56 protein-coding genes (1 of these 56 only partly in view) are annotated in these 55659 nt (G+C 67.7%); 24 read left to right on the forward strand and 32 right to left on the reverse strand.

Annotated features, from left to right (window positions below; genetic code table 11):
- On the reverse strand, nt 1-939 hold the beginning of the coding sequence (gene uvrC, locus O3139_RS05265; RefSeq protein ID WP_269516409.1) for an excinuclease ABC subunit UvrC. It extends 960 nt beyond the left edge of the window; the window shows 939 of its 1899 coding nt (coding positions 1-939); its start codon is at nt 937-939; its stop codon lies off the left edge, out of view.
- 38 nt (nt 940-977) lie between these two features.
- A complete protein-coding gene (gene ppk2, locus O3139_RS05270; RefSeq protein ID WP_269515937.1) occupies nt 978-1724 on the reverse strand; it encodes a polyphosphate kinase 2 in 747 nt (248 codons plus the stop codon).
- Nucleotides 1725-1749: 25 nt separating this feature from the next.
- On the opposite strand from ppk2, the gene O3139_RS05275 reads away from it, so the two are divergent.
- The 3 genes from O3139_RS05275 to O3139_RS05285 all read left to right on the forward strand — a co-directional run bounded on the left by O3139_RS05275 (nt 1750) and on the right by O3139_RS05285 (nt 4117).
- Nucleotides 1750-2895: a serine hydrolase domain-containing protein gene (locus tag O3139_RS05275; RefSeq protein WP_269515938.1), complete on the forward strand. Its 1146-nt coding sequence runs from the start codon at nt 1750-1752 to the stop codon at nt 2893-2895.
- Between the two features lie 48 nt (nt 2896-2943).
- Nucleotides 2944-3717 carry an extensin family protein gene (locus tag O3139_RS05280; RefSeq protein WP_269515939.1) on the forward strand — a complete coding sequence of 258 codons (774 nt, stop codon included), beginning with the start codon at nt 2944-2946 and terminating at the stop codon, nt 3715-3717.
- Nucleotides 3718-3913: 196 nt separating this feature from the next.
- Nucleotides 3914-4117 (forward strand): cold-shock protein, encoded by a 204-nt coding sequence (locus tag O3139_RS05285; protein WP_077356590.1) that lies wholly within the window; start codon nt 3914-3916, stop codon nt 4115-4117.
- A 31-nt stretch (nt 4118-4148) separates the two neighbouring features.
- Here O3139_RS05285 and O3139_RS05290 read toward each other — a convergent pair whose 3' ends face one another.
- Both O3139_RS05290 and gluQRS read right to left on the reverse strand, forming a co-directional pair.
- Entirely contained in the window at nt 4149-5063 is a 915-nt protein-coding gene (locus tag O3139_RS05290; protein WP_269515940.1) for a DMT family transporter, read from the reverse strand.
- Between the two features lie 44 nt (nt 5064-5107).
- Nucleotides 5108-5956, reverse strand: coding sequence for a tRNA glutamyl-Q(34) synthetase GluQRS (gluQRS, locus tag O3139_RS05295; protein ID WP_269515941.1), 849 nt, complete (start codon nt 5954-5956; stop codon nt 5108-5110).
- A gap of 93 nt (nt 5957-6049) precedes the next feature.
- Between gluQRS and O3139_RS05300 the strand changes: the two genes are divergently transcribed.
- The 5 genes from O3139_RS05300 (at nt 6050) to O3139_RS05320 (ending at nt 11036) form a co-directional block, all read left to right on the forward strand.
- Nucleotides 6050-6742 carry a DNA-3-methyladenine glycosylase family protein gene (locus O3139_RS05300; protein WP_269515943.1) on the forward strand — a complete coding sequence of 231 codons (693 nt, stop codon included), beginning with the start codon at nt 6050-6052 and terminating at the stop codon, nt 6740-6742.
- Nucleotides 6739-7407 carry a trimeric intracellular cation channel family protein gene (locus O3139_RS05305; RefSeq protein WP_269515945.1) on the forward strand — a complete coding sequence of 223 codons (669 nt, stop codon included), beginning with the start codon at nt 6739-6741 and terminating at the stop codon, nt 7405-7407. The genes O3139_RS05300 and O3139_RS05305 overlap by 4 nt, the downstream gene beginning before the upstream one ends.
- Before the next feature lie 129 nt (nt 7408-7536).
- A complete protein-coding gene (locus tag O3139_RS05310; RefSeq protein ID WP_269515946.1) occupies nt 7537-8097 on the forward strand; it encodes an HNH endonuclease in 561 nt (186 codons plus the stop codon).
- 69 nt (nt 8098-8166) lie between these two features.
- Complete coding sequence (locus O3139_RS05315) at nt 8167-10125, forward strand: ferritin-like domain-containing protein (RefSeq protein WP_269515947.1); 1959 nt, start codon at nt 8167-8169, stop codon at nt 10123-10125.
- Nucleotides 10126-10235: 110 nt separating this feature from the next.
- The gene (locus O3139_RS05320) at nt 10236-11036 is read left to right on the forward strand and encodes a transglutaminase-like domain-containing protein (protein ID WP_269515948.1); all 801 of its coding nucleotides are present in this window, start codon (nt 10236-10238) and stop codon (nt 11034-11036) included.
- Nucleotides 11037-11039: 3 nt separating this feature from the next.
- On the opposite strand, the gene O3139_RS05325 is transcribed toward O3139_RS05320, so the two are convergent.
- Together O3139_RS05325 and rpmB are read right to left on the reverse strand one after the other, a co-directional pair.
- On the reverse strand, nt 11040-12728 hold the full coding sequence (locus tag O3139_RS05325) for a M1 family metallopeptidase (protein WP_269515949.1): 1689 nt from the start codon (nt 12726-12728) through the stop codon (nt 11040-11042).
- Nucleotides 12729-12828: 100 nt separating this feature from the next.
- Complete coding sequence (rpmB, locus tag O3139_RS05330; protein WP_269515950.1) at nt 12829-13125, reverse strand: 50S ribosomal protein L28; 297 nt, start codon at nt 13123-13125, stop codon at nt 12829-12831.
- 247 nt (nt 13126-13372) lie between these two features.
- On the opposite strand from rpmB, the gene O3139_RS05335 reads away from it, so the two are divergent.
- Nucleotides 13373-13831 (forward strand): DUF3617 domain-containing protein, encoded by a 459-nt coding sequence (locus O3139_RS05335; RefSeq protein WP_269515951.1) that lies wholly within the window; start codon nt 13373-13375, stop codon nt 13829-13831.
- On the opposite strand, the gene O3139_RS05340 is transcribed toward O3139_RS05335, so the two are convergent.
- Entirely contained in the window at nt 13828-14736 is a 909-nt protein-coding gene (locus tag O3139_RS05340) for a LysR substrate-binding domain-containing protein (protein ID WP_269515952.1), read from the reverse strand. The genes O3139_RS05335 and O3139_RS05340 overlap by 4 nt on opposite strands.
- A 331-nt stretch (nt 14737-15067) precedes the next feature.
- Between O3139_RS05340 and O3139_RS05345 the strand changes: the two genes are divergently transcribed.
- Complete coding sequence (locus tag O3139_RS05345) at nt 15068-16897, forward strand: DUF885 domain-containing protein (protein ID WP_269515953.1); 1830 nt, start codon at nt 15068-15070, stop codon at nt 16895-16897.
- On the opposite strand, the gene O3139_RS05350 is transcribed toward O3139_RS05345, so the two are convergent.
- Genes O3139_RS05350 through O3139_RS05365 form a run of 4 tightly spaced genes read right to left on the reverse strand, consistent with a single transcriptional unit; the run spans nt 16885 to nt 19288 of the window.
- Nucleotides 16885-17811 carry an NAD(P)/FAD-dependent oxidoreductase gene (locus O3139_RS05350; protein WP_269515955.1) on the reverse strand — a complete coding sequence of 309 codons (927 nt, stop codon included), beginning with the start codon at nt 17809-17811 and terminating at the stop codon, nt 16885-16887. The two genes, O3139_RS05345 and O3139_RS05350, sit on opposite strands and share 13 nt — an antisense overlap.
- A complete protein-coding gene (locus O3139_RS05355; RefSeq protein WP_269515956.1) occupies nt 17808-18908 on the reverse strand; it encodes a DUF1176 domain-containing protein in 1101 nt (366 codons plus the stop codon). Before O3139_RS05355 ends, O3139_RS05350 begins: the two co-directional genes overlap by 4 nt.
- A gap of 30 nt (nt 18909-18938) precedes the next feature.
- On the reverse strand, nt 18939-19151 hold the full coding sequence (locus O3139_RS05360) for a DUF2945 domain-containing protein (RefSeq protein WP_269515958.1): 213 nt from the start codon (nt 19149-19151) through the stop codon (nt 18939-18941).
- Nucleotides 19148-19288, reverse strand: coding sequence for a hypothetical protein (locus O3139_RS05365; protein WP_269515959.1), 141 nt, complete (start codon nt 19286-19288; stop codon nt 19148-19150). The genes O3139_RS05360 and O3139_RS05365 overlap by 4 nt, the downstream gene beginning before the upstream one ends.
- 250 nt (nt 19289-19538) lie before the next feature.
- Between O3139_RS05365 and O3139_RS05370 the strand changes: the two genes are divergently transcribed.
- Nucleotides 19539-20522 carry an NAD-dependent epimerase/dehydratase family protein gene (locus tag O3139_RS05370; RefSeq protein ID WP_269515960.1) on the forward strand — a complete coding sequence of 328 codons (984 nt, stop codon included), beginning with the start codon at nt 19539-19541 and terminating at the stop codon, nt 20520-20522.
- 36 nt (nt 20523-20558) lie between these two features.
- Here the strand turns inward: O3139_RS05370 and O3139_RS05375 are convergent, their stop codons facing one another.
- From O3139_RS05375 to O3139_RS05385, 3 genes are all read right to left on the reverse strand, one after another.
- On the reverse strand, nt 20559-21152 hold the full coding sequence (locus O3139_RS05375; protein ID WP_269515961.1) for a class I SAM-dependent methyltransferase: 594 nt from the start codon (nt 21150-21152) through the stop codon (nt 20559-20561).
- Nucleotides 21153-21250: 98 nt separating this feature from the next.
- A complete protein-coding gene (locus tag O3139_RS05380; RefSeq protein WP_269515962.1) occupies nt 21251-22414 on the reverse strand; it encodes a glycosyltransferase family 4 protein in 1164 nt (387 codons plus the stop codon).
- A 1-nt stretch (nt 22415) separates the two neighbouring features.
- A complete protein-coding gene (locus O3139_RS05385; protein ID WP_269515964.1) occupies nt 22416-23342 on the reverse strand; it encodes a hypothetical protein in 927 nt (308 codons plus the stop codon).
- A 329-nt stretch (nt 23343-23671) separates the two neighbouring features.
- Here O3139_RS05385 and O3139_RS05390 point away from each other — a divergent pair, with 329 nt between their 5' ends.
- The 6 genes from O3139_RS05390 (at nt 23672) to O3139_RS05415 (ending at nt 30319) form a co-directional block, all read left to right on the forward strand.
- On the forward strand, nt 23672-24196 hold the full coding sequence (locus O3139_RS05390; RefSeq protein ID WP_269515965.1) for an RNA polymerase sigma factor: 525 nt from the start codon (nt 23672-23674) through the stop codon (nt 24194-24196).
- Nucleotides 24197-24292: 96 nt separating this feature from the next.
- Nucleotides 24293-25249: a FecR family protein gene (locus O3139_RS05395; protein WP_269515967.1), complete on the forward strand. Its 957-nt coding sequence runs from the start codon at nt 24293-24295 to the stop codon at nt 25247-25249.
- On the forward strand, nt 25236-27710 hold the full coding sequence (locus tag O3139_RS05400; protein WP_269515968.1) for a TonB-dependent receptor domain-containing protein: 2475 nt from the start codon (nt 25236-25238) through the stop codon (nt 27708-27710). The genes O3139_RS05395 and O3139_RS05400 overlap by 14 nt, the downstream gene beginning before the upstream one ends.
- Before the next feature lie 81 nt (nt 27711-27791).
- Complete coding sequence (locus tag O3139_RS05405; RefSeq protein WP_269515969.1) at nt 27792-29012, forward strand: NADP-dependent isocitrate dehydrogenase; 1221 nt, start codon at nt 27792-27794, stop codon at nt 29010-29012.
- Between the two features lie 174 nt (nt 29013-29186).
- Nucleotides 29187-29777 (forward strand): DUF2939 domain-containing protein, encoded by a 591-nt coding sequence (locus O3139_RS05410; protein ID WP_269515970.1) that lies wholly within the window; start codon nt 29187-29189, stop codon nt 29775-29777.
- Nucleotides 29774-30319 carry a DUF2939 domain-containing protein gene (locus O3139_RS05415; protein WP_269515971.1) on the forward strand — a complete coding sequence of 182 codons (546 nt, stop codon included), beginning with the start codon at nt 29774-29776 and terminating at the stop codon, nt 30317-30319. Before O3139_RS05410 ends, O3139_RS05415 begins: the two co-directional genes overlap by 4 nt.
- A gap of 6 nt (nt 30320-30325) precedes the next feature.
- On the opposite strand, the gene O3139_RS05420 is transcribed toward O3139_RS05415, so the two are convergent.
- From O3139_RS05420 to O3139_RS05430, 3 genes are all read right to left on the reverse strand, one after another.
- Entirely contained in the window at nt 30326-32125 is a 1800-nt protein-coding gene (locus O3139_RS05420; RefSeq protein WP_269515972.1) for a DUF885 domain-containing protein, read from the reverse strand.
- 280 nt (nt 32126-32405) lie between these two features.
- Complete coding sequence (gene alaS, locus O3139_RS05425; RefSeq protein ID WP_269515973.1) at nt 32406-35051, reverse strand: alanine--tRNA ligase; 2646 nt, start codon at nt 35049-35051, stop codon at nt 32406-32408.
- 81 nt (nt 35052-35132) lie between these two features.
- Complete coding sequence (locus tag O3139_RS05430; RefSeq protein ID WP_269515974.1) at nt 35133-35324, reverse strand: hypothetical protein; 192 nt, start codon at nt 35322-35324, stop codon at nt 35133-35135.
- A 132-nt stretch (nt 35325-35456) separates the two neighbouring features.
- Here O3139_RS05430 and O3139_RS05435 point away from each other — a divergent pair, with 132 nt between their 5' ends.
- Nucleotides 35457-35807, forward strand: a complete 351-nt coding sequence (locus tag O3139_RS05435) for a thiol-disulfide oxidoreductase DCC family protein (protein WP_269515975.1) — start codon at nt 35457-35459, stop codon at nt 35805-35807.
- 201 nt (nt 35808-36008) lie between these two features.
- On the opposite strand, the gene recA is transcribed toward O3139_RS05435, so the two are convergent.
- Nucleotides 36009-37091 (reverse strand): recombinase RecA, encoded by a 1083-nt coding sequence (recA, locus tag O3139_RS05440; protein WP_269516410.1) that lies wholly within the window; start codon nt 37089-37091, stop codon nt 36009-36011.
- Nucleotides 37092-37312: 221 nt separating this feature from the next.
- On the opposite strand from recA, the gene O3139_RS05445 reads away from it, so the two are divergent.
- Complete coding sequence (locus O3139_RS05445; protein ID WP_269515976.1) at nt 37313-38431, forward strand: hypothetical protein; 1119 nt, start codon at nt 37313-37315, stop codon at nt 38429-38431.
- Nucleotides 38428-39456 (forward strand): OmpA family protein, encoded by a 1029-nt coding sequence (locus tag O3139_RS05450; RefSeq protein WP_269515977.1) that lies wholly within the window; start codon nt 38428-38430, stop codon nt 39454-39456. The genes O3139_RS05445 and O3139_RS05450 overlap by 4 nt, the downstream gene beginning before the upstream one ends.
- Nucleotides 39457-39541: 85 nt before the next feature.
- On the opposite strand, the gene O3139_RS05455 is transcribed toward O3139_RS05450, so the two are convergent.
- The 7 genes from O3139_RS05455 to chpT all read right to left on the reverse strand — a co-directional run bounded on the left by O3139_RS05455 (nt 39542) and on the right by chpT (nt 45985).
- Nucleotides 39542-40351 carry a DUF4344 domain-containing metallopeptidase gene (locus O3139_RS05455; RefSeq protein WP_269515978.1) on the reverse strand — a complete coding sequence of 270 codons (810 nt, stop codon included), beginning with the start codon at nt 40349-40351 and terminating at the stop codon, nt 39542-39544.
- Nucleotides 40352-40432: 81 nt separating this feature from the next.
- On the reverse strand, nt 40433-41218 hold the full coding sequence (locus tag O3139_RS05460; protein WP_269515979.1) for a DUF1223 domain-containing protein: 786 nt from the start codon (nt 41216-41218) through the stop codon (nt 40433-40435).
- A 69-nt stretch (nt 41219-41287) separates the two neighbouring features.
- Nucleotides 41288-41980 carry a class I SAM-dependent methyltransferase gene (locus O3139_RS05465; RefSeq protein ID WP_269515980.1) on the reverse strand — a complete coding sequence of 231 codons (693 nt, stop codon included), beginning with the start codon at nt 41978-41980 and terminating at the stop codon, nt 41288-41290.
- A 58-nt stretch (nt 41981-42038) separates the two neighbouring features.
- Nucleotides 42039-43925 carry a M20/M25/M40 family metallo-hydrolase gene (locus tag O3139_RS05470; protein WP_269515981.1) on the reverse strand — a complete coding sequence of 629 codons (1887 nt, stop codon included), beginning with the start codon at nt 43923-43925 and terminating at the stop codon, nt 42039-42041.
- Nucleotides 43926-44006: 81 nt separating this feature from the next.
- Nucleotides 44007-44822: a CheR family methyltransferase gene (locus O3139_RS05475; RefSeq protein WP_269515982.1), complete on the reverse strand. Its 816-nt coding sequence runs from the start codon at nt 44820-44822 to the stop codon at nt 44007-44009.
- Nucleotides 44823-44854: 32 nt separating this feature from the next.
- A complete protein-coding gene (locus O3139_RS05480) occupies nt 44855-45226 on the reverse strand; it encodes a response regulator (protein ID WP_269515983.1) in 372 nt (123 codons plus the stop codon).
- A 90-nt stretch (nt 45227-45316) separates the two neighbouring features.
- Entirely contained in the window at nt 45317-45985 is a 669-nt protein-coding gene (gene chpT, locus O3139_RS05485) for a histidine phosphotransferase ChpT (protein WP_269515984.1), read from the reverse strand.
- A 64-nt stretch (nt 45986-46049) separates the two neighbouring features.
- On the opposite strand from chpT, the gene cysQ reads away from it, so the two are divergent.
- Entirely contained in the window at nt 46050-46856 is an 807-nt protein-coding gene (gene cysQ / locus O3139_RS05490; RefSeq protein WP_269515985.1) for a 3'(2'),5'-bisphosphate nucleotidase CysQ, read from the forward strand.
- 46 nt (nt 46857-46902) lie between these two features.
- On the opposite strand, the gene O3139_RS05495 is transcribed toward cysQ, so the two are convergent.
- Both O3139_RS05495 and O3139_RS05500 read right to left on the reverse strand, forming a co-directional pair.
- A complete protein-coding gene (locus O3139_RS05495; RefSeq protein ID WP_269515986.1) occupies nt 46903-47574 on the reverse strand; it encodes a hypothetical protein in 672 nt (223 codons plus the stop codon).
- Between the two features lie 54 nt (nt 47575-47628).
- On the reverse strand, nt 47629-47829 hold the full coding sequence (locus tag O3139_RS05500; protein ID WP_269515987.1) for a hypothetical protein: 201 nt from the start codon (nt 47827-47829) through the stop codon (nt 47629-47631).
- Nucleotides 47830-48022: 193 nt separating this feature from the next.
- On the opposite strand from O3139_RS05500, the gene O3139_RS05505 reads away from it, so the two are divergent.
- Nucleotides 48023-49063 (forward strand): Fic family protein, encoded by a 1041-nt coding sequence (locus O3139_RS05505; protein WP_269515988.1) that lies wholly within the window; start codon nt 48023-48025, stop codon nt 49061-49063.
- On the opposite strand, the gene O3139_RS05510 is transcribed toward O3139_RS05505, so the two are convergent.
- From O3139_RS05510 to O3139_RS05520, 3 genes are all read right to left on the reverse strand, one after another.
- Nucleotides 49064-50710 (reverse strand): peptide chain release factor 3, encoded by a 1647-nt coding sequence (locus tag O3139_RS05510; protein ID WP_269515989.1) that lies wholly within the window; start codon nt 50708-50710, stop codon nt 49064-49066.
- A gap of 104 nt (nt 50711-50814) precedes the next feature.
- On the reverse strand, nt 50815-51183 hold the full coding sequence (locus tag O3139_RS05515) for a hypothetical protein (protein ID WP_269515990.1): 369 nt from the start codon (nt 51181-51183) through the stop codon (nt 50815-50817).
- Between the two features lie 143 nt (nt 51184-51326).
- The gene (locus tag O3139_RS05520; RefSeq protein ID WP_269515991.1) at nt 51327-51656 is read right to left on the reverse strand and encodes a DUF1491 family protein; all 330 of its coding nucleotides are present in this window, start codon (nt 51654-51656) and stop codon (nt 51327-51329) included.
- A 56-nt stretch (nt 51657-51712) separates the two neighbouring features.
- Here O3139_RS05520 and O3139_RS05525 point away from each other — a divergent pair, with 56 nt between their 5' ends.
- Nucleotides 51713-52603 (forward strand): hypothetical protein, encoded by an 891-nt coding sequence (locus tag O3139_RS05525; protein WP_269515992.1) that lies wholly within the window; start codon nt 51713-51715, stop codon nt 52601-52603.
- 44 nt (nt 52604-52647) lie between these two features.
- Here O3139_RS05525 and O3139_RS05530 read toward each other — a convergent pair whose 3' ends face one another.
- Nucleotides 52648-54369 (reverse strand): sensor histidine kinase, encoded by a 1722-nt coding sequence (locus O3139_RS05530; protein ID WP_269515994.1) that lies wholly within the window; start codon nt 54367-54369, stop codon nt 52648-52650.
- 189 nt (nt 54370-54558) lie between these two features.
- Between O3139_RS05530 and O3139_RS05535 the strand changes: the two genes are divergently transcribed.
- Nucleotides 54559-54999, forward strand: coding sequence for a SufE family protein (locus tag O3139_RS05535; RefSeq protein ID WP_269515995.1), 441 nt, complete (start codon nt 54559-54561; stop codon nt 54997-54999).
- A gap of 57 nt (nt 55000-55056) precedes the next feature.
- Here O3139_RS05535 and O3139_RS05540 read toward each other — a convergent pair whose 3' ends face one another.
- A complete protein-coding gene (locus tag O3139_RS05540) occupies nt 55057-55488 on the reverse strand; it encodes a MucR family transcriptional regulator (RefSeq protein ID WP_209323135.1) in 432 nt (143 codons plus the stop codon).
- Nucleotides 55489-55659: the final 171 nt, after the last annotated feature.

A 55659-nucleotide genomic window follows, 5' to 3' on the forward strand; every position in this document is an offset into this window, starting at 1 on the left:
GGCCGACAGAATCTCGGCGTCGGTGTCGGACTTGTCCACGCGCGGGAAATAGGCCCTGCCGCCCCAGTTCTGGCCCCCGCGATAGAAGAAGACCTGCACGCAGGCCTGGCCACCCTCGCTGAACAGGGCGAAGACGTCGGCCTCGGCCACGCTGTCGGCGCTGACCGAATTCTCCATGGTGATGGCGGACAGGGCGCGGATGCGGTCGCGGACCCGGGCGGCCTGTTCGAAGTCCATGGCCTCGGCCGCCGCGGTCATCTCGTCCGACAGCCGGCCGATGACGGCGCGCGACTTGCCGCGCAGGAACAGCGACGCCTCCTCGACCAGGTCGCCATAGTCCTCCAGCGAGATCAGGCCGGTACACGGGGCCGAGCAGCGCTTGATCTGATGCAGCATGCACGGCCGCGTCCGGGTCTCGTAGACGCTGTCCGAGCAGGACCGCAGCAGGAAGGCCTTCTGCAAGGTGTTCAGCGTCCGGTTCACCGCCCAGGTCGAGGCGAAAGGGCCGAAATAGTCACCCGGCGTCGTGTGCGATCCGCGATGCTTGCGGACCTGCGGGGCGCGGTGGTCCTTGCGGATCATCAGTTCGGCGAACGACTTGTCGTCGCGCAGGACCACGTTGAAGCGGGGCTTCAGCTTCTTGATGAAGTTGGATTCCAGCAGCAGCGCCTCGGTCTCCGACGCCGTGACCACCAGCTCCATCGACCGGGTCAGCGAGACCATCAGGCCGATGCGCTGGGTATGGAACCGCCCCTGGGCATACTGCAGGATGCGCTTCTTGATGGAGCGCGCCTTGCCGACATACAGGCAGGTCCCGTCCTCGCCATACATGCGATAGACGCCCGGCTTGTCCGGCGCGCGCCTGGCCTCGTCGCGGATCAATTCGGCGGCGACAAGCGGCATGGCCGGCGAATCGGGGGCAGGGGTCTCCGGGGTCATCGCCGCCAATATAGGCCTTCGCCCGCCGGAGCGAAGCCTCAGGGCTGCAGTCGACCCTTCGCCTTCTGCGCGGGGAACAGGACGTCCTTGTCAGGCCGGTCGACCTTTGCCCCGGGGCGACAGACGCGGTGCAGGATATGGCGGATGATGTTCAGCCGCGCCGCCTTCTTGTCGTCGGTGGCCACCACCGTCCATTCGGAATGGGGCGCGCCGGTCTCTTCCAGCATCCGGTCCCGGGCCCTGGAATAGTCGCTCCAGCGTTTCTGCGCCTCGGCGTCGAGCGCCGAGACCTTGAATCGCTTCAACGGGTCGGAGGTCCGTTCTTCCAGCCGCTTGGCCTGTTCGTCACGACTGATGTCGAGCCAGAACTTGATCAGGACCATGCCCGATCCGGTCAGCATCCGCTCGAAATGCGGCGCATCGTTCAGGAACTGCTCGTATTGCGCCGGGGTGCAGAACCCCATGACCGGCTCGACGCCCGCGCGGTTGTACCAGGACCTGTTGAACAGGACGATCTCACCGGTGCCCGGCAGATGGGGGGCATAACGCTGGAAATACCACTGGCCGGTCTCGCGCTCGGTCGGCTTGGACAGGGCGACGACCCGGGTCTGGCGGGGTGACAGGTATTCGGTGATCCTCTTGATCGCCCCGTCCTTGCCCGCGGCGTCCCGCCCCTCGAACACGATCAGGACCTTCAGCCCCTGTTCGATGGCCCAGGCCTGGGTCGCGACCAGCTCGACCTGGAGCGCCTCCAGCTGTTCGTCGTAGTCCTTGATCTTGCCCATTGGTCGCTCTCAGTGAGCCTTCACGTTGCGGTTATTTAACTGGCACGTCGAGGGGCGGCGTCAGAAGCTGTCGGTCAACATGCTGAACCGAAGACATCTCCTCGCTGCCACCGGCTCCCTGATCGTGCTGCCGGCCGGGGTCGCGCGCGCCGACGCCGCCGGTTGGGATGCCGCGCTCGATCAGGCGTTCGCGGCCGGTGCCGCCCCGGCGCTGGGCGGCATGGTCGTGGGGCCGCAGGGCGCGATCTGGACCGGCGCGAAGGGGCTGCGACGGGCCAGAGGCACCGACCCGGCGACGGCCGGCGACCGGTGGCATCTGGGCTCCAACACCAAGGCCATGACCGCGGCCGTCTATGGACGGCTGGTGGATCAGGGCCAGGCTCGCTGGGACGCGACCCTGTCGTCGCTGCTGCCGGGCGTCGCCATGGATCCGGCCTGGCGCGATGTGCCGATCACGGCCGTGATGGGCCATGTCGCGGGATTGAGCGATCAGACCGCCATGGGCATGACCTGGCTGATGACGGCGCGGGACGATCCGCGTACCCTGCCGGACAAGCGCCGTGCCCTGGTCGAGGCCTTCCTTGCCGTACCCCCGGCAGGCACGCCCGGCACCTTCGCCTATGCCAACGGCAACTATGTGCTCCTCGGCGCGGTGATCGAGCGCATCACCGGCGAGGCCTGGGAACAGGTGATGGGGAGCGAGCTGTTCCAGCCGCTGGGGATCGAAAGCGGTGGCTTCGGCGCACCGACCGGGGCTCAGCCGTGGGGACACCGTGCCCGTCGGCCGGTCGATCCGGCCGGTCCCGGCTCCGACAATCCCCTCGCCATCGGGCCAGCCGGAACCGCCCACATGACCCTGGCCGACTATGGCCGGTTCCTGAGTGTCTTCCTGAACGACGCGGGCGACTGGCTGTCCGCGGAAAGCCGGGCGCGGCTGATGCGTCCGATGGGCAGCGGGCAGCCGCCCTATGCCGGTGGCTGGATGGTCGTCGAGGGCCAGCCCTGGGCCGACGGCCCGGCCCTGACCCACGATGGGTCCAACACTATGTGGTATGTCTCCGCCTGGGTCGCGCCGGGAACGCAGCGCGCCTTCGTCGCGGTCTCCAATGACGGCGAGGCAGGTCGGGCCGCCTGTCAGGCCCTGATCCCCGGATTGATCCGGGCGACCTGACGGATCGCGTCTGGCGGATCGACCCCGGGTGCCTCATGTTGCGGGGGCATGAAGCGAGACTTCGCCGACTTCTGGAACCTGATGTGGGAGGCGATGCTCGGCGTGTGCGCCGTCTTCGCGCTGCTGAACGCCTTCGCCCCGCCCCAGGACCTGTTCTGGAAGCCGCTGGATCTGGACCGGCCGGTGGGTCAGGCAACGGCGGCCAAGGTCGCCGATTTCGTGGTCGCGCCCGGCGCAGCACCGGAGGAAATCGAGGGCGCGACCGCTGCCTGCATCCAGACCCTGCGCGATGCCGGCGTCGGGGTGCGGCGCGCCGGGGACCGCGACGACGGCGGCTTCTGTCAGGTGCGCGGTGCCGTCACCATCACGGGCGGGGCGGTCACCCCGCTGAAGCCCGGTGGCCTGACCATGCAGTGCCCGCTGGCGGTCCGCTATGTGATCTGGGACCGCCAGACGCTGCAGCCCGCAGCGCGGTCGGTCTATGGCTCGCGCGCCGTGGCGGTGAACAACTACGGCACCTATGCCTGCCGCCGGATCTATGGCTCGACCGACGTCGCCGACCGGCCCAGCGAGCATGCGCGGGCCAATGCCCTGGACGTGGCCTCGATCACCCTGGCGGACGGGCGCACGGTGTCGGTGGAGGCGGACTGGAGCGGCGACGGCCCGCAGGGCGCGGCGGGTTCGGTCTTCCTAAAGCGGCTGCGCGACGGGGCCTGCCGGGTGTTCTCGACCGTCCTGACGCCCGACTACAACGCGGCGCACAGAAACCACCTGCACCTGGACGGCGCCCCCCGGTCGCTCTGCGTGACCGGACCGCGTTAGCCACGCTCGCCTTGACGGCGAATCGTTTCGGGTTGACCGCGCCTTCACTCCGCGAGAAAACAGGCGCGCAATCCGGATTTCGCGTGGGGTCCAAACCTGCGTTTCGCTCCTTCGACTGAACGAGCTGTCCAGATGGGTTGTCGGGCCCCCTCGTAAGGGCGTCCGCCTGGAAAAGCGCGTTTATGGAGACGCAACAATGGCGACCGGTACGGTCAAGTGGTTCAACCCCACGAAAGGCTTCGGCTTCATCCAGCCGGAAAGCGGCGGCGCAGATGTGTTCGTTCACATCACCGCCGTCCAGAAGGCTGGCCTGACGGGCCTCGATGAAAATGCCAAGGTGTCCTACGAGCTGGAATCCCAGCGCGGCAAGACCTCGGCCGTCGATCTGAAGCTGCTCTGATCCTTCCGGGATCGGGGTCGCTGGACGACCATCAGGCGGGCGCGGGACCTTCGGGTGCCGCGCCCGTTTTCGTTCTGGCCCCCATGGCGGCTGACCACTGCGCCAGCACGATCGCGCACAGGACCAGCGCGCCGCCCAGGGCCTGAACTGGAGCCAGGGTCTCGCCGAAGATCAGCCAGCTGAGCCCTGCGGCGACCAGCGGCTGGATCAGAATGGTCACCGCCGTGATCGAGGCCGGCAGACGTCCCAGGGCCCAGGCGACACCGCCCTGGCCCGCCACATGCATCAGCCCCATGGCCACGCAGGCGGCCCAGCCCGCCGCCGTCGCCGGGATCATGTCCTCGCCCAGCAGCAGCGCCACCCCGCCCATCAGCGGCAGCCCGGCCAGCGTCGCCCAGAAGGTGACCCGCAGCGCTCCCGCCGTGGTCCGCGCCTGCTTCACCATCAGGAAATAGCCCGCGTACCAGAACGATACCGTCAGCGAGAGGATGTCGCCCAGGATCGGATGGGTGCCCTGTCCGCCCTCGGCGGCGGCCGCCATGGCAAAGGCCCCCGCCATGGCCAGGGCCAGCGCCAGGAGGAACAGCCGGGCGGGCGTCTCCTTGAAGAACAGCCAGCCGATCAGGGTCACGACGACGGGCGTCAGGTTGCACAGCACCGTGGCATTGGCGACCGAGGTCATGACGATCCCATAGTGCCAGAAGCTGAGGTCCAGCGAAAAGAACAGCCCCGCCAGCAGCATCCATTTCGACGGCCGGGCGATGCCCTCGCCGCCCGGCCGGGACAGGATCAGGACCAGCAGCGGCAAGGCGAACATGAACCGCCAGAACCCTGCCGCCGCCGGGCCGGTCTCGGTCAGCCGAACGAGAATGGGGGCCAGCCCCAGGATGCTGGCGGACACCAGGACGACCAGCAGCGGAATCAATCGGGGGGCGGGCGTCGTCATGCAGGGTCACTAGCGTGTCCCCTCTCCCGCCGGGAGAGGGAAAGCTACACGAACCCCAGCTCCGCCCTCAGCTCTTCCGCCGTCACGCCCGCCTCGCGCAGGGCCATGATCGTTACCGATCCGTCCCGTTTGGCATAGCGTTTTCCGTCCGGGCCCAGCAGGAGGGGGTGGTGGCGATAGACCGGGGTAGGCAGGCCCAGCAGGGCCTGGAGCAGGCGCTGGACCGAGGTCGCGGGGATCAGGTCCTCGCCCCGCACCACATGGGTCACGCCCTGCAGCGCGTCGTCGACGACCGAGGCGATGACATAGCCTGCGCCGATGTCCTTTCGCCCCAGGACCATGTCGCCCAGCGCCTCTGGCCGGGCGGTCCGGGTGCCCGGATCGGCCGTTTCCTCGACCCAGGTCAGGGCTTCGAACCCGCCCAGCCGCGCCCGCGCCGCCGCCAGCGACAGCCGCCAGGCGAAGGGTTGGCCGGCTGCCAGTCGTTCGGCCTCCTCGCCCGGATCCAGCGGTCCCCCGGCAGAGGCATGGGCATCGGCGGGATCGTCGTCATGGGGCGCGACGCCGGCCAGGGCCATCAGCTCCTTTCGCGTCCGGAAGCAGCGATACAGCACGCCCTGACCCCGCAGCCGCTCCAGCGCCGCGTCATAGGCCGCGCGATGATCCGACTGCCGCCGGATCGGGCCTTCCCAGTTGAGGCCCAGCCAGGCCAGGTCCTCCAGCAGGGCGGTCTCATATTCCGGCCGACACCGGGTGAAGTCGGTGTCCTCGATCCGCAGCAGGAACCGTCCGCCCGCCTCCCTTGCAGCCGTCCAGGCCGTCAGGGCCGAATAGGCGTGGCCGCGGTGCAGAAGCCCGGTGGGGGAGGGGGCGAAGCGGGTGACGAAGCTCATTGTCGGGCGCAAGGTTCCGGCGGTTTTCGGCTGCTGTCGTCCGAAGGGGCAGACGCGGGGGTGATCGGAGCGGCGAGATCGTCCAGACTGGGCATGGCCGGACGCTACCGTTCCACGGCCGCGCTTGTCGACAAGGACGTCATGCCCATCACGCCCGACGAATTGGCCGCCGCGCGCGAGACCCTGGCCCGGCTCGACCCGGCCCTGGCCCGCGCCCATGCCCTGACACCGCCGTTTGAATGGCGGGTGCGTCAGGCCGGATTCGTCGGCCTGTTCCGCATGATCGTGGAGCAGCAGGTGTCGGTGGCCTCGGCGGCCTCCGTCTGGGCGCGGCTGCAGGCGGGTCTGGGCGATATCACGCCGGCCAACCTGCTGGCTCACGATCTGGACAGTCTTCGCGGCATGGGCCTGTCGCGGCAGAAGGCGACCTATGGCCAGGGTATGGCAAGGGCCCAGATGGATGGCACCATCGATCTGGAGCATCTGGCCACACTGGACGATGCCTCGGCGATCGAGGCGCTGGTCGCGCTGAAGGGCGTGGGACTCTGGACGGCCGAGGCCTATCTGTTGCTGTGCGAGGGACGGACCGATGTCTTCCCCGGCGGCGACGTGGCCCTGCAGGAGGCCATTAAATGGGCCGACGGCACCGAGACCCGGCCCGATACGAAGGGGGCCTATGCCCGGGCCGAGGTCTGGCGGCCGTGGCGCGGGGTGGCCACCCACCTGCTGTGGGCTTGGTACACCGGCGTGAAGAAGGGCGAGATCGCGCCGGGTGATCCCGCATGACGACCCTGGTCGATCCGACGCTGCTGACACCGGCCCTGGCGCATCCCGAAACGGTGCTGGGCGCGCTCGACTTCGCAGGCGTGGCGGTGTTCGCGGCGACGGGGGCGCTGGCCGCCGCGCGAGAGAAGCATGACCTCGTCACCTTCGGATTCTTCGCCGCCATCACGGGCGTCGGCGGTGGGACCCTGCGCGACCTGCTGATCGACGCACCTGTCTTCTGGGTCCAGGACTGGCGCTATATCGCCGTCTGTCTGGCCAGCGCGGCGGTCGTCTGGATCATCGGGGCCGGGGCCTGGCGGTTTCGGGCGTTGCTGTGGCTGGATGCGATCGGGCTGGGTGCCTATGGCGTTCTGGGCGCGGCCAAGGCCGAGGCGTTCGGCGTCCCGCCGCTGATCTGCATCGTCATGGGGGCGCTGACAGCCTGTTTCGGCGGGATCGTGCGCGACATCCTGGCCGGCCAGCCGTCGATCCTGCTGCGGCGAGAGATCACGGTCTCGGCGGCCCTGCTGGCGGCCACCGTCTACGTCGTGGCGCGGCTTCTCGGGCTGGACAACTGGCCCGCCGCGGCCATCGCGGCACCCGCCGGCTTCCTTCTGCGCGGCGGGGCGTTGATCTGGGGCTGGGCCCAGCCGGGCTTTCCCGGAGGTCTGGTGCGAAAGGGCTAGTCACGAAACCGATGCAAGCCCGTCATGGCGGCGCACACGAATCGGGGATAGGCTGGAGGCACCAGAGAGAAGGAGCGACGTCTTCAGTCCTATTTCCTCGATCCAGTCCGGCGTGAGCGGGAGGGCCTGATGCAGGTGCTCCACAAGCCGCCGTCCGGCTTTCCGGCCCTGGTGCTGAACGCCGATTTTCGCCCGCTGTCCTACTACCCGCTGTCGCTCTGGCCGTGGGAAGAGGCCGTGAAGGCCGTCTATCAGGACCGCGTCGATGTCGTGTCCGTCTACGACAAGGTCGTGCGCAGCCCGTCGATGGAGATGGCGATCCCCAGCGTGATCGCGCTGAAGTCCTACGTCGACCAGAACCGCGCCCCGGCCTTCACCCGCTTCAACGTTTTCCTGCGTGACGGCTTCACCTGCCAGTATTGCGGTGACACCGCAGAGCTGACCTTCGATCACGTCATTCCGCGCAGCCGGGGCGGGCGTACGACCTGGGAAAACATCGTCGCCGCCTGCTCGCCCTGCAATCTGAAGAAGGGTGGCCGCACCCCGCAGCAGGCGCAAATGCCCGTGCGGCGCGCGCCGCATCGACCGAACGCCTATCAGTTGCAGGACGCCGGCCGCCGGTTCCCGCCGCACTATCTGCACCAGAGCTGGCTGGACTACCTGTACTGGGACATCGAGCTGGAGCCCTGAGCGGCGCGATGGCCTTGCGGATCGCGGCCCGTCGCCTAGCTTGACTGTTCGTATCGCGGAGGCCTGTCGATGTCGGAAACCCAGGCGCAATCGCCCACCCGCGAACAGCTATGGGGCCTGCTGCAGGAGGCCGCCGAGGTCGAGCACAATCTGATGTGCTGCTACCTCTATGCCCTGTTCAGCCTGAAGCAGGGCGTGGACGAGGACGTCACAGCGGAGGAACTGGCCGCCATCACGCGCTGGCGCGGTGCCATTCTGGACGTCGCCATCGACGAGATGGCGCACCTGGCCATCGTCACCAACATCCTGTCCAGCCTGGGGGCCCCGCCGCATTTCCTGCGGCCCAACTTCCCGATCGCGCCCGGCTATCATCCCGCCGGCGTCGTGGTGCGGCTGACACCATTCAACATGGAAACGCTCGACCACTTCATCTTCCTGGAACGGCCGGAAGGGTCGGACCTGATCGACGGGGCCGGGTTCGATGCGGGCAGCTACGTACGGCCCACAATCACGGGCCGGTTGATGCCGGCCGCGCGGGATTATGCGACGGTGGGCGAGTTTTATGCCGCCATCTCGGCCCTGTTGACCGCGGCGGTCGAGGAGCGGGGCGAGGCGGCCATCTTCATCGGCGATCCGGCGCACCAGATCGGCCCGGCCGTTCTGTCGATGGCCAATCTGACAGAAGTGCGCTGCCTGAAGACGGCGCTGGCGGCCATCGAGGCGATCGTGGTCCAGGGGGAGGGGTCCGACGCGGACCGAGCCGACTCCCATTTCTATCGGTTCAAGGCCGTGCGCGAGGAATACAGCGCCCTGCTGGCCAAACGGCCCGATTTCCGTCCCGGACGGCCCGCCGCCCACAATCCGGTCATGCGCCGCCCGCCCATTCCGGACGGTCGGGTCTGGGTGGATGCCGAACCGGCGGCGAGCACGCTGGACCTCGGCAACGCCCTGTACAACCACAGCCTTCGGTGCCTGTCCCTGGCCTGGTCCGGGGTGGATGTGGATCGCCAGAGGGCACTCGTGGATGTGGCGATCGGCCTGATGGGACTGGTCAGTCCCGTCGCCTCGCGGCTGACTCAGTTGCCGGCCAACGCCGAACAGGCCGACTGTCACGCGGGCATGAGCTTCGCCACACTGAGGTCCGGGGCCGCGCTCTCGACAGGCCCTTCCGCCTTTCAGGCCCTGGTGGAGCGGCTGGAGGAGATCGGGGCCCGGGCGACGACCCTCGCCTCGAGCGATCCGGCCCTGTCCACCGTCGCCCCGACGGTCGAGCGGTTCGCGGCGACGCTGCGGGGCCTGATAGTGGCCGACGGCGCGGCACCGGTCGCCACAGCGGAGGCCCCGCAGCCGAAGCCCGGCGGCGCCGCACCCGTTCCCATCGCCCAGGCCGACGGGTCGGAGGTGATCGAGGGCGCGACGCTGGACCTGCATTTCTCGGCGACGCGCTGCATCCACGCCCGTCACTGCGTCCTGGGCCAGCCCGGCGTGTTTCAGGCCAATGTGGAGGGGCCGTGGATCCATCCGGACGCTGCCTCGACCGAGGGCCTGGTCACCGTCGCCCACATGTGTCCGTCGGGCGCGATCCAGTATCGGCGCAAGGACGGCGGCGAGGACGAGCCCGCGCCGAAGGTCAACCTGGTGCAACTGCGCGAGAACGGCCCGCTCGGGCTTCGAGCGGACATGGTGCTGGACGGGGAACGGGTCGGATATCGCGCCACCCTGTGCCGGTGCGGCGCGTCGAAGAACAAGCCCTTCTGCGACGGCAGCCATAATGCCATCGCCTTTCAGGCGACGGGCGAGCCGGAGACGCGGCCGTCCCAGCCTCTGGCCGAGCGGGGCGGGATGCTGGTCATCGAGCCCGAGCGCGACGGGCCCCTGGTGGTCAGCGGAAATCTGGAAATCTGCGCCGGGACCGGGCGGACGGTAGATCGCGTGACGCGCGCCAGGCTGTGCCGCTGCGGCGGGTCGGCGACCAAGCCGTTCTGCGACGGGACGCACCGCAGGATCGGGTTCAGCAGCGCCACCTGATCCTGTGCCGCTCCCCGCTTCCGGTGGCCCCAAAACCTGCTAGACCGCGCTCCCGGAACGGAGCGCAGCGCCCGGCGTTGCCCTCTTCGCCCTGCTTTCCAAGGACCTCCATGAAGATCCGCGTCCGCGCTGAACTGGTCTATCGCTTCGATCCGCCGACCGATGCGATCTACAAGATTCAGGTCGCGCACTGGCCGGGTCAGACCGTGATCGAGGAGCGGCTGGTCACCAACCCGCCCCAGGATTTCCACGAGGACGAAGACGCGGACTTCGGTGCCCGAACCCTGCGCGCACGCCTGTCGGGCGAGGTGGCCGTCGCCTATGAGGCGGTTGTCGACAACGGCACCCTGATGGGCCTGCCGCCGGGCGCGACCCAGCACGACTGGAACGACCTGCCGGCCGAGGTCCTGACCTATCTGTGGCCGAGCCGGTACTGCCCGTCTGACCAGTTCGGACGCTTTGCGGAGCGCCAGTTCGGCGACACCTCGGGCGGCGAGCGGGTGCTGGCGATCCTGGGCTGGATCACCGAGAACATCGACTACGAGGCCGGAGTCTCGGATTCGGAGACGACCGCGTCGCGCACCTTCATCGACCGTGCCGGGGTGTGCCGCGACTTTACCCACATGGGCATTACCCTGTGTCGGGCCTCGGGCATTCCGGCGCGCGCCGTCAGCGCCTTCGCCCATCAGCTGAGCCCGCCGGACTTCCACGCCATCTTCGAGGTCTGGCTGTCGAACGGCTGGTGGCTGGTCGATCCGACGGGCCTCGCCCCGATCGAGGGGCTGGTGCGGATCGCCTGCGGTCGCGACGCCGCCGACATCGCCTTCCTGTCCACCCAGGGCACCTGCGAGCTGGTACGCCAGTCCATTACCGCCGTGGCCGAGGATGCCGACGGCCTCAAGGCCGCCTGAGGCCTACCGTCCCGGTCGGGCGCGCCAGGTCTCGATGAAGTCCAGCCGCCGCAGGACCTTGTTGGCGGGGTCGATCAGGACATGGGCTCCGGCCGGGACGGGGATCGACCCTCGCCCGTCGGCCATCGGCACGGTCTGGACCATACCGTCGATCTCGATCTCCACCGGCATGGGGAAGACCCCGCCATCGCCGGTGGTCCATGACAGGGTCAGGGTGTCGCCCTCGCGCGTCGCGGCCAGGTCCGGCAGGGCGGCGTTGTACAGGTAGCCCCGGAAGAACCAGCCATAGTCGCCACCCGTCACCTCGTTGACGATCCGCAGGAAGTCGGGCGTCGAGCGATAGACGGTGGTGAAGTTGCCGGGTGCCGGATCGTGCCGGCCATAGACGAGGGTCGTGATCGCCCGATGGAAGGCCGCATCGCCGATCAGCATCCGCAGCGAGTGGGCGACCAGCGCGCCCTTGAAATAGATGTCGTTGCCCGGCCCGGTTTCGCCCTTGTAGACCTCGTCCTCGCTCTTGAACGTGCCCGAGACGACGGGAAACTGGTTGCGCAGGTCCTGCTGAAGCTTCGCCAGTTCGGTCTGCATGTAGCGATCGCCATGCAGCCAGCGGCCGTACAGTGGCTGCATATAGCTGCCCAGCCCCTCGTGCAGCCACATGTCGTCGGCGTTGGCGTTGGTCAGCTGGTTGCCGAACCACTCGTGCGACAGCTCGTGCTGCAAAAGCCAGTCATAACCGCGGCCATCCAGCCTGTAGCCGTTGCCATAGGCATTGATCGTCTGGTGCTCCATGCCCAGGTGCGGGGTCTCGACCACGCCCATCTTCTCGTCGCCGAAGGGGAAGGGGCCGACGGTGGCCTCGTAGAAGTCCAGCTGCTTGGGAAACTCGGCGAACAGGGCGGCCGCCTGCGCCGGATCGTCGGACTTCAGATACCAGTACTGCATCGGGAAGGTGTTGCCGAAACGGCTGCGATAGTCGGCGCGCAGCTCCACATACGGCCCGATGTTCAGGGCGATCGCATAGGTGTTGGGGTGGGCGGCGGACCAGTTCCAGGTCGTCCAGCCGTCGCCGTGATCCTGAGCGCCCAGGAAACGGCCGTTCGACGGAGCCGACAGGCCGGTCGGCACGGTGATGTGCAGATCGACCCGGCCGGGCTCGGCCAGGGGGCTGTCGATGCAGGGCCACAGCAGATCGCAGCCCTCGCCCTGGATGGCGGTGGCGATCCAGGGTTCGCCCGTTGGCGCGGTGGACCAGACGAAGCCTCCGTCCCACGGCGCATTCGGCGCCACGCGGGGCTTGCCGGCATAGGCGATCCGCAGGGTCGTCGTTTCGCCCGCTGCCAGCGTCCGGGGCAGGGCGACGGTCATGCGGCCCTCGGGGTTGGTCCATTCGGCCGGCTGGCCGTCAACCGACACGGCCGAGACGGTGAACAGGGTGTCCAGTTCGACCACCAGCCGGGCGACGGGGGCGGTCGCGCTGAAGGTCAGCTCGGCGACGGCGTCGATCGCCCTGTCGGCCGGAAGGACCTTGATCGACAGGTCGGCCAGGTCGATGCGCAGGGCTTCCTGTTCCACCGTTCGCGGCTGGTCGGTCCGCAGGGTGAAGGCGGTGGATTCGCGGGGCGGCGTGTCCTGGGCGTTGGCCGAGGTGGCCAGCAAACTCGCGGCAAGAACGGACAGGGCGGCTCGCATCGGGACTCCTCGGAACGGGGGTCGAACCTACGCGGTGTGCCGGAATTGAAAAAGGCCGGTGTTTCCACCGGCCTCTCCCGAAATCGCTAGTCGTCGATAATCAGGCGGCGGCCAGCTCGGCCAGCTTGGCCTTGACCTGACGCTTGATGCGCTGGGCCGCGACCGACAGCTTCTCGTCGTCGGCCTTGACGATGAAGGGATCGAGGCCGCCCTTGAAGTCGAGGGTGCGCAGCGCGGCGTTCGAGATGCGCAGCGTGTAGGTCTGGCCCAGGGCTTCCGACGCCAGCTTGACCTTCTTCAGCGACGGCAGGAACCGGCGCTTGGTCTTCACATTCGAGTGGCTGACCAGATTACCGACCATCGGGCCGATACCGGTGAGTTCGCAACGACGTGACATCGTCAGATCCTTAGGGCACGGCGTCCACTCCGAAGCATGGGGGACGCATGAAACAAATGCGCGCGGGGTGGCTCCCCGCGCGAGAGGGGGCCGTATAGAGGAAGCGATCGCGCGCCGTCAAGGCTGGCAGGCATGAAACCGGGGCTGACGGCGTCGTTCATGCGTCGTTCAATCGCCAAATTCCAATGCTTCAGCTATGCGGGTCCATGCGTCAGCCCTTCGCGACAGCCCGAACGAGAGATCGCCGATGACTCTGCCTCGCTTCGTCCTTCGTACCCTCGCCGTCGCTGCGCCCGCCGTGGCCGGTGTCGTTATGCTGGCCGCGCCGTCGTCGGCCCAGGCCCCGACCAGCGAGGTCCTGCCGGGATACTGGGAATACACGACCAATGCCGTGGGCATCCGCAGCACCGAACAGAAATGCGTGCGCCCCAGCGAGATCAACCGCTTCTTCGGCGGCCTGTCCACGCGCCGCTGGCGCTGCGTGTATCCGACGCGCGAGGTCGGCAACGGCAATGCTCGCTTCGAGGGGACCTGCACCGACCCGCGCGGACGCCGGGTGAACGTCCGCCTGCGCGGCCCCTACCAGGCCGAGAGCTTCCGCTTCTCGGGTGGCGCGCAGCTGGCACGCGGCACACCTTATCTGCCAGCCAGCATCACGGCTCACCGGCTTTCGGCCGTCTGCCCGGCCAACGCCGAATACTTCTAGGCGGCGGCAGCGGCGATGGCCGGATCGGCGGCGGCCTCGGCCAGCAGCCAGTCGCGGAAACGCGCGATCTTGGGCGAGCGCCGCCGGTCCTCTGGCCAGGCGATCCAGTAACCCTTGGACAGGGTGACGGTCCGGGTGAATGGCCGGATCAGCAGACCGGCCGCGATCTCGCGCGCGAACAGGATGGGGGAGCCCAGCGCCACCCCCTGGCCACCCAGGGCCGCCGCCACCTCCAGTCCCTGGATGTCGGCCTGCAGCCGGGATGCGGGTGTCGTCGTCGTCTCGACCCCGGCGCAGGCGAACCAGGCGGCCCATTCCTTTTCATCGCCCACGCGCGGGGCACCGAGCAGGTCGGACGGTGAGGTCAGCCGCAGGTTCGCGCACAGGGCCGGGCTGCACAGGGGGGTGAAGACGCTGGGCATCAGCAGGGCCGATTCCACACCCGGCCAGTCGCCGTCCCCGACGCGCAGGGCGATGTCCACATTCTCACGTGCCAGGTCCATCATGCGCGGACTGGTGTCCAGCCGCACGGCCAGGCCCGGATTGGCCAGCTGGAATGCACCGAGCCGGGGAGCCAGCCACTGGGTCGCCAGGGTGGTCAGGGTGGTGATGGTCAGGACGCCTTGATCCTGCTCGGTCACCTCGGCGAAGGCACGGCGCAGCAAGGTCATGGCCTCGGTCGCCGCACGCGACAGCCGCTCGCCCGGCTCGGTCGGGCGTACCTCGCGGGGCAGGCGGCGGAACAGGCTGATCCCCAGTCGGGTCTCCAGCGCCTTGATCTGCCAGCTGACTGCCGCCTGGGTCATGCCCAGTTCCTCCGCCGCGCGGGTGAAGCTGTTCAGGCGCGCTGCGGCCTCGAACACCCGGATCGAGGACAGCGGCAGGCCGGACAGGGGATCAGACATAAGTTCACCCAGGGCATTGATAGCCTACTACTGGTTTGTCAGGTGCCGCTGTCAAGCCGACAGTCCAATGAGCAAATGTGAATCGGCAGGATCGGCACATGGAAGAATCACATCGGACTCATAAGGAACCTGTATTCGGCTGGCTCAAGGCCGTTCTGGACGAGCTGGCCTGGCTCAGCCTGGGGACGCTCAGGGTTCGCAGACGCCGCGCCGGCTGTGCGACGCCGCGGGCCGTGTGCGAGCGGCCGGTCTAACGGTTTTGTAATCCAGCGCATCTTGTGGGCGGTCCAAGGTTGGTGGCCAATGCGCCGGCTTATTGGGAGTAGCCGCCATGATCGACCGTCGCCGCCTGATGTTCACCGCCGCCGCCGGGGCCAGTCTGATGGCGACCGGCCAGGCAATCGCCCGTCCCCAGGCTGCGGCCACGGCCTCTGCCGCGCTGAAGGCGGTGATGGACACCATCGTTCAGGAGACTCTGCTGACGTCGCCCGAACTTCTGACCCAGCTCGGATTCGACAAGGGACCGAACGCGGCGATGAAGGCGAAGCTGGACGACCGGTCCCAAGCCAAGGTCGAGGCGGATCAGGTCCGGTTCCGCGCCCATATCGTCGACCTCAAGGCCGTCGATCGCGCCGCGCTGAACGCCGATGAGAAGGTCTATTTCGACACGCTGGAATTCTTCGGCGACACGGCGATCGAGGGCTTTGGCTTCGGCTATGGCGGTGGCGGGTTCGGACCCTCGCCCTATACGATCAGCCAGCTGACGGGTTCGTATCAGTCGATCCCCGATTTTCTGGACAGCCAGCATTCCATCGAGACGGCCGAGGACGCCGAGGCGTACCTCAGCCGGGTCTCGGCCTTCGCCACGGCGCTGGATCAGGAAACAGCGCGGATGCAGCGCGATTTTGCGGCCGGGGCCGTGCCGCCGGACTTCGTGATCGAGCGCACCCTGACCCAGATGAATGCCACGATGCAGCCGGGTGCGGCGGCCACGACCCTCGTCCAGTCCATCGTTCGCCGCACGGCCGGGAAGGGAATCGCCGGCGACTGGGGCAGCCGGGCCGAGGCCATCGTCAACGATGCGGTCTTCCCCGCCCTGGCCCGTCAGGCCGACGCGTTGAAGGCCCGGCAGGCCGGGGCGACCCACGAGGCCGGCGTCTGGCGGTTGCCCGAGGGCGAGGCCTTCTACGACTACGGCATCAAGAGCTACACCACGACGACCCTCAGCGGCGACGAGATCCACCGGATCGGTCTGGACCAGCTGGCCGAACTGACCGCGCGCGCCGACGTCCTCTTGCGAGAGCAGGGCATGACCCAGGGGACGGTCGGCGAGCGGATCGCGGCCCTCGGCGACGACCCGCAGTACCTTTACCCCAACACCGACGAGGCCAAGGAGACCCTGCTGGCCGACCTCAACGCCCAGGTCATCGAGGTGCGCCGTCGCATGCCCGAGTATTTCGGCCGGCTGCCGACCTCCGGCGTCGAGATCCGGCGGGTGCCCAAGGCCATCGAGGCGGGTGCGCCCGGTGGCTATTACAACGCGCCGTCGCTGGATGGGTCGCGACCGGGGGCCTATTACATCAACCTGCGCGACACGTCGGAATGGCCCAAATGGCAGTTGCCGACCCTGACCTACCACGAGGCAGTGCCCGGCCATCACCATCAGATCAGCCTGGCCCAGGAAAAGGCCAACACGCCCTTGCTGATGAAGGTTCTGGGCTTCTCGGCCTATTCGGAGGGCTGGGCGCTGTATGCTGAACAGCTGGCCGACGAGATGGGGATGTACGAGACCGATCCCATCGGCAAGATCGGCTACATCCAGTCCGCCATGTTCCGCGCGACCCGTCTGGTCGTGGACAGCGGCATGCACGCCAAGCGCTGGAGCCGCGAGCGCGCGATCGAGTTCATGACCACGGCGCTGGGCGATTCACCCACGGCCGTGACGACGGAAATCGAGCGCTACTGCGTCTGGCCGGGTCAGGCCTGCTCCTACAAGCTGGGTCACAACAAATGGGTCGAACTGCGTAACCGCGCCCAGACCACGCTGGGCGACCGGTTCGACATCAAGAGCTTCCACGATGCGGGCATGAATACCGGGGGCGTGCCCCTGACCGTTCTGGACCGTGTCATGACGGAGTGGATGGCGGCTCAGACCGCCTGAACGGTCCGGCCTTCCGCACGCCGCAGGGCGTTATGAATGTCGGTGGCGGCGACCGCGGCCTCGGCTGTCGCCACCGCGATCTGGTTCAGACCGCGCACGACGTCCCCGGCGGCATACAGGCCGGGGATGCTCGTCCGCTGGTGCAGGTCGGTCTCGACCCGGCCGTCCTCCGCGCAAAGACGCGCGCCGACGGCGGAAAGCAGTTCGGCATTGGCCACCGTGCCAAGCGCCGAATAGACGGTATCGAAGGCGCTGTACTGGCCGTTCCAGCACAGGGCGGTGACGCGGTCGCCCTCCAGCCGGACGTTCTCGATCGCCGTCTCCACCAGGGCGATGCCCAGCCGCTCCAGCGCGGCCCTCTCGGTCAGGGCGTCCGGCGCGCCGGTGTGGATCAGGGTCACCCGGTCGGAGTATCCGCGCAGGAAGGCCGCCTCGCGCACGCCCATGTCGCTGTCGCCAATGACGGCGATCCGCTGATCGGACGCCTCGAAGCCGTCGCAGATCGGACAGATGCGCACAAGGGCCCGCTCGATCGCCTGCTCCACCCCCGGCAGGTCGGGGTGGTTGTCCACCACGCCGGTCGCCATCAGGACCGCCCGTGCCGTGACGGTTCGACCGTTGAGGGTCGCATGGAACAGGCCGTCGGCCTGGGTCAGGACCTCGACCCGGCCGGCCTCGACGGCGGCGCCGTATTCCAGCGTCTGCTCGCGCATCCGGGCCAGGATGGCGTCGCCCGTGATCCCGGCCGGAAAGCCCGGCATGTTGTGGCTGACAGGAATCCAGCCGGCGCGCGGCTGGCCTCCGTCCGCCACCAGCACGTTGCGCCGGAACCGACCCAGATAGGTCGCCGCCGTCAGCCCGGCCGGGCCGGCCCCGACGATCAGGACGTCGACGTCGGCCGTCGGTTGACTCACCGGGTGACCCAGAAGGTCGGCCAGTATTCGCTGGGTACGCCATTGCAGTCGGACATGCCGCTGCTTGTCTTCAGAACGAAGCCCCGGTCGGTCCAGGTCCAGCTGGATGCCGTGCCGCAGTCGCCCAGGCCCCGGCCCTTGTCGAAGGCATCGATCACCCGCGTGACCGGATCGTAGGAAGCATTGACCAGCAGATCCAGCGGTTCCCCGGTGCTGGGGAAGGTCAGGCGGCGCGGGTTGCTGCCGTCCGGGCGGGTCGTGAAATAGGCATTCGAGAAATTATAGGCCCCGGCTCCGCAGGGCACGCCCCACAGGACGGTATCGGCATCCAGTCGGGCCGAGACGATGGCGGCCTGGAGGTCCGGATTGAAGTCGGTGTCGGCGCGGCACTGGACCACGTCGGGCAGTTCCTCGATCGTGGTCGGCAACGCCTGACCTTCCTGATCTCCGTAGCGCCCTTGTGCCACCGCGGCGGCAGGATTGACGACCGGGAGGGCAGGGGCCGACGGCACCGTGGACGGCGGTCGGTCGCCCTTGCGGATCAGGGCTGTCGTGGTGCCCAGCCGACCCTGGCGCTCGTCGATCCACAGCAGTGAGGCCGCAGCACCGCTGAGCGATATGGAAACGGTCTCGCCACCGGCTTTCAAGGTCATGGCCTCGCCCTGGGTCATGGTGGCGATCAAGGCCTCGACCTGTGGGGCGCGAACCAGGGCGACCGGATAGTCGTCGTCATCGCCCACCGGGTCGGTCGCCGCCACGACGCCGGTGCCCGCCACCTGTGCCGTGACAGCGCCGGAGAATGCGCCGTTCTCTGGCCAGAAGCCGAGGACGATGTCCGGCTTTCCGTCGGGGCCGGCAGGCATGGCGACCCGCACCCAGGCGGTGCCCTCGGTCGCATGGCCGAAGGCGTAGCAGGCGTTTGCGTTGTTGCAGACAACATACCAGTCGCGGAACGTCCGTTCTCCCGGCTGGGGGGCCGAGGGGGTCGCGCCAGGTCTCTCGGTTGGCCCCTGTTGAGTCCCGGCACTTTGGGCCGCCTGGCCGTCGCCGCAGGCCGCAAGGGTGATCGCCATCAAAAACAGCGCTGTAAGCCGCATCTTGCCCTCCACCAAGGCGATGACGTCGTGTCAGGCCTTGCGCAGTTCCGACGGCCTGTGCGCCGCCCTGGCACCGGTCCTGGTGCTTTCGACAAGATATTCGGGGTTATCCTCTGACGCCGCAACCTTGTGCGACTTGATCGTCGTGGGCGAGGTCAGCTTGCGCACAACCTTTCCCGTGGTCGTCCCCTGGCTATGGTCCCAGGCGACGGTCTCGCCCGCCTTGAACGTCCTGTCGGTCATGGTCTGCTGCCCGCGTTCGAGTGGCTTTTCAGCACGACGCGCATCAGCTCGGGATCGATCAGAACGGGCATTTCGCAGAACGCCATGATCCACTGCTGGATCAAGGCCTCGGTGTCGCGGGCTTTTGAATCGGTCATGGTGATAGAACACGCATCCGAAGGTGGGGTTCAGCCCTGCCGAAGATCCAGCCACAGGATTCTCTCCCGATTCGTCGGCTATTGGACCGGATCGTCCCGATGTCGCCGTCATCGATCGCACAGGCGTGTAGCGAAGCGCGACAGCGGACGCCGTCGCGCGCGATGACGCTGCAGGCTCGCGCCGGCGGCGATTTGGGATTAGGCACCCAACGACCCGGTCGCTCGGGACTGCCAGTACAGGGAAAGATCGATGACGGTTGTCGTCACGGGTGCCGCAGGTTTCATCGGCATGCACGTTGCCCAGCGTTTGCTGGATCTGGGCGAAGATGTGATCGGGGTCGATAACTTCAATGCCTACTACGACCCCCAGCTGAAGCGGCTTCGGGCGGAGCATCTGGCATCGCGCGCCGCGTTCCGCATGGTCGAGGCCGACATCGCCGAACCCCGGGCCATGGCCGATCTGATCGGCGGGCACGGGGTCAGACAGGTGGTTCATCTCGCCGCCCAGGCCGGTGTCCGGTATTCCATCGACAATCCGTTCGCCTATGAACGATCGAACCTGGCGGGCCATCTCTCAATCCTGGAGGCCTGTCGACACGCCGGCGTCGATCATCTGGTCTATGCGTCGTCCAGTTCCGTCTATGGCGACCGGCCATTGGATGGCGCCGGATTTCGGGAGGACGATCCGACCGTATCGCCGGTGTCGCTTTATGCTGCCACCAAACGTTCGTGCGAGCTGCTGAGCCAGAGCTATGCGACGCTCTACGGGTTTCCCCAGTCGGGATTGCGGTTCTTTACCGTGTACGGACCGATGGGCAGACCCGACATGGCCTATTTCGGCTTTACCGAGAAGATCATGCGAGGCGAGCCGATCGAGGTCTATGGCGAGGGCCAGATGGCGCGCGACTTCACCTATATCGACGATATCGTGGACGGCGTGCTGGGCGTTCTGGACAATCCCCCGGCGGCCGGCGGACACGAGATCTACAACATCGGAGACTCGAGGCCTGTCGGGCTGATGGATATGATCTCGACGCTGGAACGGGCGCTCGGCCGCGAGGCTGTCAAGATCATGCGGCCGATGCAGCCCGGCGACGTGACCGCCACCTATGCCGATATCACCAAGCTGAACGCCATGACCGGCTATGCGCCCAGGATCGACCTCGCCGAGGGTCTGCCCCGCTTCGTGGAGTGGTGGCGCGGATGGAACGGCCGGAACGGTACCCGGTCCTGAGCAAGGCCCCGGTCGCCGCGGTCACCGACCGACCCGTCAGGCGGGCGCGTCGGTACGCACCATCAGGTCATAGACGTGATCGACGGAGTCGAACGTGACCCTGGCGTCCTGTCCGGCATAGGGCTCGGGTCGGAAGGCCGGCGTCGCGAGCCCGGCGGCCAGAGGATCGTCGATCCGGCCCGTGTTCCAGCCCAGCAGCAGCCGTCCGCCGGGGCGCAGGATGGCCGCGATACCGTCCAGCGTACGCTTCTGCTGTTCAGGAGTATCGACGCCATGACCCAGCACCCCGTTGCACAGGACTGCGTCGAACGTCAGGTCGCCGAACACCTTGTCCAGGTCGCAGGCGTCGCCGGTCCGGTGCCGCCCGGTCACGCCCCATCGCGCGGCGCGGGGATCGATATCTGTGGTCCACAGCTCGGCCCCCTGCGCCTGCAGGGGCGCATGGTCCTCCAGATTATAGGCGCGGACACCCAATGCCAGGATGCGGCCGCCGTCGGCGGCGAAGGCGGGAATGTAGGCTTCGGCCATCAGCACCCGATCCGGCAGGGCGACGATGGCGTTCGCTCCGCGCGACCGCATCCGCCGGGCGGCCTTGTCGCCGAAAAACAGTCTGGCCAGAAAGGGCGGCATGGCCGATGTCCTTGCTCCCGTCACGGGGCCCGGTTCAAGACCAAACGTCACGGGCCACGCGGGGAGGGTGTCGGTCGTTACAGACCGGGGTTACGGGATCAGCTTGCGACGCGCGGTTCCCGGGGGCCGGCGAACATCCGGGTCATGACCTGGTGCCATGACGGCGGCCGACCCGGGCCGATCGTCATGGTGCGGTCAACAAGGCCGTCGCGCAGGTCGTCCAGCCGCGACGACCACAGACCCGGCGCATACACCTTTTGCACGCGCGCCTGCGCCGCGCGGGTCATTCGCAGACGTAGCTGCGGTTGATCCACCAGGGATCGCATGGCCTCTGCCATTCCGGCCACATCGTCGGGATCGCAATAGAGAGCGTGATCCCCGCTGGCCTCGGCCAGGCCGCCCCTGCCGGAAGAAATCAAGGCCGCCCCCGCCGCGTGCGCTTCCAGGGCCGTCAAACCCAGCGCCTCCGCCACGCGCGACGGGGTCACGGCGATGGCGGCGCGCCGCGTCACTGACCGAACGAGCTCCATTTCGGCCGATGTGTGGATCTCTATGCGGTCGCCGAACCGCGACAGCGCCTCTATATGGGGCGAGGCCCAATCGGCATGACGGTCCCAGTCGGCCAGCAACAGGGCGCCTCGCCAGTCCTGCCGTTCGTCCAGAACCCGGGCCAGACTTCCACAGAATGTATCCAGGCCCTTGTCCGCCATGGCACGGCCGGAAAACATGATCAGCCTGTCGCGCTTGCCGACCGGCTGGTGCCAATCCGCCATGTCCAGGGGATTGAAGATGACCGACGCCCGTTCGGCCAGTGTCGGATAGTCCGCCGCGAACTCGCGCTCGGCCGCGGTACTGACGAAGATGAGCCGGTCGAACGCTGCAAGGCGGTGGCGATAGCGAAGGCGTTCGATCCGGTTCGACGGTGGCTTGATCCGGGTATGACGGTGAAGGACATGGATGCGGTGCGGGCACCGGCGCGCGAGGGCTTCGGCAGGACCCAATTGCTGATGGTATTCGATGATCTCGGGATCGAAGGCCTCGATCGCGCGGGCGACGGCCTCGGTGCGAGCCTTGCGCCCCAGGTCGGCCGGCACGGTCATCAGATCGAGATGGGGAACGGGGTTGCTGCCCTCGTCGCAGATGATCTTCAGCGATCCCTTCCAGCGGCTGCTTTCGGCCAGGGTCCGGGCCACGGTCTCCATCGAGTTGGGCTTGTCGGCCGACATGGAGCAGCCACGGGGCATGACGACGGCGACGCGCATATCAGGATAGTCCCATGGACCGGGCGGGGGCCGCGCGCTGCGGGCGCGGCGTGGCCGCGTCGGTCACGGGACGCCGCCGCGGCCGGGTGAGGCCCAGGAGGCGACGAACCTTGTACTGGGCCTTGATCCAGCCTTCGGCCGGCGATGTCCGGATGGATTTGACGTCGATGCAGGTTACGGTGTCATCGCCCGAGAGCGTGTGCAGGCCGTTACCATAGCCGGCCAGGAGATGCCCGGGCTCGAACCGCCGAATGACCGTCGCCCCGAACACGTCAGGCGTCAGGGTGTCGATCCGCAGCAGGTCGATCGCTGCACCATAGGTGCTGGAGCAGTCCTGGATCGGCAGGTGAAGCCGCCCGTCGATCTCGAACGCGGTGCCGCCGGGGCGACCCTGCGCGAAGCCCCGGGCGACCGGATTGGCGGCGTGCTGGATCCAGGGTCCGGTCAGGACCTCTGCATGGGCGACGTGCAGCTCTCGCATCGCCCGGTCGCCCGGGCCGGGCAGGGCATAGAACATCCACCACCGGTCGCCGTGGCGAACCACCGAGGCATCGATAGCCGGAGCCCTTAGCACAGGCTCGGGCAGGCGTTCCCACCGGTCGGGAAAACGGATGCATCGGTAAAGATGCAGCGCCCCGCTCTTGTGCCCTTCCGGCAGCATGAACAGCTCATCGCCGTCGACGACCAGCCCGGGATAGGACAGGTGAAACGGCTCGGCCAGCGCCAACCCCTGATCGATCAGCCGATCGTCGGCATCATACTGGAAATAGTGAATCTCGCCGCGCCGATCCCGGTAGTCGAAGGCCTCGACGAAGACGGTCAGCCGGTGGTCGCGCACGATCGCGAACGGATCGGCCACATAACGAAAGCCGGTCGGGTCGTCGGGCAGCCAGACGATCTCGTCCGGCCGCGGCGGCGTGTCGATCATGCTGGGGACGGAACGCCGCACGAACCCTGAACGCCACAGATCATACACCGCGCGAAACTCCGTCCACGTAGGGTGTGATCGTCCGATCGAGATGAAGGTCGTGACACAAAGGCGAACCCCCACCGCCTGCCTGGCGGTCATGTGGTTAGACGCCTCCGGTGGAGCTGAACCTCACGGGATCGTCGCCAATCGGGGTGACGCTGTCGTGTAGTGTCGGAAATTCATCGACTTTTCACCACTTGCCTGCCCTGCGCGCAGGGGCCATTAACGTCCCGTCGGCACCTTCGGGTGCATCCGCCGGCCACGGCCGTAGGCAGGGAACCAAGGACTTGGCCGCGGAGCCTGTGCATTTCCTGATCCCGGTCTATCTGGAACAGCGTGACGCCCTGGCTCGTTTCCTGCGCGCGCGCCTCGGCAGTGACAGCGACATCGAGGATCTGCTGCAGGACCTGTATCTGAAGATCGTTTCGCTCGACCCCGACTATGCGGTCGCAGAGCCGCGCGCCTTTCTCTATCGGCTGGCGTCCAATCTGTTGCTGGATCGTGCGCGGTCGGTCCGCCGGTCGCAGGCCAGGGATACGGCCTGGCGACAGGTTGCCCACCACACCGACGGGACGGATGACGTGGCCGACAGCCCAGCCGCCGATACCGCTGTGATGGATCGCCAGGCGCTGCATACCCTTCTGCAGACATTGGAGACCCTTCCCGAGCGAACGCGGAACATCTTCCGCATGCACAAGTTCGATGGCCTGAGCTACGCCGAGGTGGCCACGACCGTTGGCATCTCGCGCAGCGCGGTCGAAAAACACATGATGCAGGCCTTGCGGGCGCTTTCGCGCGTGCGCGGATCGTGAACCGGAACGCATTTTTCGGGTTTGGTGGAGGTCACCACCGATCGGCGACGTCCTATCCATGAGCGCCATTCGGCCGTCTCAACAGCCCCGGCATCCATGACCGACGCCTCCGTCCACGATCAGGCTCTCCGCTGGTTCGCCGCCTTGCGCGACGATGGCGCTGAAGAAGGCGCATGGCTGGCGTTCCGGGACTGGCTGGAAGCCGATCCTGAACACGCGCGGCAGTACGACGCCCTCGAGCGGTTGTGGCTGGATCTGGAGGAAGGGGCTGGAGCGCCCGGGATCGTCGCGCCTGGGCCGGCCGCGCGCCGGCGGCTTCCGGTGCGGCGCGTGTCGGCGACGCGGCGATTGGCTCCAACTTTCGCGATTGCGGCATCCCTGGTCCTGGCGGCAGGTCTCTGGATCAATCTGTCCGCCCGGCCGCAGACCTTTGTGACGACCGATGCGGCCCGGGTCGTGGTGCTGAAGGACGGGTCCAGCGTCCATCTCAATCGCCACAGCCGCATGTCGGTGGCGATGACCGCCGGGCAGCGCGCCGTGACACTGGACGAAGGCGAGGCCGCCTTCGACGTCGTTCATCGCCCCGATCGGCCTTTTGTGGTGTCGTCGGGACAGCGCTCCGTTCGTGTCCTCGGCACCGCCTTTGATGTCCTGAGCCACAAGGGCCGCTATCGCGTGGCGGTGCAGAGGGGTTCTGTGGACGTTGATACGGGACCCGACGACGCCGGTTCACGCCTGACCGCAGGCCAGGCCATCGAACGCGTGGGCGAGGCGCGGCCCGTTCATTCCAGCCTGTCGCCGGACGAGGCGCTCGCCTGGACCCAGGGTACGCTCATCTATCGAAACGCCTCCCTTTCGACCGTCGCCGACGACCTGTCGCGTTATCTCGACAAGCCTGTTATTGTTGGTGATCCTGCAAAGCGCGTGATGTTCACCGGCGTTCTGCAGGTCGGAGACGAGGCGACGATGGCGAGGCAGCTGGAGGATCTTCTACCGATCCGTGTCAGTCGGTCCTCGACCGAGGTCCGCCTGACATTGCGTGGCCAGGACTGACCACCGGGGTGCACGCCCGACAGCCCGGGTTTTCGGTTTCGCCACTGTCCTGACGCTGTCGGTCGCAGGCCCGACCCTGGCGCAGGTGCTGCCGCGATCGTCCGTCCCCCTGACCTTCAACATCCCGCGTCAGAGGGTCGAGGAGGCCCTGCTGCAGGTGGCCCTGCAGTCACGCCGGTCCCTCGGCGGCGACATGGCGCAATGTCGGTCCATCAGCCCGACCGTGCGGGGGACGATGACGCTGGATCAGGCGCTGGGCCGGGTCCTGCAGGGTTCGGGTTGCGGCTGGACCCTGTCGTCGAGCGGAGCCATTCTCATCCGACGCGTCGCAACGGCTGGTCCGGTCGCCGTGCCGCCCCCCCCGTCCCGACCCGCGCCGGCCCCATCGGCCACGCCCCCGCCGGTCGAGAGGGCGGTCGAGTTGTCGGACATCATCGTCACGGCAGAACGCCAGATCGGCCGGGCCCAGGTGTCGGCCACCAGCCTCAGTGGGCTGGACGAGGATCGCCTGCGTCTTGCCGGGGTCACCGACATGATCGGCCTCGACGCCCTGGTGCCGGGCATGACGGTCACCAACCTCGGCTCAGGGCGCAACAAGATCCTGCTGCGGGGCATGTCGGACGGGACCTTCACCGGCCTGACCCATTCGACCGTGGGCCTGTATCTGGACCGCGTTCCACTGACCTACAGCGCCCCCGATCCGGACCTGAAGCTGATCGACGTCGATCGGGTCGAGGTTTTGCGGGGACCTCAGGGAACGCTCTATGGAACAGGTCCGATCGGCGGCGTCGTCCGGATCGTGCCGCGCGGGCCGGAACCCTTTCGCGCCGATCTGGGCGTGTCGCTCGGCCGGTCCTGGACGCGGCAGGGCGGCGAGAACCGCGACGAATCCGTTGTGGCCAACCTGCCTCTGTTCGGTGGCGATCTGGCGCTTAGGGGTTTGGTCTACGAAGAGCGGTTCGGGGGCTATATCAACGACATCAGCCTGGCCACGCCCCGCGTCAACGAAGGCGCGCGGCGGGGCGGACGATTTTCGCTGATCCGGCGGCTGACGGACGACTGGTCCGCCAATCTCGGGGTCGTTCGCCAGACGATCAAGACCGAGGACACCCATTATATCTACCGCACCCTGGGCGGTCTGACCCGGGCCAACCTGGTCCGCGAGCCGCATCGGAATACCTTCGACGAGATGCACGCCGGACTCAGCGGGCGCGGCGAATGGGGCCAGATCGACGTCACCGTCGCTTCGGTCCGGCACAGGTTCGCGAGCCGGTACGATGCATCCAGCGCCCTTCGATCGTTCGGCTCGAGTGCGACCCTCGGTGCCTTGGACGATTTTCAGCACACCGACCTGACGACGGTCGATATCAGCTATGCCTCAAGACCTCTGGGACGGTGGCGCTGGACCGGCGGCGCCTTCTATTCCAGCGGGACGACGCGCGTGGACAGCCAGGTGCAGGCGCTGCGCACGGTCGAGACGACGATCTATCGCGAAGTGCGACGCGATCGGACCAGCGAGCTCGCTGCCTTTGGCCAGGTCAGCCTGGACCTGACGTCCGACTGGACCCTGACGACCGGTGCCCGCCTGTCGACCTTCGATCAGCGGGTGACGTCCAGCGTTACGCACCGCGGCGCGATCCGACGGTTCAGCGGTGACGACAGGACGACGACCCTGTCGCCCATGGTCTCGCTGTCCTGGCAGCCCAACGACGTGCTGAACCTCTACGGACTGATCAGCCAGGGCCGACGATCCGGAGGCTTCAACACCGCGGGTCCGTCCGGGCAGTCGTTCAATGGACAACTGGGCAATCCCGCGCGCCAGTATTCGCCCGACACCCTGACCAACTACGAGCTGGGAGCCAAGGTGCAGCTATGGCACGGCCGCGTTCAGGCGCGCGCGACGGCATTCCTGGCCGATTGGCATGATGTTCAGAGCGATCAATTCCTGGCCAGCGGCCTGTCCTATGCCGTCAACGTCGGCGACGGACGGAACGCCGGTCTGGAAGTCGAGGTCAACTGGCAGGCGACGCCAGACCTGCAAATCCGTGCCAACGGGCTTCTGGCGCACCCGGAGATCACGAACCCGAGCCCGGGCTTCAACTCTCGCCTCAACGCCGGCCTGCCCGGCGTGCCGGAAAGCTCGGCCAACATCTCCGCCGAGTATCGCCGACCGATCGGTCGCGGCCTGAACCTGATCGGGCAGGCGACGGTGGCCTATGTCGGCGAGTCGCGGCTGACCTTTGATGCGGCGAAACGCTATCGTATGGGCGAATATGTGACCGGACGTGCGTCGATCGGTGTGGAGGCGCGGCGGTGGTCGGCCACCGCCTTCATCGACAACCCGTTCGATACCGAAGCCAACACCTTCTCGTATGGCGACCCCTTCCGCCTGCCAGAGGCGTTGGCCAGCACGCCGCTGCGGCCGATTACGGGGGGTCTGACCCTTACGTTCAGGCGCTAGACGCTTCGCCTTTGCCTCGCGGCCGCCGCGTCGCTATACCGCCCGCCACCCCCTGAATATCCAGCACGCAAGGACCGCCCCATGGCCAAGATCCAGGTCGCCAACCCCATCGTCGACATCGACGGCGACGAGATGACCCGCATCATCTGGCAGTGGATCAAGGACAAGCTGGTCTTCCCGTTCGTCGACCTGAAACTCGACTACTACGACCTGTCGATGGAGAACCGCGACGCCACCGACGATCAGGTCACGATCGATGCGGCCCACGCGATCCAGAAGCACGGCGTCGGCGTGAAATGCGCCACCATCACCCCGGACGAGGCCCGCGTGGCGGAGTTCGGTCTCAAGAAGATGTGGAAGTCGCCCAACGGCACGATCCGCAACATCCTGGGCGGCGTGGTCTTCCGCGAGCCGATCATCTGCTCGAACGTGCCGCGCCTGGTGCCCGGCTGGACCCAGCCGATCGTCGTCGGCCGCCATGCCTTCGGCGACCAGTACAAGGCCACCGACTTCAAGGTCCCCGGTCCCGGCAAGCTGACCATGAAATGGGTCGGCAGCGACGGCCAGGAGCTGAACTACGAGGTGTTCGACTTCCCCTCGGCCGGCGTGGCCATGGGCATGTACAATCTGGACGACTCGATCACCGATTTCGCCCACGCCAGCTTCGCCTTCGGCCTGCAGCGGAACTATCCGGTCTATCTGTCGACCAAGAACACCATCCTGAAAGCCTATGACGGGCGCTTCAAGGATATCTTCCAGGCCGTGTTCGACGCGCACTATGCTGCCGAGTTCAAGGCCAGGGGCCTGACCTATGAGCACCGTCTGATCGACGACATGGTGGCCGCGGCGATCAAATGGTCGGGCGGCTTCGTCTGGGCGTGCAAGAACTACGACGGCGACGTCCAGTCCGACATCGTGGCCCAGGGCTTCGGCTCGCTGGGCCTGATGACGTCGGTCCTGCTGACGCCGGACGGCAAAGTGCTGGAATCCGAGGCCGCCCACGGCACCGTGACCCGTCACTATCGCCAGCATCAGAAAGGCGAGGCGACCTCGACCAACTCCATCGCCTCGATCTATGCCTGGACGCGGGGCTTTGCCCACCGGGCCAAGCTGGATGACAATGCCGAACTGGCCACCTTCGCCGAGACGCTGGAACGTGTCGTGGTCGAGACGGTCGAGGCCGGGTACATGACCAAGGATCTGGCGCTTCTGGTCGGGGACCAGCAGGGCTGGCTGACCACCGAGGGCTTCCTCGACAAGGTCGCCGAGAACCTGAAGGCCGCGCTGCCCGACCTGGGTTAGGGCGCGATCGCTCGCAGCACGGCTCTCTGCCTGGATGCGGGGCCGTGCCGACCGCAACGGGGCTCGCTGGTGACAGCGGGCCCCTGTTGTCTCAGGCCATGCGCTTGCGCCTTGGACCCTTCGTTAACCTCGTGCATTCATGCCGTCTCGGCCGGAGGAGGGGGAGACCACCGCGTGAAGACTATTCCGGGCAGGCTGGTGCTGATCGCCATCGCGCTGGCGGTCGTGTCGTTTTTCGCGGCGCCGGCCGTGGTGTTTTTCGGCATAAGGTCGGCGGCCCGGTCGGACGATGTCGCCGGGCTGCAGCGGCTGGTGGATTTCGACGCGGTGCGGGCGTCGCTGCGCCCCCAGCTGTCGAACCGCCCCGAGGCCCTGACGCCGCCGCCGTCCTTCATGAACGACCCCATCGGCGCCTTCCGCCGCCAGTTCGAGGAGACGGTCGCGCCGCAGGGGCCCGACCCCGACGCCTATTTGACCCCTGACGCCATCGACGGCCTGATGCGGGGCGAGGGACGCTATGCCGCCGTCCGGACGGCCGCGTCGGACCCTGACGCCGCCGCCGCGCCCTGGCCCCATCCCGCCTACTGGGGCGTCAACCGCGCCCGGTTGGCCGTGACCGACGGGGGCGGGTCCGACACCGTCTTCACCTTCGAGCGCAAGGGGCCGTATGAATGGAAGCTGGTCCATATCGGCCTGCCCGACGGTTCCACCCCGCGCACGACCCCAACCCCGACACCCAAGGCGACGCCGGAGACGAAGCGATGAAGGGCCTGTTCAAGGGGCTGATCGGCCTGGCGATCCTCGGCTTTCTGGTCGCCTATTTCGGTTCGCCCATCCTGACCGTACGCGCCCTGGTCACGGCCGCCGAGGCCGGTGACGAGGCGGCCCTGGAACGGCTGGTCGACTTCCCCGCGTTCCGCGACAGCCTGAAGGACGAACTGACGGCCCGACTGATGGCCAGGGCCCAGGCCGATCCGCGTGTCCGCGACAGCGGGCTGGGCGGTCTGGGCATGATCCTGGGGCCGATGCTGGTCGGCGGGGCGGTGGATGCCCTGGTCAATGCGCCGACGGTCGCGGCCATCGTCCGAACGGCCAGGGTGCCCGATCCGGGCGATCGTGCCGCCGGGGCGCCTGCGGCCGGGGATGATGGATCTGACATCCGCCAGACCTATGGCTATCGGGACCTGAACACCCTCGCCGTCCGGCTGACGAACGTGGAGCGGCCGAACCAGACGCTGAAGCTGCTGCTGACGCGTCAGGGCCTGTTCGACTGGAAGCTGACGGGCATCGACCTGCCGGCCGGCTGATGCCGTTCAGGGCCGGTCCGATGACGCGGTCTGCGCCTCGATCCATGCATTCATGCGCTGGTCCAGAAGATCCAGCGGCAGGGGTCCGTCGACCAGCAGCGCATCGTGGAAATCGCGCACATTGAACCGCGCGCCCAGGGCCTGTTCCGCCCGGGTGCGGATGGCCCGCAGACGGATCTCGCCGATCTTGTAGGCCAGGGCCTGACCCGGCCATCCGATGTAGCGTTGCAGCTCGGTCTCGATGTTGTGGGGCGCCAGCGCCGAGTTGTCGGTGAAGCAGGCCCGCGCCTGCTCCGTCGTCCAGCCCATCCAGTGCATCCCGGTGTCGGCCACCAGCCGGCAGGCCCGCCACATCTCGTAGGACAGCCGGCCGAACCGTTCTTCCGGGGTCCGGTAGAAGCCCATCTCCTCGCCGAGGAACTCCGAATACAGGCCCCAGCCCTCGGTGAAGGCGGTGACGTCGACGTTCCGGCGGAAATAGGGGCCCTGGGCTGCCTCCTGCTGCAGGGCGATCTGCAGATGGTGGCCGGGGACCGCCTCGTGCAGGGTCAGGGCCGGGAGCTCGTACAGCGGCCGCTGGTCCAGCTTGCCGGTATTGACGATGTAGCCGCCCGGCACGCCGTCGGCGAGCGAGCCGCCGTTGTAGCGCCCGGTCGTATAGGTGTCCTCGATGTCCAGCGGCACGGGCCGGACATTGTAGGTCAGGCGCGGCAGGGTCCGGAACAGGGCCGGCAGGCCGCCGTCGGCCCGTTTGGCCATCTCCGAGGCCTTCTCCAGCATGTCCTCGCGCGACGTCGCATAGAAGCGGGGGTCGGTCCTCAGGTGGTTCAGGAAGCCGGCGAAATCGCCGGTCCAGCCGGAGGCCCGCATTTCCCCGTCCATGCGGGCGCGGATGCGGGCGACCTCGTCCAGGCCGATCTGGTGGATCTGATCCGGGGTCAGGTCGGTGGTCGTATAGCTGCGGGCCTGGAAGGCGTAATACGCGCGTCCACCGGGCCGCGAGCCGATGCCGACCTCGGGCCGGGCCGCCGGCAGGTATTCGTCCTGGACGAAGGCCAGCCAGAGGCGACGGCGCGGCGCGATCCGGTCGCCGACGATGGCCATGGCGCGGGCCCGGAAATCCTCCTGTTCCAGCGCCGGGATCGAGGCCGGCAGGCTGGCGAACGGCCGCAGCAACGGGTCGGTTTCGGGCGTGAAGGCGACCTCGTTCCTCAGCGACACCAGAAAGCTTTCCACCACCGAGGTCGGCTGGGTGAAGCCGGTCTCCAGCCCCCGTCGCGCATTGGCCAGGGCATCGTCATAGAGGGTCGGCAAGCCGCCCAGCCGCGCCAGCCAGGCCTCGGCATCCTCAGCGCTGCTGATCCGCGTCACCGAGGCCAGATAGTTCGCGGTCTGGCCGGGGCCGCCCTCGGAATCGAAGGCCAGGCGTCCGGAATCGAACCCGATCGCCTCGATCGAGCGGTTCAGGACCCAGATCAGGAAGTCGCGGTTCAGCCGGTCCTCCGACGACAGACCGTCCGTCGGAAGGGCGCTCGCCCGGGCGAGGAAGGCCTCCAGCGGCGCCTGACGGGCGACCTCGGCGGCGCGGGAGAGGTCGGGCAGCCGGGCCTTGGCGGCCAGGTCGCCTTCCTGCCCGGCGGAGATGGGATCGTTGGCCTTCAGGAAGGCCTCATAGTCCGCGAGCAGGGCCGCCAGCGCCGGATCGGGGCTCGGCGCCGCGACCTCGGCGGGCGTCGTCCGGGCCACGGCGGGCAGGGCGGTCGAGGTCAACAGGAGGGCGGCGAGGCCTGCGGCGATGATCTTCATGGTGTCCCCCAACGAGGGCGGCATGGGGACCGAACACCGTCGCGGCGTCAATCCCGTCTCCTCCCCGTCCCGCAGGGATGGGAAACGAAGCCATGCGCAGGGTCACGGGCCGACATTCCTTCTCCCCTTGCGGGAGAAGGTGGCCGAGCAAAGCGAGGTCGGATGAGGGGTGAAACCCGGTCCGGCCGGTCAGCGCCTGTCCGACCACCTTGTCCGCGTCTTCGTACCCCTCATCCGCCCCTCCGGGGCACCTTCTCCCGCAAGGGGAGAAGGGGACGCCTTATCCCGCCAGCGCTGCCCGCACGGCCGCCAGACCGGCCTCGGCCTTTGAGCCGTCCGGGGCGCCGCCCTGGGCGAAGTCGGGCTTGCCGCCGGCGCCCTGGCCGCCCATGGCGAGGACGGCGGCGCGGGCGAGGTCTGCGGCGTTGATCCGGTCGATGATGTCACTGGTCGCGGCGACGGTGACGGCCGCCTTGCCGTCGGTCACGCCGATCAGGGCGACGACGCCGGAGCCGACCTGTTTCCTGAAATCCTCGGCCACGCCGCGCAGACCCTTGCCGTCGACGCCGTCGAGGATGCGGGCGATCAGCCGGATGCCGTTGATCTCTTCCGGAGCGGCCGGGGCCGAACCGCCGCCGCCCAGGGCCAGCTGTTTCTTGAGCTCGGCGACCTGTTTCTCCAGCGTCTTGCGTTCGGTTGACAGGGCCTCGACGCGGGCGGGGACGTCCAGAGGCTGGACCTTGAAGGTCTGGGCCAGGGATCTGGCCACGCCGGCCTGGGCCAGCAGGAACTGGCGGGCGGCCTCGCCGGTCAGGGCCTCGACGCGGCGGATACCGGCGGCGATGCCGGTCTCTGACGTGATCCTGAACAGGCCGATGTCGCCGGTGCGGGCCACATGGGTGCCGCCGCACAGTTCGACGGAATAGGGCGCGTCGCCGGTCAGGCTGCGACCCAGGGTCAGGACGCGGACCTCGTCGCCATATTTCTCGCCGAACAGGGCGACGGCACCGGCCTCGATGGCCTCCTGCGGACCCATCAGCTTCGTTTCGGCGGGCAGGTTCTGGCGGATGACCGCATTCACCTCGGTCTCGATCCGGGCCAGCTCGTCCTCGGTCAGGGGGGCGTTGTGGCTGAAGTCGAAGCGCATGCGCTCGGCATCGACCAGCTGGCCCTTCTGGGCGACGTGGGGGCCGAGCACATTCTTCAGCGCCGCATGGACCAGGTGGGCGGCGGAATGGTTGGCGCGGGTGGTCAGGCGCGCATCGGGCGCGGCGCGCAGCTGGGTGCGGGTGCCGATCGCGAGGGTGCCCGAGGTGACCTCGATCGTGTGGGCATAGAGGTCGCCGGTCGGCTTCTGGACATCGAGGACGCGGGCGCTGCCCCCCGACCATTCGATCTCGCCGCGATCGCCGGCCTGGCCGCCGCCTTCGCCATAGAAGGGGGTCTGGTCGAACAGGACCTCGGCGGTTTCGCCGGTCTCGACGCTGTCGGCGGCGGTGCCGTCCTTCAGGATCGCCAGCACCTCGCCCGAGCCGTCGACGGCGTCGTAGCCGGTGAAGACGGTCGGTCCCAGACGGTCCTTCAGCGCCAGCCATTCGCCGGTCGAGGCGGTCTGGCCCGAGCCCTTCCAGTTGGCCTTGCCGCGGGTCTTCTGCTCTTCCATGGCCGCGTCGAAGGCCTCGGTATCGACGGTGAAGCCGCGACGGCGCGCCTCGTCCTGGGTCAGGTCCAGCGGGAAGCCATAGGTGTCGTAAAGGGTAAAGGCGGTGCGGCCGGGGATGACGCCGCCTTCGGCCAGGTCCGCCGTGGCGTCCTCCAGCAGGCCCATGCCGCGCCCCAGGGTGGTGCGGAAGCGGATTTCCTCCTGTTTCAGCGTGTCCTCGATGCTGGCCTGGGCGCGGGCCAGTTCGGGATAGGCCTCGCCCATTTCGCCGACCAGGGTCGGGACCAGGCGGTGCATCAGCGGATCGGCGGCCCCCAGCAGGTGGGCATGGCGCATGGCGCGGCGCATGATGCGGCGCAGGACATAGCCGCGCCCCTCGTTCGACGGGGTGACCCCGTCGGCGATCAGGAAGGACGACGACCGCAGGTGGTCGGCGATGACGCGGTGGCTGGCAGCGCGGTCACCCTCGGCCTTCGTCGAGGTGGCGTCCTCGGAGGCGGCGATCAGGGTCTGGAACAGGTCGGTGTCGAACACCGAGTTCTTGCCCTGCAGCACGCTGGTCATCCGCTCCAGACCCATGCCGGTGTCGACGCTGGGCTTGGGAAGGCTGCGAACGATCTCGTCGTTCTCCTTCTCGAACTGCATGAAGACGTTGTTCCAGATCTCGACATAGCGGTCGCCGTCCTCGTCCGGCGAACCGGGAGGGCCGCCGGCGACATGGTCGCCGTAGTCCCAGAAGATCTCGGTGCAGGGACCGCAGGGACCGGAGTCGCCCATGGCCCAGAAGTTGTCGGAGCCGGCGATGCGGATGATCCGGTCGTCGGAAAAGCCGGTCACCTTCTTCCAGATCGCGGCGGCCTCATCGTCGTCGATATAGACGGTGACCAGCAGGCGCTTGGCGTCGAGGCCATACCCTTCGGTGACCAGTTTCCACGCCTGTTCGATGGCGTGTTCCTTGAAATAGTCGCCGAAGGAGAAATTCCCCAGCATCTCGAAGAAGGTCAGGTGGCGCGCCGTATAGCCGACGTTGTCCAGGTCGTTGTGCTTGCCGCCGGCCCGGACGCATTTCTGCGAAGAGGTCGCGCGCGGGTAAGGGGGCGTCGCCGCGCCGGTGAAATAGTCCTTGAACGGCACCATGCCCGCATTGACGAACATCAGCGTCGGATCGTTCTGCGGCACCAGCGGGGCGGAGTGGACCCGGGCGTGTCCGTCGGCCGCAAAGAAGTCGAGGAAGGTCGAACGGATCTGTTTCAGGCTGGACATGGCGATCAGTCTTCAGGCGAGCGGCGAACGGGAAGGGGCCTCATATAGGCTTTCTCGGGCGCTGGCATCACCTGTGGGCCATCAAGCCTCGTCTATGGCGTCATCCTCGTCGGACAGCAGGGCGTCGAGGGCTTCAATGATGGCGTCGAGCTGTTCGGCGCTGGCGGCGACACGCAGGAGGCCACCGGCATGGCCGCCGATCTCGAGCACATAGCCGTCGTCGGTCTCGGCCAGGTTGAACTGGGTCAGGGTCTGGATGTCGTCTTCGGCCATGGCGGGATTCCGTGAGGGAGAGGGAGCGATGCAGGGCATGAAGCGCGCGAAGGGGGCATGAGCGAGGCCGATCGACGGTGCGCGGCATCCCGGCGCGGGGACGGCCGTCGCCGGACGGGCTAGGGTGGAGCCATGGCAAGGCTGGAAGTCTGGTTCGACGGGGATTGTCCGCTGTGTCGGCGGGAGATCAACCTGATGCGGCGGCTGGACCGGCGGGGGGCCATCGTCTTCACCGACGTGGCGACCGGCCAGGGCGTTTGCCCGATCGACCGCGCCGAACTGCTGGCCCGGTTCCATGCGCGCGAGGACGGGCGGATGGTGTCGGGGGCCGAGGCGTTCGCGGCCATGTGGCGGGCGATCCCGATACTGGCGCCGTTGGGGCAGCTGGCGCGGAATGGCGTCGTGCTGACGCTCATGGAGCGCCTGTATCTGGCCTTCCTCAGGGTCCGGCCTTCGCTGCAGCGGGCCCTGCGCGGGACCTGAACGCCGATCGAAAAGAAGGCCGTCCGGCTTGCACCGGACGGCCTGACTCCGTCCGGCCCGATCCCGGCGGGGGTCGGCGGCGGGTCGCAGGGACCAGCCGGACGGAGTGTCTCGCTCATCCTCCCTCGATGGGGAGGGACGACCGGGAAGTGCACTCGGAAAAAAACAGTGCACTTTCGTGCACATTCCGGACGGCGAGGCTCAGCCCTCGAGGTCCTGGCCTTCGTCGGGCTCGGGCGTGCCGAGCAGCTCGTCGGCGATCTTGTCGGTGGACCGGCGCACCTTCTGCTCGATCGCATCGGCCATGTCGGGGTTGGCCTTCAGGAAGGCACGGACGTTCTCGCGGCCCTGACCGATGCGGGTCGAGTCGTAGGAGAACCAGGAGCCGGACTTCTCGATGATCCCGGCCTTGACGCCCAGATCGATGATCTCGCCCAGCTTGGAGATGCCCTCGCCGTACATGATGTCGAAGATGACCTCGCGGAACGGCGGGGCGACCTTGTTCTTGACGACCTTGACCCGGGTGGTGTTGCCCACGACCTCGTCGCGGTCCTTGATCGCGCCGGTGCGGCGGATGTCGAGACGCACAGAGGCGTAGAACTTCAGCGCATTGCCGCCGGTCGTCGTCTCCGGCGAGCCGTACATCACGCCGATCTTGTGACGGATCTGGTTGATGAACAGGACGATGCAGTTGGACTTGGAAATGGAGGCGGTCAGCTTGCGCAGGGCCTGCGACATCAGACGGGCCTGAAGACCCGGCAGGCTGTCGCCCATCTCGCCCTCGATCTCGGCGCGGGGCGTCAGGGCGGCGACGGAATCGACGACCACAATGTCCACGGCCCCCGACCGCACCAGGGTGTCGACGATCTCCAGCGCCTGCTCGCCCGTGTCGGGCTGGGAGACCAGCAGATCGTCGAGGTTGACGCCCAGCTTCTGGGCATAGCCGGGGTCGAGCGCGTGTTCGGCATCGACGAAGGCGGCCGTGCCGCCCGACTTCTGGATCTCGGCCACGGTATGCAGGGCAAGGGTCGTCTTGCCCGAGGATTCGGGACCGAACACCTCGATCACCCGTCCGCGGGGCAGGCCGCCGATGCCGAGCGCCATGTCCAGGCCCAGCGAGCCGGTGGAGACCGAGGGGATCACGTCGGCGACCCCGCCCTTGCCCAGCTTCATGACCGAGCCCTTGCCGAAGGCCCGATCGATCTGTGCGATCGCCGCCTCCAGCGCGCGCTGCTTGTCGCCGTCGTCCTTGCCCACCAATTTCAATGCTGCCTGCGATGCCACCTTGCCACTCTCCCTTGCCATGATTCCCGTTCACGCCCTGGGGGAGAGGCCCGCCTTCGATCCAATGACCGTGACCCGCTCCCTGTGAGCCGGACTATGTGCACGATTTGTTCCGGTTGCCAATATGTTCTTTTTCGAATTGGGCATGCAGTTCGTTTTCGCGGACCGGTTGCAGCGTCAGTTCCAATTGAGTAACGGTGATATGGATATCGGAGGGGCGAATGAAGACTGTTGCGATTATCCTAGCCTTGATTGCCGTGGTCTTTCCCCATCAGGCGACGGCCCAGTCCAACCCCTATGTCAGAGCCAATGGCCGTATCCATCTCGCCAATCTCAACCGGGACTGCGAAGGGGCTCCGGCGTATTCGGTAGGCTGGATCGGCTTTGTGGGGGGCGGGGGCGCTGAGATATCCGCCGAAGCCCTTAAGAAGGCACACAAAGCCTTCACGCGCTTCGTCCCGGATGGAACGACCGTCACTGTCCAGGGGCGGGCGGCGTTCGTCAGAGCGAACAGCGGCGCTTACGCAAGCGACGCCTATTTCAAGGTCGTGCGAAACTATTTTTGCAGGCTGATCAACGTTTATCCCGAGAAGCGCACCGAGCTGGAAGCTGCTGAACTGCGCCTTCAGAATTTCTTCGCCAACATCTACACCTACGAGGAACGGACAGCCGCTCAGCGGGCGCAGTTCGAGCTTGAGCAACGCAATGCCCTCCTTACCCAGTCTGGCGCGATCCTGACCACCGCGCAGGTCACCCGGGCGGTGAGCAATGGAGAACAGCCGACGAACCCGTCAGGCTTCAATTTCAATGTCATCATGACCTTCCAGACCTATATGACGGGTCGGGTTGGGACGTTGATGTCAGCGAGGGGATGCCTCGGAACAGGCTTCGCGTCCCCCTATGCCATCGATACCCGCGTTCTGAACGGCCTTCAGAGCCTGCGCTCGAATCTCGGCCTGTATCTGAGCGGCCAAGGCCAGTTGGCCGCCATCCCCTGGCTTGGAGCTCCGCGCGACATCTTCCAGTCGCCGCTGCCGCCAATGACGAACCAGCAGATTACAGACCTAGTGTGCCTCAATACTGTCGCACAGCAGTTGGTCGCACAAGACACACCTGCTGCGCCGACCGCTGATCCCGCAGCGCCCGTAGTCGCTCCGGCGTCGTCTGGAACCCCTGCGGCCCCGGCAACCTCGGCGACGTCGTCCGGTTCAGCGCCATCCACGCCTGCCGCTACCACTCTCTCTGCAAACCCCGCTTCGTCGCCAACACACTCGGTGGCGGCAGGAAATGCCGTTTCAACGCTATCTCCTGCGTGGCCACGAGGAGAGGTTCCGGCTTGAAGGGTCTGATCGCCGGGAGCGCCGTGGTTCTTTCCTTGCTGGCTCAAGGGTGCCAGACGGCCAGCGTCTACAGCCGGGCTGATCCAGATCGCAAACTCGTATGCGACGAGATGCAAAGTTCGCTCAACTCCGACATTGACGTTGGTGGTTTCCTGTCGATCCTCGGATTCGACTTTCGACGGGATGTCGCGAACGACATTACCGAACAGCGGCTCGAAGCCTTGAAGCGAATGATCGCTCATTGTCGACAATGGTCTCTGGGAGAGATCAGCAGCGATGCCTTCGCCGAGCGGTTAAGTCAGTCGAGTTCAGTATACGTCGCCGATCTCCCGGCCAACGCTGCAGCCGCCGACCGCCGTCTTGCGTTGTTGGAGACGGGTCTGGGAAGCCTTGATGACCGCATCCGAAAAGAGATACTGGCCGCGATTTCCGTGCGCGCGCAAACGCTCGGTTCTGACGGCACGTCCGAGGGCCTGTTGACTGCCATGACGGCGGAGATTTCCCGGGCGGACCTGGCGACCAGATCAACGGTAGAGGAATTGGCGGCGCAGTCTCAGTCCAGGCACAACGAAACCGCCGGGACACTTTCACAGCTGCAAACCCGGATCGAAACTCTGGAACAGCACCGTAATTCCGCTGAAGAAGGCGATACGAATGACCCCGCTTCTCTAAGTGATCATCCCACAACGGAGCCATCACCCCCTGGCGGTTACCTGTCCGTATTTTTTGAGGTGGCTGACGACAGGCTCACGGGCGCTGCGATCGCCGACATTGACCGGCTCATCAACCGAACCAACCTGCGATCAGGCAATGTGGTCGTTCAAGGCTTCGCCGACGCCAGCGGCCCGAGAGCCCTCAACCTAGCGCTGAGTGAAAGGAGAGCCTCTGCAGTGGCTAACTATCTTAGGGATAAAGGCGTCCATGTCACCGGAGCCAGCGGATTCGGTGAAACAAGGGATTTTTCGACCGAAGCTCATGGCAACAGGCGAGTAACAATTGAGGTTTTGGAAAACGCCCTGTTCTGAACTTGCGCTGTCAGCGCCGTCACAGACCCAATAGGATCAGCGTCTGACAAAGGCACCCTAGCAGGACTGGGCAGCGGGCGGCCGTCTACTCCTTCAGATGGGCGTCCAGCAGGGTGTACCAGGTCGAGGTGAGGCGCTCGAACTCGGCGGGGCACTGTTCGGCGCGTTCGGGCGTCAGCCACTCCTCCTCGAGCAGGTTGGCGTATTTGTCCGGGTCGGAGCCGTACACCAGGCAGGTCAGGGTGTAGTACCGCTGCTGGCTGAGCGAGTGTTCGTCGGCGAAATCGCTCTCCTCCAGATCGCCGGCCTCTTCGGGGTCGGTATAGAAGCTGAGGGCGCCGGAGATGGCGGATTCCTCGCCGTCGTCGCCGTCGATCAGCCACCATGCCGCCAGACTGTCGGCGGTGTCCTCCTCCCGGCCGGTGAAGGGGATGTCCAGAACGTCCACCAGGGCGTGGCCGACTTCGTGGAAGACGGTGAAGAGAAACGATCCGTTGACCGCGTCCTCGATCTCCTCATCGGTGTCGTAATAGGCGGCGAAGGTCTCGCGTTCGCCATCGAACATCTCGATACAGATCTGGATCTCGCGATCCTCGGGGATGTAGTAGGCGTTGTTCTCGCCGCATTCGGCGAAGCGCATACCGATGTCGACCGGAAGACTCAGGCTCTCGTTCAGCACATCGGCGACGTCTTCCAGCCAGCGTTCCTCGGACAGCTGTTCCGCCAGTTCGGTATAGTCGTCGCTGGTCAGCTCGGCCGGGCGGACGACGAAATCCCCCCGGTCCTGGCCGGATGCGGCCACGCTCTCGCTGGAACAGGCCCCCAAGGCGACGAAGGCAGCGGCTGCGACGGCGAGGCCCATGCCGCCGACGCGGCCCGTGATGGTCTTTTTCATGATCAGTCTCCCCTGCCGCGACCTTAGTCATACGGGGGCCGGTCACAATGGGGTCGAGGTCCGCCGTCAGGCGACGTCAGATCAGCCCCGGGCGGCGGCCAGGATCGGACCGCCATTCGGGGCCTGGACGAGAACGGCCGTCGCCAGACCGGCGCGGGTCGTGGCCGGAAGGCGATAGCCGACGGTCTGACCCCGCCAGTCGCCCAGGCGGACCAGTTCGCGCACCACATCCGCGTGGGGCAGGGTGCGGCCGCCGTTCTCGCCGTGCTCCACCGGCACATTGATCGGACGCGGCTCGTAGCGCACCAGCCAGACGTCGGCGGGGACGGAGGGCGCGGCTCCGCCCGCGAAGCCGACAGCGCCGTCGCGGAACTGAACGGTCGGCCCGGAGAAGGGGCGGTGCCGGTCGATCAGGCCCTGGATCTGGGCCATGCGCTGGCCGACGACGTGGTCCCGGCCGTCGACGACCACCTGGGGCGTCCAGACATTGTCAGTGCCCAGGCCGCGCTGATAGTCGCGCTGGCGGCGGGTGAAGGAATCCTGGGCGAAGGTGTCCCTCCAGCCCAGGCCGTCCCAGTAGGTGACGTTCCAGCTCAGCGCCAGGATGTCCGGTCGGCTCGACAGGGTCACCAGATTGGCGTTGGCGGGCGGGCAGGCGTTGCACCCCTGGCTGGTGAACAGTTCCACCACCGTCAGACCCGACGCGGCGGGCGGAGGCGACGCCATGGGGGTGGGGTCGGCCGGCCGCGCTGTGCTCCCACCCGCGATCAGGGCGGCGGCGACGACGCCGATGCTGGCGAACAGCGCCAGCCGACGACGCAGGTCGGGGTGGCTGGACAGAGTGGCGATGCGGACAGGGCGCGTCATGGCGGGTCTCTCGAACGATCTGCCCCGGCCTTCGCCGGGCGCGTCGCAGAGGTTACCGCGTGGTCGATGTCAGTGCGATGTCGGCGCGCGCACGGCGATCAGCGACTTGGTCATGCCCGCGACCACTTCGTCGTGGTGGACGGCGTCGGGATACAGGAACCGGAACTGTCCCTTGTCCAGCAGACGGGCGTGCTGAACGTCGCGCATCGCCTGGCCCATGTCCCGGGCCCTAGGCGAAAAGCCATGGCTGCGTTTCAGCAGGGCGCGGGCCCGGCTCTGTTCCGAGCGCCAGTGGAAAAAGGGCGCGCTGAAATGCGGCTCGACCGGGAACCAGAAATAGGGCGTCTGCACATAGTAGGCCGGGGCCAGGCGGCGGCAGGACGCGGCGAAGGCCTCCATCCGCGCCCAGTCGCCGACGTGTTCGATGACCGAGTTGGAATGGACCAGGTCGAAGGCGTGGTCCGCATATTGAGGCAGGTCGCAGGCGTCGCCGTCGACGATCTCGAACAAGGCGGGGTCGGCGGTCTCGTCGATGCCGCCGGGATTGACCAGGGTGATCCGGACCTTGCAGGCGTCCAGGAACGCCCGGTCGAACAGCGTCCAGTAGTTGGCCTCTCCGCCCAGATCGATGATCGACACCGCGCCCTTGCGGGCATGGATGCGCTGGATCAGATCGACGATGCGGCGCGCGCGGGCGCGGCGGAACCGCGACACCAGCGAGTTGGGATCGGTATTGTCCTGCAGGGCGTGGATCAGGTTCATGCGACCCTGATACCGGACGGGGTTTTCGTCCGGCTTAAGTCACAGCCTTAACCGGAGCCTAAGTCGGGCCGCCGGCGACGGGCGCGGGCATGGGCTCGACATAGCGCGCGGTCAGGGACAGACCGCAGGCCAGGATCAGACAGGCGGCCGCCCCCGCCGCCAGCGTCGCCCGCCCATGCTCCGGGGCCAGGGGACGCGCGAACAGCAGAACCAGAAGCGCCATCAGGGCCAGGACGCCGGGGATGTCCATACCGACGCCCAGGAAGACGGGATGGGCCAGAGTCACAATCCACGCCCCGCCCAGAACCGTGGCCAGCGCCGCCGGGATCAGGGAGCGGGCGCTCTGCAGCCGCGCCCCGATCAGGGCGCAGGCGGCCGCCGCAAGGGCCGCGACCAGACCGGGCCAGACGAAGATCAGCGCCGCCTCAGGGGCGAACGTCTGGGCGACGCACCCCAGGAGCAGGATCAGGGCGATCAGCCCCAGCCATCCGCCCCATGGGGTCTTCGGGGCAGTCTGGCTCCAGGTCGACAGGGCGATGGCGACGCCGCCCGCGCCCAGCACGACGGCGTCGAAGCCATTCATCACCATCACCGCCATGACGGCCGCGATCACCACCCCCGCCAGCAATCGGGGCCCCAGGGCGGCGCGTCCCGCCAGCGCGGCCAGGGCCACCGCCACCACGGCCAGGCCCGTCCCCGCCTCCATCCAGGGCAGACGCCTCAGCAGGGTGTAATAGACCTCGGCCGACTCTGCCCGCGCGACGGACGGCCCGGCCAGGGCCCGCACGCCATGGGTCACCACGATCCCCATGGCCAGCAGCCACAGGCCGGACAGCAGGCCGCGTCCGACATCGGCGGCGGTGACGCCCGTCGCATGGCGGGCCCCCCAGGCGGCAAAGGCCAGCAGGGCCGCGGTGACGGCCAGCAGCGTCCACCCCAGCCCGGTCGAATGGACGATGAAGATCCGGCCCAGCACGTCGCCATAGACGACATTGGCCCCCGCGACGGGCAGGGCGTCGGCACGGACGTGCGCGTCGGTCGCTTCCAGCGCCTGGGAGCCCAGGTGCTGCAACGCGCCCTGGTCGAGGTTTTCGGGTGTGGCGCTCGGGGAGTGGTACTGCGACGGGCGGCCGATGAAGGCGAAGTTGACCCCGCCGATGCCCCGGTTCTTCGGGATGGTGAAGTCGGTGCCGTTGGGCATGTTCTCATAGACGAAGATCGACAGCGCGTTGGACGTCGCGCCGCCGTCGGCCTTCCTTGCGGCCTTTGTGAACAGGGCGATCGTTTCGGCATTGCCCCGGCCGGTCTCGAACATCATCGCCCGGCCGCCGCCGCCGCGTGCCTCAAGATTGACAACCGCCCCGATCCGGTCGCGCAGGGGATTTTCCGAAAAGAAGAGGCGCGCGCCGTCCAGGTTCAGTTCTTCCGCATCGGTGAACAGGATGACCAGGGTCCGGTCCGCCGGACCGCGCGCCTTGATGGCCCGGACGGCTTCCAGCACCGCCGCCACGCCCGCGCCATCGTCCGCCGCGCCCGGCGAGCCCCAGGTGCTGTCGTAGTGGGCCATCAGTACGACGGCCGCCGCGCCCGGATCGCGCCCGGGCAGGATGCCGACGATGTCCACCGCGACATTGCCCGCCGCCTCCGGATCGCCGCCCCAACGGGTCAGGCGCTCGATCGCCTCGGGCGACAGGGCTCCGGCCTGGAGGACCGGATTCAGACCGAGGGACGCCATCCGCTGGAAGAGATAGTCCTGGACGCGCGCATGGTCGGCCGATCCGACGGGGTGGGGGCGGGCACCGATCTGGCGCACATCGGCCATGGCGCGCCGGGCCGAGAATTCGGTGGGGGACGCGCTGGCGTCGCGCGGTGCAGGCACCTGCAGCGCCCAGACCCCGATCACCAGCGCGAGCGCCAGGGAACCCAGAAACAGAGCCCACCGCATGTTCGTCATCCCCGATACCCGGTCAGGATAGGGGGCGAAGCCGGACCGTGTCGATGCCCAAACCGGCGGGGGACGCGCGCCCTACGCCGCCCGGCTGACCGCCGAGGGGGACTTTACATACAGGCCGCTCCGCCCGCCGACGGGGCGGAAGGCGATGGTGTCGCCGTCGATGCGCTCCTCGGCCCCCAGCACCAGCACGCCGTCATCGACCAGGCGGCGCTCCAGATAGTCGACCACCTGTCCGCGCCTGGAGGGCTCCATCTCGGTCAGCACGTTGCGGCACACGATGATGTCGAACCGGGCGTCGTCGGTCGGCGCGTCGAGCAGGTTGTGGCGGGCGAAGCGAACGACGTTCCTGAGCGCGGGTCGCACCGCCCAGGCGTCCTCGGCCGGTTCGAACCAGTGCAGCATCATCCGGGCCGACAGGCCGCGCTGCACCTCGAAGGCGCTGAAGACACCCGATCGTGCCTTGTCCAGCGCGCGTTGCGACAGGTCGGTGGCGATGACGTCGATATTGGCCCCGGCCTCCAGACCGGCCATGGCCAGGGAATAGGCCTCCTGACCGCTGGAGCATCCGGCCGACCAGACCTGTACGCGGCCCTCGGGACGGACACGGCCGATTGCCGGCAGGAGCTCCCGGGCAAAGGTGTCGAACACGGCCCGGTCGCGCCGGAACCAGGTTTCGGGGTTCAGCAGGGCCTCGATGACCGCCCAGCCCAGCGATGCCACCGGCTTGACCCAGAGGGTGGCCAGCAGGGCCTCGACGCTGTCGAAGCCTTCGCGCCGTGCCACGGGCGCCAGTCGATGCTCGGCCAGATGGATCCGGTCGCGGCCCAGCCGGAAGCCGGCCCTCGAGGAGAGCAGCGCCTGCAGACGATCGAAGTCGTCCTGGGTCATAGCTGAACGGCGGGGGCGGGCATGGGTCGGCTTCAGATGGCTCCGACTTCGGACAGTTTGGAATGAAGGATTTCGCCGTCGAACGGCTTCATGATGTAGTCGTCGGCGCCCGCGCCCAGAGCCTCGGCGATGCGTTCGGGTGCCGTCTCGATGGTGCAGAACAGCACCTTCGGGTGGTCGCCGCCCGCCTGGTCGCGCAGGCGTCGGATGAAGGTCAGACCGTCCATGACCGGCATGTTCCAGTCCAGCAGGATGACGTCGGGCATCAGGCCGACGCAATAGGACAGGGCCTCGATGCCGTCGGCGGCCTCGTCGACCTCGAACCCCAGACCCTCCACGATGCGGCGCGCGACCTTCCGGATGATCCGGCTGTCGTCGACGATGAGGCAGGTCCGGACATCCACGGTGTGTCGTCTCCCAACGGCCGGAATCAGCTTCGCCGTTTCGACTCCATAATCGGGTCCGGGCGGTTAATGACTCGTTGGTGGCGTCGATTAAGACGGCATTGTTCCCGTCAAAACGACACGGCCCTCCACCGTCTCGACGTCCAGCCATCCGCCCTGCTGCTGAAGGGTCAGCCAGAGCCAGTAAGGCTGGACCCACTGACCGGTCAGGCCCTCGGTCAACCGCTGTCCGGCCAGACCTGTCGCTGCCTCCGGCTTGAGCCGGGCGCGGGCGCCCTCGGCGGTACCCGTCAGAACCAGACCGTCTGCACCTATCCGCGCCGAGACCACGGCCTGGCCGCCCATGGGCAGGGCCGCGGCCGTCAGATAGGCCAGGTTCACGAGCGCTCGCGCCTGGGGTTTGCCGAAATCCGCAACCTCCAGCTGCCAGTCCAGCCTGGCCCGCCCGTCCCGGGTCACGCCGTCGACCAGCGCCTTCAGCTCGTCACCCGTGAACCGTTCGGCGGTGGTCGCCGCGCCGAAAGCCACGCGAAAGAACTGGACCTGGGCCACCATCTTTCGGGCGCTGTCGGTCAACAGGGCGATCGCGTCGTCGCGCATGTACTGGGCGGTCGGATCGTTCAGCAGGTCCAGCCCCGACACGATGGCACCCGACGGGCTGATGAAATCGTGACACAGCTTGGCCACAAGCAGGCTGGCCAGTTCAGATCCATCCAGGGACAGGGCGTCGAGCGGGATGTCGAAGTCGGTATCGTTCATGGGTGCCAGGATGGGGTGATTTGCCCCTTCGCGAAACCACCCTGCATGGTCTATCCCCGGCGAAATGATCGCCTCCCTGCCTGCCGCCCTGGCCGCCGACCTCGCCTCCGGTGCCCTGCATGACCACCTCGCCGCGATCGCGGAGGACGCTGCACGCGTGATCCTGCCCTACTGGCGGGCGGGCGGAGCGGTCTTCACCAAGGCCGACGACAGCCCCGTGACCCTGGCCGACCAGAAGGCCGAGGCCCTGATCCTGTCGCGGCTCGCGGCCCTGTATCCCGACATCCAGGCCGTAGCCGAGGAACAGTCGGAGGCCGAGGGTCGCCCGGCCAGCGCCGATGCCGTCTTCTGGCTGATCGACCCGCTGGACGGCACACGGGGCTTCGTTGCGGGCAAGGAGAGCTTCACCGTCAACATCGCCCTGATCCACGACGGTCGCCCGGTCGCCGGTGTCGTCACCGCGCCCGCCACCTCGACCACCTGGCGCACCACGTCTGACGGCACGGCCGAGATGCGGCGCTATGCCGAGACGGGCAACGACCCCTGGCGCGCGATCAAGGTCCGCGACCGTCCCGACGAAGGCATCGCCCTGTTGAGCCATAGCGTCACCGATGCGGAGGCGGCCCGCCTCGCGTCGCGCCACGGCTGCACCCGGTGGCAGGGGACTGACTCGTCGCTGAAGTTCTGTCTGATCGCGGAGGGTCGCTTCGACGCCTATCCCCGCACCGGCCCCACGTCGGAATGGGACACGGCCGCCGGCCAGGCGGTGCTGGAAGCGGCCGGTGGCCGGGTTCTGGCCGCGGACGGATCGCCCCTGGCCTATGGCAAGCCGGGGTTCGCCAACGGCGGGTTCGTGGCGATGGGCGGATAGGCCCCGGGGCCGGTCCTTCGGGGCCTGCCGACGGGGCGGGGCCGGGTCAGGGCGCGAAGCGGGCATTCTCGGGAACATCGGCGGGCGCGCAGTGCGTCCACTGGTCTTCCTCGACGCTGCCGTCCAGCGCAAGGCGGGCCGTGCGTTTCAGGGTGCCGGCGTCGAGGACCTCATAGCTGATGGTATAGGCCCCGGCGTCGCCGCCCAGTTCGGTCTGGCAGCGCTGGTCCTCGCGCCAGCTGTTGGGACCGGTCTGCAGCCACTGTCCCGGCTCGCAGCCGCCGAAGTCGATGGTGAAGGACGTCGGGGTGGCGAAGGCCAGGTCGCCATCGCCCGGCCAGACCTCGGCGCAGTCCTTGTCGCCCCGGGCATAGTAGCCGAGCGCCAGCGGGATGGGCTCGGGCTCGGTCTCGCCCTCGGCCAGGGTCACACCGGGGGCGGAGGCTGTGGCGTCCGGACCCAGCAGGTCGGCCAGGACGTCGTCCAGGCTGCGTGCCTGCGGGGGCTTCGGCTTGCCCGCCGGCGAACGGGCCGCAGGCGTCTGGTCCACAGGCGGCCGGGCATTCAGGCGCGGGTTCAACGTGGATTGCGCCGGGGCGGTGTTCAGCGCCCGGGTCGTGGCGCTGCCCTGATCCTGGGCCGAGGCGCCCGCAGCGAACAGGATGGCACCGCCCGTCAGGGCCAGAACCGTTCCGGAGCGTGTCGATCGAGCATTCATACAGTCCCTTGGACCACGCGGTCGCGACAGAACAATGGCACGAAACCTGACGGTTCAGCCCCGCTCCTTCGTCTTGGTGAACGCCACCTTCGGGAAGCGTTCCATCACATAGCCGGTCTCCCACGACGACTTGGCCAGGAAGACCGGGGCCTGGTCGATGTCGCGGGCCATCTGGCCGCGGTATTTGCCCATGAAGGCCTCGACGTCGGCGGCGGCTCCGCCCGGCGCGGGCGCTGTTTGACGGATGAAAAACATAGCCACTTCCAGGCTTCCATATTATACAGATCGAATAATATGGAGCGAGTGATACGGCGCTATGAGCCATTCTGAACATAGCGGTGCGAGGGGGCGAAGTCAGAGGGCCGGGCGGTATGTCCGGCAGACGCGGGGCTATAGGGCCTTCATCCCGGACGTCCTTCCGCCGCCCGATCTCGATCTGAAGGGGCCGGTGACGGCGTCGCTGAGTCGCGCCGATCTCGCGCTCGGCCGACTTGACGGCGCGGTGGAGACCCTGCCGCATCCCGAACTGTTCACGGCCATGTATGTCCGGCGCGAGGCGGTGCTTTCCAGTCAGATCGAAGGCACACAGGCCTCGCTCGATGACCTTGTCGCCGCAGAAGCCCGGTTGCGGGGCGAAAGGCCTTTGGGCGATGTGAACGAGGTCATCAACTATACCGCCGCTCTCAATTTCGGCATCGCCCGACTGGCCGAACTGCCGGTATCCGGTCGGCTGTTGCGGGAGATTCATGAAATCCTGATGTCGGGCGTGCGGGGTGGGCACGCCACGCCCGGCGCATTTCGAACCACACAGAACTGGATCGGGGCCGCCGGGGCGACACTGTCGGACGCCGTGTTCGTGCCACCGCCGCCCGAGACGGTGCCGGATCAGATCGGGGCCCTTGAAGACTTCCTGCACCGGCCCACGGAGTTGCCGTTGCTGGTTCAGGTCGGGCTGGCCCACGCCCAGTTCGAAACCATCCACCCCTTTGTCGATGGAAACGGCCGGTTGGGACGGCTGCTGATCACCTTCCTGCTTTGCGAGCGGTCGGTTCTGGGCAAGCCGGTTCTCTATGTCTCACTGACCCTGAAAAGGCGGCGTGAGGAGTACTACAGGCGACTTCAGGCCGTTCGCGACGACGGCGCATGGGAAGAATGGCTGATCTTCTTTCTGGACTGCGTGGCCGAAGCGGCGCTGGACGCGGCCCGTCTGGCGAAGAGCATTCTCAGTCTTCGGGAAGCGCATCGCGACGCGATCGTCAATGAAATGGGCGCGCGGGCAGGCAAGGCGATCCGGCTCCTCGAGCGGCTGTATCGCGATCCCTATATCGAGGTGAACGAGGCGGTCAGGGTGCTGGGCGTCAGCTATGCGAACGCCAATACCATCGTCTGGGACATGGAGAGGCTCGGCATTCTGAGAGAGGCGACGGGCCAGCAACGCAACCGCATCTTCGTGTACGAGGACTATATCGCCCTGTTCCGCGAGCTGTAGTCAGCCCCGCTCCTTCGTCTTGGTGAACGCCACCTTGGGGAAGCGCTCCATCACATAGCCCGTCTCCCAGCTCGACTTGGCCAGGAAGACCGGGGCCTGGTCGATGTCGCGGGCCATCTGGCCGCGGTATTTGCCCATGAAGTCCTCGACGTCGGCCTTCTCTCCGTCGATCCAGCGGGCCTCGGCATAGGGGCTGTGTTCGAAGATGACTTCCAGGCCGTATTCCTCGCCCAGCCGGTCGGCCATGACCTCGAACTGCAGCTGGCCCACCGCACCGACGATGAAGTCCGCGCCGATCTCGGGCCGGAACAGCTGGGTCACGCCTTCCTCGGCCAGACCGTCCAGGGCCTTCTTCAGGTGCTTGGCCTTCAGCGGATCCTTGACCCGGACGCGCTGCAGGATTTCGGGGGCGAAGTTGGGCAGTCCGGCGAAGCGGATCATCCCGCTTTCCGACAGGCTGTCGCCGACGCGCAGCACGCCGTGGTTGGGAATGCCGATCACGTCGCCGGCGAAGGCGTCCTCGGCCAGTTCCCGGTCGCTGGCGAAGAACATGATCGGGGCGTTGACCGACAGCTGCTTGCCGGTGTTCTGGACCTTCAGCTTCATGCCGCGCTTGAACGAGCCCGAGGCCATGCGGAACATGGCGATCCGGTCGCGGTGGTTGGGGTCCATATTGGCCTGGACCTTGAAGACGAAGCCGGTGACCTCGTCCGAGCCGGGCTGGATGGTCAGTTCGACGGGGGCCGGGGCGTTGCGGGTCTCGGGCGGGGCCTCCTTGCGCGCCGGCATGACTTTCGGCGGGGGCGCCCATTCGCCGATGGCGGCCAGCAGTTCGTCGATGCCGAAGTGGCGCAGGGCCGAGCCCCACAGGACCGGCGTCATATGGCCCTCGAGGAAGGATTGGCGGTCGAAGGCGGGGTAGCCGCCGGTCACCAGTTCGGCCGCCTCAATCAGCTCTTCCTGCTCGCCCGGCTCGAAATAGCGGGCGGCCTCGGACAGGGGCAGGGGAGGGGGATGGCCGGCATCCTCGACCGCGCCGGGGACCTTGCGGGCATAAGGCTGGAACCGTCCGGTGCCCATCTCGACCATGCCGCGCAGGCGGTTGCCGCTCTGGGCCGGCCACCAGACGGGGGCGGGGTCCAGTTGCAGCTTCGACGCGATCTCGTCCAGCAGCTCCAGCGGATCGAGGGCCTCCCGGTCCAGCTTGTTGATGAAGGTGATGATCGGGATGTCGCGCAGACGGCAGACCTCGAACAGCTTCAGCGTCTGGGGCTCGATGCCCTTGGCGGCGTCCAGCACCATGATGGCGCAGTCGGCGGCCGTCAGGGTGCGATAGGTGTCCTCCGAGAAGTCCTCGTGCCCCGGCGTGTCGAGCAGGTTGAACATCTTGGCCACGCCGTCGGACGTGGTGTGCTCGAACGTCATGACCGAGGCGCTGACCGAGATGCCGCGCTCCTTCTCGATCTTCATCCAGTCCGACTGGGTCCGCCGGTTCTCGCCCCGCGCCCGCACCGCCCCCGCCGCCCGGATGGCCCCGCCGGACAGCAGGATATGCTCCGTCAGCGTCGTCTTGCCGGCGTCGGGGTGCGCAATGATGGCGAAGGTTCGCCGGCGGGCGGCCTCCTCGGCGAGGGTCAGTTTCGACATGGGGGCGGGAGGTAGCGCGCGCGCCCGCGAAAGTCACGCGTGGCCCGTATCCGTCCGGCATGACCGGACCCGCGCCAGGGGCGCTTGCGGCTTTAGCCCGGCGATCAGGCCGCCATGCGACCCCAGACGGCGCGGTCGGCCGCGGCGGCGTCCAGACGGCCCTTGCCGCTCTTGGCCTTGAGCTGCTTCAGCACTGCGGCGGGCAGGGCGCAGAAGAGCGGCTCGACCAGGGCCGGATCGCAGTCCATATCCGGTGCCGCGAACAGGGCAGCGTTCACCTCGGGCGACCGGTCGTGGATCAGCCAGGCCAGTCGGCGCGCCCGCTCCGGATCGTTCCGGTGCAACAGCGGGTCCCCGGCGAACAGCTCGCAGCCCAGTTCCATCAGATAGTCGAAGCCCAGCTTCTCGAACCGGCGCGCATCGGCCGACGTGACCGGAGAGGCCTCGTCCAGGTCGAACACAACGTCGTTCATGAGAAACAGCATAGGGAAAGCCACCCGGTCGACGCCGACGGCTCTGTCGACAACCGTCACCATGCACCGGGTTGGTTTTCGGTTCTGTGTCCGAACGGGGTTAGCGAGGGGTTATCCGCGCCGAAGCGCAGGGACGGGGAGGATCATTCTCCCTCGACCCTTTCCGTCAGAAAGTGCCGCCCCTGGCGGTCCTCGATCTCGACCACCCACAGGTCGGGGTCATAGCCGCGCTGACGCTCGACATAGGCGTCCAGCTCGCTCTCGGTACCTTTCACCGGCTCGATCCACAGCCGGTCGCCATCCTGCCCGAAAGCCTCGCTGAACAGGCGCGCCGTGCGCTCCGACGTGTTGTAGGCTTTCACGATCACGGATCCCGCGCGCGCATCCCCCTTGCGGACCACCGTGGCATTGGCCCCCTCGATCCCGGCCCTGCGGATCAGGGCGCCGACCCACAGGTCTGAGTTCAGAAGCAAATCGGTAACCCTGCTCGGAAACGGGACCGGAACGTCATGGCGTTACGGTCGGTCCCATGAGGATAGGCCGTTTCTCCCGTATCGCCAGCGCCGTGACCATCGGTGCCGTCCTGGCCCTGTCGCCCGTCCTGGCTGCGGCCGAGGGCGGCGGAACCTATTACGACCGGACCTTCGTCCTGGCCGCCGACCGGAAATGTCGTCTGTTCCAGGCACCGGTCGCCGGGGCGCTGACGGCGGCGACGCTGCAGTCGCGCGGCGCTGCCCTGAGGGGCGGCGTGGCCGAGGCCACCCTGAACGAGACCGCCGCCCGCGCCCGTTACCGGGCCGCGCGGGTGGATTGCGCCAACCCCGAGCTGGCAATGGTGCGCGACCGGGTCGCCGACGCCTTCGCCGGATGGCAGCGCATTCCGCGCATGGACTTCATAGGCGACCGCGCCACCTGGACCGCCGACCGCGTCCGGCGCGAGGATGCTGCCTGGCGACTGGTCCAGCCCTCGGTGGTCGGGGCCTCGCCGGTCCGGTTCGGCCTCAGCGCCAGTCCGCCCCAGCCCGGTACGGTGTTTGGCGGCAACGTCCTGTCGGCCGTGGTGTCCTTCGTCGGAAGACCGAGGCCCTATGCGGCGCGGATCGTGATGCGCGACCCGGCCCTGGCTCCGCGCCCGTGGCTGACCGCCGCCGGGGCCGGAGTCCTGCCGCCGGTCTCGGCGCGCCAGGAAGTCTGGTCGGCCGGAACCGCTGCCGCAGCCCCGACCCTGCTGGCCACCGGCCGGACCCAGGGCGAGATCTGGCGCTTCCCCCAGACCGGGGCCGATGCCCTGGCCACACTGGATCCGCGCGAGCCCTTTCTGGTCGAGTTCCTGTTCCGGGACGGCAGCGTCGCGACCACCACCTTCGAGGCTGGCGACTTCGCCGCGGCGCGGGCGTTCGTGGCGTTGGGGACGGTCTGACATCTTCGTCCCTCTCCCTGCGGGGAGGGGAAACGACGCCGCAGCTATTCTCCCGCGTTCAGCGGAATGATCTCCGCCCCGCCTTCCGGCGGCCCGGCCCTGCCCACGGACACCACCGGCAGGCGCACCGTGACGGCCGTGCCTTCGCCCAGGGTGGAGTCGATGCTCATACGCCCCCCGTGCAGTTCGGCCAGGGCGCGGACCAGCGACAGACCGAGGCCTGTGCCTCTGGCCCGCTGATCGGCCTCGCCCGCCTGCTCGAACGGACGACCCAGGCGCTTCAGGTCGCTGGCGGCGATGCCGACGCCGGTGTCGGCCACGACCAGCTCCAGATACGGCCCGATCGTCTCCAGCGTCAGGGTCACGGACCCGCCGGACGGCGTGAATTTGATGGCGTTGGACAGCAGGTTCAGCGTGATCTGCTTCAGGGCCCGGCGGTCGGCGTCGACGCCGAGCGGATCGTCCGGCAGCAGGCTGGCCAGGGTGACGCCCCTGTCCGTGGCGGCGACGCGCACCAGGGCCACAGCGGCCGAGACGACCTCGCGCGCATCGAACGCCTCGCGGCTGAGCTCGTAGCGTTCGGCCTCGATCTTTGACACGTCCAGCACGTCGCCGATCAGGTCCAGCAGGTGCGATCCGGCCTCGTGAATGTTGTCGGCGTATTCGGCGTATTTCGGCGACAGGGGCCCGAACAGGCGCTGGCGCATCACGTCGCTGAACCCCAGGACGGCGTTCAGGGGGGTGCGCAGTTCGTGACTCATATTGGCCAGGAAGCGGGTCTTGCCGGCGTTCTGGGCCTCGGCCTCGGCGCGGGCCGCCTCCAGCCCGATCTCGGTGGCGAACTGGCGGGTACCGTCGAAGGCCTGGGCGATCAGGCGCGGCCGACCGGCAGCATCGTCGGCCCGGCGCAGGATCAGGATGACGCGCCGGTCCAGCGCCTGACGCGGGGCTAGGCTGATCTGGGCGGGGTGTCCGCGCAGCGCCGTATCGATGGCGTCGAGGAGCGGGCGCCGGTCCGGGGCATGGACCGCCGCGATCAGCCCCTGTTCGAACAGCGCATCGACGTTCAGCGCGGGCGGCGCAGAGCCATAGGCCCCCTGGACGCGTCCCGACGGTTCCAGCACCAGGGTCAGTCCCGGCTGGCTCGTCAGCAGGGCCTCGATCCGGCGGGTCGTCTCCTCAGCCACCACCAGCCGTGTCTCGCGGATCCGCCACGCCAGGCGCATGGCCAGCCAGGCCGCGACCGCCGCCAGCAGGGCCGAGCCGGTGGCCACGCCGATATTGGTCAGGGGGGCTCCGACCAGCCAGGCGGACAGCTGACCGCCCCCTGCGGCGATGGCCGAACCCAGGGCACCGCCCTGCGCCAGCCGCACGCCGTGCCTCGGCCCGCCCAGCGCCAGGCCGGCCACGAACGGCATGGCGATGACCCCGACCAGAGGTCCGCCGAGACCGCCCGACAGCACCGAGGCGGCCAGGGCGAAGAGCGTCCAGACCACCAGGACCAGGGCACGCTCGCCCGTGCCGTCCCAGCGGATCAGTGCCAGTCCCGCCAGGCCAGGGATCAGCATGGCCAGGCCGCCGATCGCAGCGGGGCCACCCAGGGCACCGATCCAGATCGCCACCAGGGTGGCCAGCATGATCGCCGCCGTCCATGCCCCGTGCCATGCGGCCAGGGCAGGCACGCCTTCGGCGACCGTCGCACGGGGCCCTGCGCCTTTGGCCAGACCGTCCTTGTCGTCCAGCGATGAGGGGGCGGGTGAGGTCAAGCGTGGGTCCGGAGCCTTCGGGCGAAAGGCGGGGCAGGGGAGTCGCACCGAACCCCACACTAGACCTGCGTATGAGTCGTCCAAAGCCCGCACCCGCGTGGGGCGAACCCCCAACGGGGACGGCAGGCCGGGCCGCCGGGGACGATCCGCCCCGTTGTCCTTAACCCATGCCGGGGTTATCTGCGCGCCATGACCGAAGCTGGTACGATCGACGACACCCTGGCCGAGCTGATCGAGGACTTCGACGTGCTGGAGGACTGGGAACAGCGCATCGCCTATGTGATCGATCTGGGGAAGGATCTGGCTCCGCTGCCGGATGAGGACCGGGTCGAGGCGAACAAGGTGCCGGGGTGTGCCGCCCAGGTCTGGCTGGCGTCAGGCCGCACCGGGGACGGGAAGGGGGGCGACCGCCTGACCTTCCGCGCCGACAGCGACAGCGCGATCTCCAAGGGCAATGTGGCCCTGTTGCTGAAGCTCTATTCCGACCGCACGGGTCCGGAGATCCTGGCCTTCGACGCCAGGGCCGCGCTGGACCGGCTGGGCCTGCCGCAGGCCCTGACCCGTCAGAGAGCCAATGGCCTGAACGCCATGGTCGGCCGCATCCGGCAGGAGGCAATGGCTGCCGGATAACAAAACCCTCCCCCGTTCTTCACGGGGGAGGGCGACCACCGAAGCGGTAGAGGCCTGTTACTTCTTGGCGGCGCGCGGCGCGCGGGCGGGTTTGCGGCCGCCCTGGCCCAGGCCCATCTGCTTGGCCAGGTCCGAGCGGGCCTTGGCATAGTTGGGGGCGACCATCGGATAGTCTTTCGGCAGACCCCATTTGGCGCGGTATTCCTCGGGGCTCATGTCATACTTGGTGCGCAGGTGGCGCTTCAGCGACTTGAACTTGCGGCCGTCTTCCAGGCAGATCAGGAAATCGGGGCTGATGGACTTGCGGATCGGCACGGCCGGTTCCTTGACCTCGGGCTCCACCTCGACCACGCCGGTCGAGACCTGGCTCAGTGCCGCATGGATATTGGAGATCAGCGACGGCAGATCATTGGCCGACACGCTGTTGTTGCCGACATAGGCCGACACGATGTCCGCCGTCATTTCCAGAAGCTCGGACCGGTCGTCCATTCTTGTCGCGTCCATCGTCATTTCCCTGCCTAGACTTGTCGCACTGTGGCGATTGTGATTCGGGAAATACTGATATTTCAATCTGAAAGCAATGCGTCGCCGCGTCTTCTTCAAGAGAACGACCGGACAAGAGCAATCTTGACTATAGACGCGCACCGGCCTCGCCGGAGA

Origin of the sequence: Brevundimonas subvibrioides (assembly GCF_027271155.1) — a bacterium.
GTDB classification, from domain to species: Bacteria; Pseudomonadota; Alphaproteobacteria; order Caulobacterales; family Caulobacteraceae; genus Brevundimonas; species Brevundimonas subvibrioides_D.

What these genes read in the sequence shown, in the direction of transcription:
- O3139_RS05325 (WP_269515949.1), bottom strand. Translation starts at nt 12,728, where the DNA reads ATGCGAGCCGCCCTGTCCGTTCTTGCCGCGAGTTTGCTGGCCACCTCG.
- O3139_RS05415 (WP_269515971.1), top strand. Translation starts at nt 29,774, where the DNA reads ATGAAGGGCCTGTTCAAGGGGCTGATCGGCCTGGCGATCCTCGGCTTT.
- O3139_RS05300 (WP_269515943.1), top strand. Translation starts at nt 6,050, where the DNA reads ATGGCCGGACGCTACCGTTCCACGGCCGCGCTTGTCGACAAGGACGTC.
- O3139_RS05315 (WP_269515947.1), top strand. Translation starts at nt 8,167, where the DNA reads ATGTCGGAAACCCAGGCGCAATCGCCCACCCGCGAACAGCTATGGGGC.
- O3139_RS05285 (WP_077356590.1), top strand. Translation starts at nt 3,914, where the DNA reads ATGGCGACCGGTACGGTCAAGTGGTTCAACCCCACGAAAGGCTTCGGC.
- cysQ (WP_269515985.1), top strand. Translation starts at nt 46,050, where the DNA reads ATGATCGCCTCCCTGCCTGCCGCCCTGGCCGCCGACCTCGCCTCCGGT.
- O3139_RS05535 (WP_269515995.1), top strand. Translation starts at nt 54,559, where the DNA reads ATGACCGAAGCTGGTACGATCGACGACACCCTGGCCGAGCTGATCGAG.
- O3139_RS05465 (WP_269515980.1), bottom strand. Translation starts at nt 41,980, where the DNA reads ATGAACCTGATCCACGCCCTGCAGGACAATACCGATCCCAACTCGCTG.
- O3139_RS05420 (WP_269515972.1), bottom strand. Translation starts at nt 32,125, where the DNA reads ATGAAGATCATCGCCGCAGGCCTCGCCGCCCTCCTGTTGACCTCGACC.
- O3139_RS05360 (WP_269515958.1), bottom strand. Translation starts at nt 19,151, where the DNA reads ATGACCGACAGGACGTTCAAGGCGGGCGAGACCGTCGCCTGGGACCAT.
- O3139_RS05305 (WP_269515945.1), top strand. Translation starts at nt 6,739, where the DNA reads ATGACGACCCTGGTCGATCCGACGCTGCTGACACCGGCCCTGGCGCAT.
- O3139_RS05475 (WP_269515982.1), bottom strand. Translation starts at nt 44,822, where the DNA reads ATGACCCAGGACGACTTCGATCGTCTGCAGGCGCTGCTCTCCTCGAGG.
- O3139_RS05515 (WP_269515990.1), bottom strand. Translation starts at nt 51,183, where the DNA reads ATGAACGACGTTGTGTTCGACCTGGACGAGGCCTCTCCGGTCACGTCG.
- O3139_RS05395 (WP_269515967.1), top strand. Translation starts at nt 24,293, where the DNA reads ATGACCGACGCCTCCGTCCACGATCAGGCTCTCCGCTGGTTCGCCGCC.
- O3139_RS05365 (WP_269515959.1), bottom strand. Translation starts at nt 19,288, where the DNA reads ATGACCGATTCAAAAGCCCGCGACACCGAGGCCTTGATCCAGCAGTGG.
- O3139_RS05280 (WP_269515939.1), top strand. Translation starts at nt 2,944, where the DNA reads ATGAAGCGAGACTTCGCCGACTTCTGGAACCTGATGTGGGAGGCGATG.
- O3139_RS05405 (WP_269515969.1), top strand. Translation starts at nt 27,792, where the DNA reads ATGGCCAAGATCCAGGTCGCCAACCCCATCGTCGACATCGACGGCGAC.
- alaS (WP_269515973.1), bottom strand. Translation starts at nt 35,051, where the DNA reads ATGTCCAGCCTGAAACAGATCCGTTCGACCTTCCTCGACTTCTTTGCG.
- O3139_RS05455 (WP_269515978.1), bottom strand. Translation starts at nt 40,351, where the DNA reads ATGAAAAAGACCATCACGGGCCGCGTCGGCGGCATGGGCCTCGCCGTC.
- O3139_RS05540 (WP_209323135.1), bottom strand. Translation starts at nt 55,488, where the DNA reads ATGGACGACCGGTCCGAGCTTCTGGAAATGACGGCGGACATCGTGTCG.
- O3139_RS05370 (WP_269515960.1), top strand. Translation starts at nt 19,539, where the DNA reads ATGACGGTTGTCGTCACGGGTGCCGCAGGTTTCATCGGCATGCACGTT.
- O3139_RS05340 (WP_269515952.1), bottom strand. Translation starts at nt 14,736, where the DNA reads ATGTCTGATCCCCTGTCCGGCCTGCCGCTGTCCTCGATCCGGGTGTTC.
- O3139_RS05500 (WP_269515987.1), bottom strand. Translation starts at nt 47,829, where the DNA reads ATGTTTTTCATCCGTCAAACAGCGCCCGCGCCGGGCGGAGCCGCCGCC.
- O3139_RS05380 (WP_269515962.1), bottom strand. Translation starts at nt 22,414, where the DNA reads ATGCGCGTCGCCGTCGTCATGCCCCGTGGCTGCTCCATGTCGGCCGAC.
- rpmB (WP_269515950.1), bottom strand. Translation starts at nt 13,125, where the DNA reads ATGTCACGTCGTTGCGAACTCACCGGTATCGGCCCGATGGTCGGTAAT.
- O3139_RS05435 (WP_269515975.1), top strand. Translation starts at nt 35,457, where the DNA reads ATGGCAAGGCTGGAAGTCTGGTTCGACGGGGATTGTCCGCTGTGTCGG.
- O3139_RS05355 (WP_269515956.1), bottom strand. Translation starts at nt 18,908, where the DNA reads ATGCGGCTTACAGCGCTGTTTTTGATGGCGATCACCCTTGCGGCCTGC.
- gluQRS (WP_269515941.1), bottom strand. Translation starts at nt 5,956, where the DNA reads ATGAGCTTCGTCACCCGCTTCGCCCCCTCCCCCACCGGGCTTCTGCAC.
- ppk2 (WP_269515937.1), bottom strand. Translation starts at nt 1,724, where the DNA reads ATGGGCAAGATCAAGGACTACGACGAACAGCTGGAGGCGCTCCAGGTC.
- O3139_RS05460 (WP_269515979.1), bottom strand. Translation starts at nt 41,218, where the DNA reads ATGACGCGCCCTGTCCGCATCGCCACTCTGTCCAGCCACCCCGACCTG.
- O3139_RS05335 (WP_269515951.1), top strand. Translation starts at nt 13,373, where the DNA reads ATGACTCTGCCTCGCTTCGTCCTTCGTACCCTCGCCGTCGCTGCGCCC.
- O3139_RS05375 (WP_269515961.1), bottom strand. Translation starts at nt 21,152, where the DNA reads ATGCCGCCCTTTCTGGCCAGACTGTTTTTCGGCGACAAGGCCGCCCGG.
- O3139_RS05445 (WP_269515976.1), top strand. Translation starts at nt 37,313, where the DNA reads ATGAAGACTGTTGCGATTATCCTAGCCTTGATTGCCGTGGTCTTTCCC.
- O3139_RS05320 (WP_269515948.1), top strand. Translation starts at nt 10,236, where the DNA reads ATGAAGATCCGCGTCCGCGCTGAACTGGTCTATCGCTTCGATCCGCCG.
- O3139_RS05430 (WP_269515974.1), bottom strand. Translation starts at nt 35,324, where the DNA reads ATGGCCGAAGACGACATCCAGACCCTGACCCAGTTCAACCTGGCCGAG.
- O3139_RS05310 (WP_269515946.1), top strand. Translation starts at nt 7,537, where the DNA reads ATGCAGGTGCTCCACAAGCCGCCGTCCGGCTTTCCGGCCCTGGTGCTG.
- chpT (WP_269515984.1), bottom strand. Translation starts at nt 45,985, where the DNA reads ATGAACGATACCGACTTCGACATCCCGCTCGACGCCCTGTCCCTGGAT.
- O3139_RS05510 (WP_269515989.1), bottom strand. Translation starts at nt 50,710, where the DNA reads ATGTCGAAACTGACCCTCGCCGAGGAGGCCGCCCGCCGGCGAACCTTC.
- O3139_RS05290 (WP_269515940.1), bottom strand. Translation starts at nt 5,063, where the DNA reads ATGACGACGCCCGCCCCCCGATTGATTCCGCTGCTGGTCGTCCTGGTG.
- O3139_RS05470 (WP_269515981.1), bottom strand. Translation starts at nt 43,925, where the DNA reads ATGCGGTGGGCTCTGTTTCTGGGTTCCCTGGCGCTCGCGCTGGTGATC.
- O3139_RS05345 (WP_269515953.1), top strand. Translation starts at nt 15,068, where the DNA reads ATGATCGACCGTCGCCGCCTGATGTTCACCGCCGCCGCCGGGGCCAGT.
- O3139_RS05525 (WP_269515992.1), top strand. Translation starts at nt 51,713, where the DNA reads ATGAGGATAGGCCGTTTCTCCCGTATCGCCAGCGCCGTGACCATCGGT.
- O3139_RS05495 (WP_269515986.1), bottom strand. Translation starts at nt 47,574, where the DNA reads ATGAATGCTCGATCGACACGCTCCGGAACGGTTCTGGCCCTGACGGGC.
- O3139_RS05385 (WP_269515964.1), bottom strand. Translation starts at nt 23,342, where the DNA reads ATGATCGACACGCCGCCGCGGCCGGACGAGATCGTCTGGCTGCCCGAC.